Here is a 53,334-nt window from a genome sequence, read left to right on the forward strand (position 1 = left end):
CCGCTCGCTCACGTCGGCCTTGCCCGCGCCGATAACCTCGGTCGCGAACAGGTAGTACAGCAGCAGCGGCGTAGCGACGACGGTCGCGGCCCACAGCGCGGCCGCCACCGAAACGGCGTCGAAGAAGAGCAGGAACTGGACCCCGACCGTGTCCGTGGCGACGATGAAGGTCAGCGTCCCCCAGTGTCGGTCGCGGTCCCGTAGATCGGCGAGCGTCCGTCGGGGAAACGCCGCGGTCCGAACGGCGAACAGCGCGAGCAACAACGCGTAACAGGCGACGTTGAAGGCCGCCAGCGGCAGCGCGACGACCGGGACGGCCAGCTCGAAGAAGGCAATCGAGACGATCCCCGTCGACATGACGAATCCGAAGTACGCGGGGTCGAGCGCCTCGAGAGCGCTACCGAGCGTCGCCCCGTCAGCGGAGGTGATCCGGCCGTCCGTCTCGGGTGAACTAGTCGTGTCCGTCTCGGGTGAACTAGTCGTGTCCGTCTCGGGTGAACCAGTCATTACAGTTCCTCAACGTGTTGGCCGGCCCCACCGTACCGTCCGCTGCTGGTCGTTCCGACCGTAAGTGGCTACCGTTACGGGGCGGCGCCTCACGAACTCCTTCGATGAATGGAGTGCTCTCGCTCGTGACCTCTCTCGTCGTTCGGGGACGAGCCGAACGACCGGTGGCTCGTCCCGGGCGCCTGTCGTCTCAGGGCAGTCCACCCTGAGGCGACCGATTTAATTTACATCACCGGTAGACGCGTACCGGACCCCCGACTGCGACCGACCCGGACGAACGAACCCCGGCGTCGTCACTGCTGGACCCGATACACGTACCCGCCGCAACCGCACTGATCGACGACGCCGGTCTCCGCGTCCGGGTAGCGCTCGCGGATCGGCGCCTCGAGGTACTCGTCGGGGGTCCCGTGGTTCGGATGCGTGACGAGGTTGACGTGGTAGTCGGCGCCCGTCCGATCGACGGCAGCGAGTGCGTGCTCGATCAACGTCTCGCGGTCGTCGGCGTACCGCTCCCCTTCGAGGTTCGCGGACCACGACGCGTCGTGGCGCTCCGTGAGAAACGACGGTAGCGACTCGTCGGATTCGGCGGCGGGGGTGCGTTCGTCGTCGGACTGCCGGTCTCGTGTGGACATACGAGACGTATGAGACGGACGCACCTCCGCATCAGTACGAACATGTTCGTCACCTCTCGGTTCTCGGCGAGTCAGCGCAGTCCGCACCGCGGCAGTCACACATGACTCAGGTCGTCACAGATCGGTGATCCTGGCGTCTTATCCGTCGTCCTCCGCGTCGGGATCGAACTCGATCGGAGTTCGGGGGAGGTCGTCGACGAACTCCCGGACGATCGTGCGTTCGACGCGTTGGAGGGTCTCGCTGCACGTGGATTTCGCGATCCCGACGTGTTCGGCGACCTCGGTCAGCGTACAGGTGCGCGGCACGTCGTAGTAGCCGCGTTCGACCGCCTCGAACAACACCTCTCGCTGCCGTTCGGTGAGCGATTCGCCCGGGTTCAACCGCTGTTGCACGTACTCGACGTCGAACTCCGCGCCGACGCCGCGGAGCATCTCCCCGAAGTCGGCGACGCGCTCGTGCGGCCCGGTGACGTCGATCCGGGCCACCCCGTTCTCGATCTCGACGGGCATCTCGATCGGGATGCCGGCCTGCCGCGCGGCCGCCATCAACAGCGGCGCGTGCGCCTCGACCTGGACGGTGGCGACCCCGTCGCTCAACGCCATCACCGAGACCTCCTCGATCGTGTCGTGGGCCGCTATCGCGTCCAGTATCCCGTCGACGTCGTCGACGGTGATCTTCACGAGCGCGAATCCCGCGCCGTCGCCGGGGGTCGCGGTGAGTACCTGGATCCGCGCCTCCGGAAACTCCCGAGAGACCTCACCGACCCACGGTCCGTCCGGGAGGTCAACGTTGAGTCGAGCCTTCGCCATACCGTCCGTTCGCCGTCAGGGGGGAAATGAATTCGTCTTCGCACCCGATCACGACGTCAGTCGCTCCCGCTCTCCTCGTCGGCCGGCCGGACCCTGAACGGTCGCATCATGTCGTGGTCCTCGTGCTCGATCATGTGACAGTGCCACATGTAGTCGCCCGTCTGATCGGAGAACAACCCATCGTACTCCCCGAAGTGCGCGATCACGTGGACCACGTCGCCCGGATCGACGCTGACCACGTCGTTCCACCCGAGCTCGTACGACTCCGGGCCGTCGAGCGCGTCCGGATCGACCTCGTCTTCGGACGGATCGTAGTCGGCGGCCGACTGCCGGCCCAACACCTGGAAGTGAACGAGATGGAGATGTATCGGGTGGGACATCCCCGTGAAGTTGGCGAGACTCCAGATCTCGGTGTCTCCGAGCCTCGGGGCCTCGGTGACCGGGTCCGTGAGCTCGAAGCCGGTCTTCTCGTCGCCGGTCCCGAGCGCGTAGCGCGGGCGACCGTACTCGTCCGACTGCCGGGCGAGCGTGAGGTAGCGTTCGGTGTCGACGGACTCCGCCGAAATCTCGGGGACTCGCGTCAGTGTGTCCGGGAGCTGCGCGGGCTCCCGTTCGCCTTCCGCGGCCGCCACGTCGACGAGCATGATCTCCGGCAGGGGTTCAGCGCCGTCCGCCTCGATCCCGCTCGTCCCGCGATACGTCGCCGGCGCGTCGTTGTGCAGGAGCAGGGTCTCGCCCGCGTGCTCGCCGAAGTCGACGACGACGTCTGCCCGCTGACTCGATCCGAGCTCGAGGCGGTCGGTAGTCTCGACCGGCTCCGAGAGGAGCCCGCCGTCGTTCCCGATTTGGACGAACGGCGGCCCCGCGTCGCCCGTGGTACCCGACTCCTCGTCGTATTCGAGGAGTTTGAGGTCGTAGTATCGGCTGTTGGCTCCGTTGAGCAGGCGGAATCGGTACTGTTCGGGGTCGACGGACAGCCGGGGCCACGCCTTCCCGTTCACCGTCGACACGTCGCCGTAGAACTGCGGAACGACGCTCGGATCGGGGCGCGAATCGTCTCCGTCTCCTTCACCCTGCGTCCTCGCGACGCCCGTGGGGTAGTGCAACGACCCGTCCGCGTTGAAGCTCCGGTCCTGTAACACGAGCGGGACCTCGTTGTCTCCCGTCGGGAGGTCGAGCGCTCGCTCGTGGTCGTTCCGGAGGAGGTAGAACCCCGCGAGGCCGGCGTAAACGTTCAGTCGCGTGATACCGAGCGAGTGATCGTGGTACCACAGTGTTGCGGGCGGTTGGTCGTTCGCGTAGTAGTAGTCCTTCTTTTCGAAGTCGGGGCCCGTCCGTTCGAAGTCGCGGGTGAACCACGCCTGCGGTTTCCCGTCACTTTCATGTTCGACGTTGCCGCCGTGGAGGTGCGGCACGACGCGGGCGCCCGGCTCGTCATACGGAATGATGTCGCCGTGGATGGTCGGATCCTCGGGGAGCAGGTGTTCGTCCGGCAGGTGATTCTGCCACCGGACGTAGATCGGTTCCCCCTGCTCGGCCTCGATCGTCGGCCCGGGAAACTGGCCGCCGTAGCCCCACAGCGTCGTCGGCGGGAGGTCGCGGTGGAGTTTCTGTTCGACCTCGGCCATCTCTACCTCGTAGCGAGGCTGCCCGTCCTTCGTTCCGTTCGGCTCGATGACCCCCGGGCGAGGTACTTCGTCGACCCACCGTTCGAGCTCCGGTGACGTATGGGTCGCATCGGGTGTTTCTCCCCCGTCTTCCGGCTCGTCCGCGGCTACCGGGGCACCAATACTCTTCCCGGAACAGCCCGCGAGCGCCGCGGCGCCGGTGATACCTACGGCCGCGAGAAACTTCCGCCGAGCGACGTCGCCTCGAGCTCGTCCGACCCTGTCATCCATTACATACACGCTAGCGGGGTCGTCCGGATAGGGGACCGGACGAACCCCACTCTATGAGGCGGGTTCCGAATATGTTCGCCGCCAGAGAGAGGTGCGGGGGACGACTGCCGTTGTTCCGCCACCCATCGGGTGTCTTCGATCTGCGGTCCGTCCCGGAGCGAGGCGTCAAAAGCTGTGTCAATACCCGGAAAGCCGTGGTCACTCGTGTTGGATTTCGATATACCACACGTCGGACCCGCCGGAGGTCGTCTCGTGCCGGAACCCGCGTTCTTCGAGGACCTGATACAACGGCTCCGGTTCGAAGCTGTTGACCAACAGCAGCGTCTCGCCGCGCGGAAGCGCCTCGAGCTCGGCCATGATATCGCCGAACGGTTCGCCGTCGATCTCGCGTGCGTCCAGGCGTCGATCGGCCTCGGGTCGCTCAGTTGCCATATCAGTTCAAGCGTCGACGAGGGGGTGGGTGTTCCCCCGAACGTATTCGGGCACGCGACCCCCCGCGGCGGTCAACACTCGGTTCCCGCGAACGGGATCGGTCGGCTCCGTTCGGCGGGGTCGCGGAACACGCGTTTGCCGTACCGTCGACGAGCGTTCGCAGGCGTTCGATCGCCTCGTCCGGAAGGACGTATCCGATACGGTAGCCCGCTTCGAGGGACGGGAGGGTCCGATGGTCGTTTCGCTCCGGTTAAAAAGCGTTCCACGGCCGTCGGAGGGTAACATCTTCGGTGGTACTGTCAGGTGTGCGGAGACCGTACCCCATTCTATGGGCGCGATCCCAGGCAACATCGAGACGGACCACCAGCCCCCGATGACGGTCCCGTTACGACATTTCGTCGTCGGGCTCGCCTTCCTCGTCGCGGGGATCGGGGTCGGGATCGGCTTACAGCTGAACGCCGTTCCGGGACTGGGGCGGCTCGCTCACCTCCACCTCCTGTTAGCCGGATGGATCTGTATCACGATCATGGGAGCGATGACGCAGTTCGTACCCGTCTGGTCGGGAGCGACGCTCCACTCCCGGCGTCTCGCGAACGTGCAGTTGGGGCTGGTCGTCGCCGGTCTCTCCGGGTTCGTCGTCGCGTTTCTCCGGGTCGAGACGGCGTGGCTCGTCCCGTTCGCGACGCTCATGCTCGTCGGCTTCTGGGTCTTCGCGTACAACATCGTCCGGACGCTCGGCACGGTCGAGGAGTACGACGTCACCGAACGGCACTTCCTCGGTGCGCTCGGCTTCTTCCTCGTGGTGACCGTTCTCGGCCTCCTCCTCGCGATCGATTTCACGGTTCCGACGTTTTCGCGGGTCGGCGTCGGCCGGTCCGGGGTCGTCGGAGCCCACGCGACCCTCGCCGTCTTCGGTGCCGTTCTCACGACGGTGTACGGGGCGCTGTACCAGCTCGGAACGATGTTCACGCAGACGGAGCTCCACGGGATCGACTATCGCCTTCGATCGATCGAGGAGATCGCGCATCCCACCGGCGTTGTCGTGCTCGCGGTCGGTCGGCTCGCGGCTCACGCTCCCGTCGCACGGGTCGGCGGCCTGTTGATCCTGTTCGCCGCGTCGGCGTTCTGTCTCATCCTGGCACGCAAGCTGTACGAGATGCGGGTCGAACGGACTCCGATGCACACGCGGTACATCGCGGCGGTGGGCGCGCTCGCGCTGTGGGTCGCCGTCTCGGCGCCCGCGTGGATCGCTGACCCGTTGACGCGTGCACAGCTGCTCGGCGCGGCGAACGCCGGCCACCTGCTGTTGTTGGGGGCGATCGGATTCGTCGTCGTCGGGACGCTCTACCACATCATTCCCTTCGTGATCTGGGTCAACCGGTACAGCGATCTGCTGGGGTTGGAAGACGTTCCGATGATCGACGACCTCTACGACGACCGACTCGCCGCGGTCGATGGAATACTCCTCGGGAGCGGAAGCGCGGTGATCGTCGGCGCGAACCTGTTGGAGGTCACCGGAAGGCCGGCGCTCCTCGGCGGGCTGTTAGTTGGCGTCGGCGTCGCGGCGTTCGTGTCCAACATGGTCCTCGTGTTGGTCCGCCACAGCCCTCACTCGGTCGACCGGATCCTCTTTGGCTCGTTCTCGCCGCGCCGGACGGGCGCCCCCGACGAGGCGGCCGAGGAGTGACGACCGGCTCGAACATGTACGGGGGTAGGAGTACCCCTCGCGATCTCGAATGGGCGCACATGCCCAGCTTTCCGTCGCCGTTCGGGTCCGATGACAGCGATCTGTTCGACGGGTACGACGAGTTCGTTTCGGATCACGTCCCGAGGCCGGGCGAGTTCCTCGAGGCTCACGACCTGCTCACCGGGGCGGACCACGTCGCGTTTCACCGCCTCACGCGCGACTGCTTCGAGGAGCGAAAGGTGTACGACATGACGTTTAATTACAATCTCGCCCGGTTGAACCTCGACACGCGCCACACGGGCGCCGGCTACCGCTACGCCGTCGAACGCGAAGACGCCGACGACGCCGTCGAATGCGCCGATACCGACGACGCCGTCGACTCGGAAGAGATCGACCGCGTGCTCCGAGCGGAGTTCACGCCGACGACGCCGTTCTGTCCGCAGACCCACACGCTGACGATCGGGTCGTTCCGCGCGTGGAACGGGCTTACGGAGAGGCACGAGTACGACCTCGTCCGCGTCCGTGCGGCACCGATGCATCACCAGAGCGAGGCGATCAACGAGCAGCTCGCCGACCTCGAAGAGACGTACCTCGAGACGGGAGGCGTGACCGCCGACCCGGAGGGCGGTTCCGAAATCGGGTCGAACCCGATGGAGCGGTCGATGGAGAACGAGGGGCCGAGCCGCGGATCGACGGACGCTCCGTTCTGAAAGGGCTGGTCCGTCGGGACACTTCTGAAAAGGGTAATCCGCCGGGGCACGGCCACTACGTGGTCGATTACGCAATCCGAGATCTCGCTTCTGATCTCTCGGTCTTCGAAACCGCCTACTCAGAACGGTGGGTTCGGATCCGCTGAGGCAGTTGGATCACCGCCGTGTGCTTCGGCCTTTCCGATCAGCACCCTGAACTCGCCGGGATCCCGCTTGCGGTACTCCCAGTAGAACTCCGGGCCGGCCTCGGCGTCGAACTGGTGGTAGAGCGGCTTCGGGTCGTGGTCGTTCACCAGAACAAACCCCTCTCCGTCGTCGAGGTCCGCGTACGCCTCGAAGATCTGCTCGTGGCGCTGCGCGGGTGGGAGGTCGCGGACGTCGAGCTCCGCCGTCCGCTCCGGCGTCTCGTCGGACGCTTCGGCGGAGCCCCCGTCATCGCCGGCCGTCGCCGACGTGCGCTCCTCTCCGTCGGACGAGGAGTCGCTTCGCTCGGCCTTTGTGATCTGGACCCGACAGCGACCGGGCTCTTTTTCGACTACCTCCCAGTCGAACGCGTCACCGTACTGCTCCCGAAACTCGCGACGGAGCGGCCGCGGCTCGTGCGGAGCGACGAGCTCCATCGTCTCCCCGTCGGGAATCATGCCGTACCGGTGATGAATCGTCTCGTGGCGGTCCGGTTTCGGGATCTCTCGGACGTCGTACCGCGTGATCACGCCCTCGTCGTCGGCCGTCGAGGCGTCGGTCTTCACGATCTCGACGCGCCACTCGCCCGGCTCGCGACTCGCGTACTCCCACTCGATGACGTCGCCGTGCATCGATCGGAGTTCGTAGTAGAGCGGCTTCGGGTCGTGGTCGTTCACCAGCACGAACCCCTCGCCCGCTCCCAGCCGATCGAACGCGTCGAGCAACACCTCGTGTCGCCGCTGCGGGATCAGGTCGCGCACGTCGAACGTCCCCAACTCCCCGTCGCCGAGGGGTCCTCGTTTGAACACCCGAACCTCGCGTGGTTCCGCGTCGGGGTCCTCGTGACCCCAGTCGAGCGCGTCCTCCCGTTCGATCTGATACCGGATCAGGTGAGCGTCGATATCTCGATCGGAGACAACGAGCAGTTCGGTATCCGGTTCGATCTCGTCGAGCGCGTCGTAGATCCGGCCTCGAAACTCACGAGGCGAGGAGTTCTGCAGGTCGATTTCGGTGGTCATCACTCGGATCGAACACGGTCGCGAAGCGGGATGGTCTCTCAGCCGAACCCGTTCGGGGGGCACACTAAACGAGACGGAGTCGAGGAATGAACTATCGAATGCTCACCGGTCCGAAACCGGAGTCCCGGCCGCTTTCGGAAGAGGCTCCCCGTTCATGAACTCGGTAACGCTTTCGCGAACGATCGACGCGCCACCGTCCGTCGTCCGCGCATCGATGAACCGGATCGATCCGTTCATGCGAGCGTCGGGCTTCGATGAGGTCCGCGTCGACGGCGACACGGTCCGCGTCGCGAACGAGGTGGGGATCACGACCATCGAACTCACGCTCGAACTCGTCGACCGTCCCGACGCCGACCTCGCCTACGAGCAGCGCGAGGGCATCTTCGCGGAGATGCGGACGGCGTACACCGTCACGCCGGTCCACGACGGGAGCGAGGTGGTCGCGACGACGGAGTTCGCGCTCGACGTCGCTATCGTCGGGGACGTGCTCGATTCGACGGTTATCAGCCGGCAACGGAAAGCGGAACTCACCGCCCAGTTCGACTGGCTCGAAGACGCCGTGTAAGTTGTCGCTGGTATATCGAAACGCGGCGTGACGCGGCGAATCCGTTGTCGGTGTGGGCTCTCCGTTACGTTGCCTCCGGCGAGATCAGCAACGGCGTCAGAGAACGCGATTGGCCGGTTCGTCGCCGGCGCGGAGTCGGCGGACGTTCTCGCGGACGATCGCCGCGACGTGGTCGACGTATTCGCGGGTGAACGCGCCGCAGTGCGGCGAGACGATCACGTCGTCCAGCTCCCAGAGCGGCGAGGAGTCGGGAAGGGGTTCGGTCTCGAACACGTCCAAAGCCGCCCCGGCGACGTCGTCGTCTTCGAGCGCCGCCACGAGCGCCGCCTGGTCGACGACGCCGCCGCGAGCCACGTTCACGAGGTACGCGTCCTCGCGCATGGCCGCGAGCACGTCGCCGTCCACTAACCCTCGCGTCTCGTCGGTGAGCGGGACCGCCAGCACGACGAAGCGGGCGTCCGCCACCGCCGTTTCCAGTTCGGACGGCGTGTAGACGCGATCGACCCCCGGTTCCGGGACGGGCGTCCGCCGGACGCCGTCGACGTCGAGACCGAGCCCGGTCAACCGATCGACGATCCCCCGTCCGAGACCCCCGAGACCGACCACGCAGGCCCGTTCCCCGGCGACCGTCCAGGCCTCGTCCCACTCCGGTTGCGACCAGTCCCCTCGTTGCTGGTTCGCCGCGTGTTCGTGCAGGCGACGGGCGAACGCGAGCAGGTATCCGGCGACGGTCTCGCCGATCGCGTCGCCGTGGATCCCGGTGCTGTTCGTGAGCGTGACGTCCGCTTCGCGGAACGACTCGCGCGGGAAGCGGTCGACGCCGGCCTGCACGGAGTGGACCCATTCGACCTCATGGAACCGCTCGCGATGGGCGAACGTGACGACGCCGTCGCAGGCGTCCGGCACGGGCCCCTGTTCGTCGAGGACCGTCGTCTCGACCGACAGGTCAGACAGTCGATCGATCAGTACCTCCGGCGGGAAGAGGGTCGAAACCGACGGATCCGCTCCGAGCGTGTCCAGGTCCATACCGGTATCAGCAGCGGTCATCAGTTAATACGTTTTGCGAACGGCTTCGGCGACTGTTGGGACGTTCGACCGGTCGAGAGTACGCATCGTCGTCATTTATTAGTGGGATCGAACTCGTCGCGTCGGATCCCCTCCCGGACCGGGTCGTGTTCCGCGTCGGTCGGGGGCGGCGCGGTGACGAGCACGGCTTCGAGACGCGCGTCGTCGTCGGCCTTCACCCCGCGCTCGGTCCCGGCATCCGCAACGACGACGTCGCCGGGAGCGACGGCGTGCTCGGTGTCGCCCTCTCGGACCGTTCCCGTCCCGGACTGGACCGTGATCGTCACGTCGCTTTCGGGGGCGTGAACGGGGATGAACTGCCCCGGTTCGAAGTAGCCGCAGACGACCTTCGCCCGGTCGCTCCGGAAGACCTCGCTCGTCGAGAACCGCGCCTCGTCGTACGTCCGCTCCGCGTCGAGGCTCGTCGCCGGCACGTCACTCACCCCCGCGGAACGAGCCGCGTCGGCCGGGCGAGCGGCGGGGGCTGTTCGCGTCCTGTTCGGTCGGTGGCGTCGGTGAACCCGTCACGTTCGGATCCACGGGTCTCGGCGGGGTGTGACTGTGCCCGAACGTGTTCGTCTCAATACGGATGCGGGGGCGTCGCAAACGCTCGGGCGCATGCCACGACTAGACGTTCGCGACATTCCGCCGGTGAACAGACACGACCGGATTCACGAGGAGTTCGACGGGATGGATCCCGGCGAGACGCTTACCATCGTCAACGACCACGAACCGAAGCCGCTGTACTACGAGATGGCCGCGGAGGTGCCCGCGTTCGACGAGGAGGGGTACGAGGTCCGGCGGGACGCCCCCGACGAGTTCGTCGCCAAGTTCCCGAAAGTAGAGGCCTGAGGCGCCGGTCACTCGTCCGGTGAGACAGCCGCCTCACCGTCCGCGTCGAACAACCGAGCGAGGGACCGAACGGTCGCGTCGCCCGGACCCGACCGCTCCAGCGCCGCCTCGGGGCGCGCCGTTATCCGACGACGGAGGGCGGCCCCGAGGTGCCGGACCGTCTCCCGCTGTTCGTCGGTGAGGTCGCCGCGCGCCTCGAGCTTGGAGACCGCCTCCTCGACCTCGCGGCGCTGTATCCGCTCGGTTTGGCACCGGAGCTGCCGCCGGATCCTCTCCGGATCGACTCGCGCGCCGGTCGACGAGTCGGGGCGCGCATCGGTCGGCGGGTCGGGGCGCGCGTCGGTGCGTTCGAATGCCACACCGGTACCTCGACCCCGGCACCGGTGAGGGTTCCCTCGAACGTGTTCGGGGTCCCCGCGGCAGCGGGCACACACTCAAGTTCTCACCGGGAGAGACCGACGTATGGACTCCGCCCGCTTCCTGTTCGTCTCCGCCGACGCCGCGCTGATCACCGACCTCGCGTGGCAGGTCCACCGCGAAGGCCACGACGTGAAATACTATATCGAAGCCGAAGGCGATCGAGAGATTGGCAACGGTTTCGTCCCGAAGACGGATGACTGGCGCGCAGAAGTCGATTGGGCAGATGTTATCATTTTCGACGATATCTGGGTTGGTTCCGACATCGGCACGGGTGAACTCGCAGAGGAACTCCGTGAGGAGGGGAAAGCGGTCGTCGGCGGGACGCCGAACACCGATCACCTCGAAGAGGACCGCGGGTACGCGATGGAGGTCCTCGAAGAACACGGTGTGAACACCGTCGAACACCATATCTTCGACAGTTTCGACGCGGGGATACAACACGTCCAAGAGAACCCTGCCCCGTATGTGATCAAACCACTCGGCGAAGTCCAGAACGTCAAGCGCTTACTGTACGTTGGGAACGAGGATGACGGGAGCGACGTCGTCGACGTGTTGAAAGCGTACAAGAAAGCGTGGGGTCACCGGATGAAGGGCTTCCAGCTACAACGCAAAGTAGAGGGTGTTGAAGTCGCTATCTGCGGGTTCTTCAACGGGACCGAGTTCATTGACCAAGTCAATTTTAATTTTGAGCATAAGAAATTATTCCCGGGGAACATCGGCCCTTCAACCGGGGAGATGGGGACCTCGATGTTCTGGGCGGGCCAGAACAAACTGTTCAAAGAAACCTTCGGGAAAATCGAAGACTGGCTCGCCAACGAAGGCTACGTCGGCAGTATCGATATCAACTGTATCGTCAACGAGAACGGGATCTACCCGCTGGAATTCACGCCGCGGTTCGGCTACCCGACAATCGCGTTACAGGAAGAGTCGATCGAGTCGTCTACTGGGGAATTCTTCTACGACCTCGCGCACGGCAACGAGCCAGAGGTCGAGGTTCACAACGGGTACCAAATCGCCGTGCGCGTCGTCTTACCGCCGTTCCCGTTCGACGACGAGCAGACGTACGACGAGAACTCCCGGAACGCAGCCGTGGTGTTCGAAACGGAACGCTGCGACGGGAGTCACGCGAGCGGAGCGAGCGTGACGTCGTCGGGGGGTGCCCCCGACGGCATCCACATCGAGGACGCGAAGAAGGTCGACGGACAGTGGCGCGTCGCCGGCGACAGCGGAATGCCGATCGTCGTGACCGGCAAAGGGGAGACGATGCAGGCTGCTCGCGAGCAGGCGTACGGTCGGATCGATGAGATCGTCATGCCGAACATGTACTACCGCGACGACATCGGCGAGCGGTGGATCAACGGCGACGGCGACCGACTGCAGGCCTGGGGGTACCTCGGACCAGGCGGGGAGTGAAGTTGGGGCTATGCGGCCCACGGCTCACACTGACGTCCGGCCCTCCACGACTTTTTAACCGTCCGGGTCCACCACTCGCGGTATGGCGAAGTACTCGACGGGCGGTGGCGGCGGCGGCGACGACGGCGACGCCTGTGAGCTCTGCGGGCGAGAGACCTCGAAGCTTCAGCGGGCCACGGTCGCCGGCGCGAAGCTGCTGGTGTGCCCGGACTGCCGCCCGCACGACGACGCGGGCAACGCGCCGGAGAGCCGGGGCGGCCCGGGAGACGGAGGCAGCCGCGGCGGGAGCTCCGGCGGGAGCCCCGGCGGCGCCAGCGCCGAATCGAGCGGCCCGGAGAGCCGGAAGAAGGAGCTCGCGCGGAAGCAGGCGAAGATGTACGACTCCGCGACCGGCGACTCCAAGCACTGGGAGGAGGGCGGCACGAGCTACGAGTCCGACCGGCTCCCGTACCTCGTCTCCGGCTACGGCGACGACGTGGCGGCGGCCCGCCGGGATGCCGGCCTCACCGTCGAGGAGCTCGCCGAGGAGCTCGACGTCGACGAGGACGACGTGTTTGCGGTGGAGGACGGCCGGGCCGCGACAGCCGGCGTCGGCGGCTCCGTCGTCCGCGCTTTGGAGGAGCGGCTCGGCGTCGAGATCGTGGACGAGTGAGCTACCCCCCGTCGAGTTCAGTCGCGCCGCGTTACTCTTTCGGCGGCGCCGGCACCGCGAGCACCGGACGGTCGCTCCCGAGGATGACGTCCTGGGTCACGCTGCCGAAGACGGCCTTCCCCGACGGCCGGCGCTTGCGGCCGGAGACGCAGATCGCGTTCGGGTCGACATCGGCGGCGGCCGCGAGCAGCTCGTCGGCCGGGTCGCCGCTCGCCTCGTAGTGGACGCAGGTGACCCCCGCCTCTTCGAGCGTCTCCCGGGCGCGGCGCACGGCCGACAGCTGGTGGACCGAGGCGCCCTCGGGGTTGTCTCGGAACACGTGACACAGGGTCGCCTTCGTCTCGTCGGCCGCGTGCGGGAGGTCGGCGACCGCCTCCGCCTGCGCGACCGCGCGTCGATCCGCTCCGTTGTCGATCCCGATGAGCACCTCGTACATACCCCAACGTTCGCAGACGACTCTTATAAACGGTGGCAGGGGTTCCCGTCCGCCGCCACTGACCCTCCCACGCCTTTTACTCGATGCCGACGAACGCTCTCGCATGATCACGGTCAAAGACACCGTCCACGACCACATCGAGATCGACGGTGTCGCCGCCGAGCTGATCGACACGCCCGCCGTCCAGCGCCTCCGCCACGTGAAACAGCTCGGCACGGTCCAACTCGTCTACCCCTCCGCGAACCACACTCGCTTCGAACACAGCCTCGGCGTCTACCACCTCGCCAGCCGCGCGCTCGATCACCTCGGAATCGCCGGAAAGCGGGCCGAGCGGATCGAGGCGGCGGCGATGCTCCACGACGTGGGGCACGGCCCGTTCAGCCACAACCTGGAGTCGCTCACCCACCGCCGAACGGGGAAATACCACGACGACGTCGAGGAACTGCTCGCGACCGGCGCGGTCGGTGACGTCCTCCGTGACCGCGACCTCGATCCGGACCGGATCGCCGGCCTCGTCGGCGGTGAGGGCCCCTACGCCGGGCTCGTCTCGGGCGAGCTCGACGTCGACCGGATGGACTACCTCGTGCGCGACGCCTATCACACCGGCGTCCCCTACGGCACCATCGACACCGAGCGGTTCGTCCGCGAGCTGACGTTCGTCGATCGGGGCGGTGACGCGGACGACGGGCCGGACCGCGACGGGTCGGACCGGGACGGCCCGGAGCTGGTCCTCGACGAGGGGAACGTCCAGACCGCGGAGAGCCTCCTGCTGGCTCGCGCGCTGATGAACCCGGTCGTCTACACCCACCACGTCGCGCGCATCTCGAAGGCGATGCTCCGGCGGGCCGCGAGCGAGCTCCTCGACGCGACCGAGACGACGGCCCCCGAACTCCGGCGCATGGACGACCACGACTTCCTCGCCGCGATCCGCGACTGCCGGGCGACCGCAGAGCTCTCCCGGCGCTACGACGAGCGCGACCTCTACAAGCTGGCGGTGTGGGCCGAGCACGACGACGTGCCCGAGCGCGTCCACGAGGCGGACCACGCGACCGAGGTCGCCTTGGAGCGCGAGATCGCCGAGGTGGCCGGCGTCGCTCGCGAACACGTGATCCTCGACGTGCCGCCGGAGCCGTCGATGCGCGAGTCGACGGCGCGCGTGACGGTCAACGGAGAGATCCGGCGGCTCGAACGGCAGTCGCCGCTCGTCTCCGCGCTCCGGACCGCGCAGCGCAACCAGTGGCGCCTCGGCGTGTACGCCCCGAAGCCGGCCACCGACCGCGTCGGTCGCGCGGCCGCGGACGTGCTCGGGCTCGACCCGGACGGGCTCGTGACCGAAGTGCGCGGGGCGATGCCGACGACGCTCGACGAGTTCGAGTAAGCGGCGACCCAGACTCGCCGCCGATCCGTTCCCGTGGCGTTTTAACCTCGGGCTGGCGACCGTGAGGTATGCATCTGGAGGGGACGATACTCCTCGGCGAGGCGTTCGACCCCGTCGAGGGGCGGGTGGTCGTCGACGACGGGGAGATCGTCCGGATCGAGGAGGCGTCGGTCGAGAGCGACGACGTGGTCCTCCCCGCGTTCGTCAACGCGCACACCCACATCGGCGACTCCATCGCGAAGGAGGCCGGCGAGGGGCTCTCGCTCGACGAGCTGGTCGCCCCGCCGGACGGGCTCAAACACCGGCTCCTCCGCTCGGCGAGCCACGAGGAACTGGTGGCGGCCATGGCGCGGACGCTCCGGTACATGGAGTCGACCGGCACCGGCACCTTCCTCGAGTTCCGCGAGGGCGGCGTCGACGGCGTCGCCGCGCTGCGTGACGCGGTCGCCGGCGCCGGCGTCGAGTACGGGGAACGGGCGATCGACCCGGTCGTGCTCGGCCGCGACGACCCCGACGTGCTCTCGGTCGCCGACGGCTACGGCGCCTCCGGCGCCCGCGACGCCGACTTCGACGCGGTGCGGCGGGAGACCCGCGAAGCGGGGAAGCTGTTCGGGATCCACGCCGGGGAGCGCGACGCCGACGACGTCAACCCCGCGATGGACCTCGATCCGGACTTCCTCGTCCACATGGTCCACGCCGAGCCGCTCCACCTCGAACGGCTCGACGACCGCGGCACGCCGGTCGTCGTCTGCCCGCGGTCGAACCTCGTGACGAACGTCGGCGTCCCGCCGATCCGCGAGCTCGCCGAGCGGACGACCGTCGCGCTCGGCACCGACAACGTGATGCTCGACTCGCCGTCGATGTTCCGCGAGATGGAGTTCGCCGCGAAGCTGGCGGACCTCCCCGCCCGCGACGTGCTCCGGATGGCGACCGTCAACGGCGCCGAGATCGCGGGGCTGAACCGCGGGGTCGTCGAGCCGGGCGCCGACGCCGACCTGCTCGTCCTCGACGGCGACTCCGACAACCTCGCCGGCGCGCGCGACATCGTCCGAGCGGTCGTCCGACGGGCGGGCGCTGCCGACGTCTCGCGGGTCGTCATCGGCGGCGACGAGGTCGCGTCGTCGGGAGACTGAAGCCGATCGCGGCCGTACTGTTTTTCGATGGCCACGTTCTCGCTTTTGACGGGCCTCGCGCTCGGACCGGTCGTCGGACTGCTCGCGACGCTCGCGATGGACCGCGTGATGCCCCGGCTCCCGGAAGGGACGACAGCCCCCAAGGTCGCCGCGAGCGTGCTCACCGACACGCCGGTCGACGCCGCCCCGGAGCGGCTGGCGACGTGGGTCCACTACGTCGCCGGCGGCGGCTCCGGGCTCCTCTTCGTCGGGCTCGTCGCCGCGGTCCAGATCGCCCCCGGCGTCGGCGGGGGCGTCGCGCTCGTCGTCGCCTCGCCGGTCATGCTCGCGCTGATGGTCGGCTTCTTCGCGCTCGTCCCGCTCCCCCGGGCGAAGGGGCTCCCCCGCCAGCGGCTCTCGACGATCCGGCGCGACTGGGCGCTCTCGGCCGCGACGTACGTCGTCGTCGCCGCGGTCCTCGTCGCCGTCGCGGGCGGCGTCTAACATTCGTACCGGTCCTCGGACGGACCCGGAGAGAAACGGTTTAGTCGCTGGCACCTGCCGGATCGCTCATGCACGCCATCACTCGATCCGGCTGGATCGAGGTCATCTCCGGGTCGATGTTTTCGGGGAAAACCGAGGAGCTGTTGCGCCGCCTCCGGCGGTCCGAGATCGCCGGGCAGTCCGTCGCGGTGTACAAGCCGGCCGTCGACGACCGCTACGGCGAGACGACGATCGGGAGCCACACGGGCCGCCAGTGGAACGCGACTGTCGTCGACAACGAGGGTGACGGGCCTCTGGACATCCTCGACGACGAGCCGTTCCCGGAGGTCGTCGCGATCGACGAGGCGAACTTCTTCTCGGACGCGCTCGTCGAGGCCTGTAACGCGCTCGCCGACGCCGGGACCCGCGTGATCGTCTCGGGCACCGACCAGACGTTCCGGGGCGAGCCGTTCGACCCGCTCCCGCAGCTCATGGCGACCGCCGAGTACGTCGACAAGCTCCAGGCGATCTGCTCGCAGTGCGGCGAGCCCGCCTCGCGGAACCAGCGGCTCATCGAGGGCGAGCCAGCGCACGCGGAGGACCCAACGATCCTCGTCGGCGCGGAGGAGTCGTACGAGGCCCGGTGTCGCGATTGCCACGTCCTGCGGACCGGCGAGCGCCCCGACGGCGGTCGGGCATATCTGGCCGATGACGACGCCGGGTCGACCGAGTCGAACGATGCGGACGACCCGGACGGACGGACCGACGAGGCGTCCGAAGAGCCGGTGGACGCGAGCGACGACTGAGGAGAGTTTAAAAGGGAACGGGCGTCGCGGTCCGCCGAGCTACTCGCCGGTTCGATCGTCGGTCCCCGTCGCGCCGTCGTCGAGGGCGGTGTCGGGCTCGGGGTCGGACTCGGTCGTCGCGAGGCGGAACAGCCCGACCAGCGAGACGAGCGCGAGGACCGCTCCCTCGGCGCGCGCGGCGACGTACGCCCACTCCCGGGGCTCCGCGTCGCCCGCGTCGCGGTAGACGACGCGGGTCCACGCCCGCACGACCGGGCGCGGTGCGAGCGTCTGGACGAGCCCCACGAGACCGACGACCAACAGCAGCGCTGCTCTCATACGGACCGCTTCGCCGGGCGTATTTAAAAGCGATGCGCCGCTGACGCCCGGCGTCGGTGCGGACGTGTCGACGCCCGTCACGCCCGCTCGGCGGCCGCGAGGAACCGGCGACAGGTCGCGGCGGCCCACTCCCTGACCGGCGGCGTGTCCGACCAGCACACCGCCGCGAGCCCCCGCTCGTCGAACAGCCCGACGACGGCGCGCTCGCCGACGAGGAGCACGCCGACCGGCGAGTCGCCCTCGTGGCGGTACGCCTCGACGCCGCGCGCATCGAGCGCCGACCGGACCGCGGCGCCCGCGGGACCGTCGAGCCGGTCGCCCGCGCTGCCGGTGAACACCAGCCGCGTTTCCCCCTCGACATCGCCGGCGACCCGGCGGGCGAGCGACGGGTCGGCGCGCGGCACCACGCCGACGACGGAGCCGGTACCGTCGACGGAGCCGCCCTCGCCGAGGAGCGCGGCGAGCCGCGCGACGGGCCCGGGGTCGTCGCCGCGCTCGACGACGGTGATCGCGGTCCCCGGTTCTCCGACGTCGAGGTCGACGGCCGCGTCCACGAGCGCGCGGAGCGCGGGTCCGGGGGAGACGTCACTCACCGCCGGGGTCCTCCGGCGGCCGCGGGGGATACGACTGCCGCCCGCCGGTCGACTGCCGGGCGAGCAGCCGGGCCGTCGCGCGGCGTCGGTCGTCCGGGCGCTCCTCGGTCGTCTCGTCGTAGTACAGCACCGTCAGGCCGAGCCCCGCCCGCAGGAGCTCGTTGGCCGCGAACCGGTACCGGTCGTCGCTCGGGCCAGACGGCGTCGCCGACGCGGACCGGAGGTGGCCCTCGACGAACAGGTAGCCGCCGGGAACGAGCGCCTCGGCGAGGTCCGCGAAGCGGTCGAGCGTGTGGAAGAAGCTCATCGTGATCAGCTCGTACGCCTCGCTCGGAAAGCCGTAGGTCGCGACGTCGCCGCGGATCGGTTCGATCCGCTCTTCTATCCCCTCCTCCGCGGCGCGCTCGCCGACGATCCGCAGCCCCTCGCGGGAGGTGTCGAGGGCGTCGACCGCGTAGCCGGCCTCGGCCAGAAACACCGCGTTCCGGCCGGTGCCCGCGGCGACGTCGAGCGCGCGCCCGTCGGGGATCGACGGCTCGTACGAGCGCAACACGGGCGACGGCTCCGGCTCTCGCGGGTAGTCGCCGGCCGCGAACCGCTCGTCCCAGTCGGTCATGCCCGACGCTTGCGACCGGCCGAGCGTAAACCCCACGGGCGTGGGGGTCGCAGTACGACCATGGACGAGACGGAGTCGACCGCGGCGGTCCTCGGCGACCTGCTGACCGACAGGCACGAGTCGCTCGCGGTCGCGGAGTCGCTGACCGGCGGCTTGGTCGGGTCGCGCGTGACGGACGTGCCCGGCGCGAGCGCCTACTTCGATCGGGGGTTCGTCACCTACGCGTACGACGCGAAGCGCGAGCTGCTCGGCGTCTCCCGCGAGTCGCTCGACGCCGAGGGAGCGGTGAGCGCGGCGGTCGCAGAGGAGATGGCGGCCGGAGCTCGCGATCACGCGAACACGACGTGGGGGGTCGCCACCACCGGCGTCGCCGGGCCGGGCGGCGGCACGGCCGAGAAGCCCGTCGGCCTCGTCTACGTCGGCGTCGCGTACGCCGCCCCGTGGGGGACCGAGGCGTCCTTCGTCCGGAGCGAACGCGTCGTCCTCGACGGGGACCGCGACGCCGTGAAACGCGGCGCAGTCGACGCCGCGCTCGACGCGCTCGTTCGAGCGATCCGCGAGGTCGACGCCGGGGAGTAGAGAGCGGGTCGACGCCGGAGCGTAGAGTCCGGTCAGACGCGGACCGAGCCGTGCGAACGCGCGAGCGTTTATCCCTGCCGCCCGTGTACACTCCCCATGGTAGAGCGCGTACTGGTGGCCATGGACGACTCAGAGCTCTCCGAGCGAGCGCTCCGGTACGCGCTCGACGTGCATCAGGACGCCGACGTGACGGTGTTACACGTCGTCGGGGAGCCCTCCGGAATGATGGGAGCGGCGACGGGGATCGCGCTCGCCGACGACAGCGAGGAGCGGGTCCGAGAGCTCTCCGAGGACGTGTTCGAACGGGCCGGAGAGATCGCCACGGAGGTCGGGGTCGAGGTCGCGGTGGAGTCGGAGGTCGGGTCGCCGGCGAGCCGGATCGTCGAGCGCGCCGACGACTTCGACGCGGTCGTGATCGGGACGCACAGCGGGTCGCTCGCCGACCGGCTCCTCGTCGGGAACACGGCGAAGTCGGTGTTCCAGAACGCGCCGGTCCCCGTGACGGTCGTTCGCTGACGCGGGAGCGACGGCCCGGCCCCCCTCCGCCCGCGCCGTCAGCCGTCGATGTACGCGTGACCGACGACCGCGACGATCAGCGCCGCGACGACGATCCACGCGAACGGCTCGACGGCGAGCAGGCGGAGCGGCCGGACCACGGACTCCTCGAGGCCGAACAACACGCCGGCGGCGAAGACGATCGCGAGGACGAGGGCGGCGACGACGCCGGCGACGCCCAGCAGCGCGGTGTCGGTCCGGTCCATACCGCGGATCGGTGCGGGGTATATATAAACGGATCCCGGGGAATCCGCTGGGGTCCAGCGGGGAGTGCGAAGCCAGGGCAGGGATTTGAACCCCGGAAGTCTCGATTACAAGTCGAGTGCATGAACCGCCCATGCTCCCCTGGCGCAGGCTGGCGTACTCGGGCCTCGTATGAGTGCGTGTCGCTTTCGGCGAGCCTGACGCCCGCCCGCGATCAGTCGGTTCCGTTCGCGGTCTCGTTCTCGGCGGAGTCGTCCTCGTCGACGCTCCCGCCCGTCGACGCCGACAGCGACTTCGTCAGCTCGACGCGGTGGAGGTCGTACCCCCGGTCCGTATAAAACGTCCGGGCGCGGTCGTTGTCGGCGAGCGCCTCCAGCGCGACCGCTTCGGCGCCCGACGCCGCGAGGGCCCGCTCGGCGGCGTCCAGCAGGTCGGCGCCGATCCCCTCGCCGCGTCGCTCGGGGACGACGAACAGGTTGCTCACGGTCCCGCGAACGCGCTCGCGCTCGTACCCCTCGCGGTCGAGCGAGAACCCGACGAATCCGATGGCCCTGTCGTCGCCGTCGCGGGCGACGAGCAGCTCCCCGGTGACGACCGAGCGCGCGACCCACTCGCGGACCGCCGCTCGGTTCGACTCGGCGAGCAGCGTCGAGCCGTGGCGCCGCTGGTCCTCCGCCAGCGCGACCCACAGGTCGGTGACGTCGTCCACGTCGTCGACCGTCGCCGGCGCGACCGTCGACCCCTCGGCGTCGGGCATTCGGTTTCCGATTCGGCGCGGCGTGGCATGAGGCTACCGGCGAGCGCGACCGGGAGCGCGGTGAGAAGATCGACGAGAGCCGCGACGTGAGCCGCGACGTGAGCCGCGACGATGGCCGTGAGAGGTCCGTAACCGGGTGCGACTCACACCTCGCGGCACTCCGGACAGACCGCTTGGCCGTTCGCGGTCACCAGGTCGGGGACGAGCGCCCCGCAGCTCTCGCAGACGCCCTGTGTCGCCGACTCGGACACGTCAGTCGTGGCGGCCTCGCTCGCCGGGTCGACGCCGCCGTCGGAGCCGAGCATCGCCTCGTCCCCCTGCCGCGTTCCGCGGACCGACTCGCCGCCGACGACGTCCTCGCGGGCGCCGTCGCCCGTCCGCGGCGCCCCCGCGGCGAGCGCGTCGCCGGCGGTGACGACGCCGACGGCCTCGCCGGACTCGACCGCCACGACGCGGTCGGCCCCCTCGGAGACGAGCCGCTCCTCGACGGCCGCGAGCGAGTCGTTCGGCGCCACCGTCGGGAGGGGCGGCCCCATCACCGATCCGACCGTGGGGCCGTCGCCGTCGGCGTCTCCGGGGGTCCAGCCGTCGGCGCCGAGCAGTGCGTCCAGCGCGCTCCGGCAGTCGAGCCGCCCGACGGGTTCGCCGCCCCGGACGACGACGAGGCAGTCGGTGCCCTCGTCCACGAGCAGGCCGGCCGCGTCGGCCAGCCGGTCCGACTCGCTCACGCCGAGGAACTCGCGATGCATCACGTCGCGAACCGTGGTGTCTGTTCGCATGAAACGTGGATCCGCAGCGATCGGCTAAAAGCTGCCCCCGGTATCGTTATACCGACTCCGTACGTAGAGGCTTGATCGGTGCCGAAAGGCCGGTTTCGCGGAGGCCGCGAGCTCGCGCTCGCGCCGTCAGCGAGCGCCACCTTGCGCCGTCAGCGAGCGTCCTCTCACGACGACGCGGGTCGAAGAGGAGGGTTGAAACCCTCCGGCGTTCGAGCGGGACCATGACCATTCCCTCGTTCGTGATCGGGATCGCGGGAGGGACCGGCGCGGGCAAGACGACGGTCTCTCGACTCGTCACGCGCGATCTCGACGACAGCGTCACCCGGATCCCGCTGGACAACTACTACGAGGACCTCTCCCACTTGGACTTCGAGGAGCGCCAGTCGGTCAACTACGACCACCCGTCGGCGTTCGAGTGGGACCTCCTCCGCGAGCACCTCGAGGCGCTGCTCGAGGGACAGACCGTCCAGATGCCGCAGTACGACTTCGAGATCCACAACCGAAAAGAGGAGCGCGTCGAGGTCGAGCCCACCGACGTCATCGTGCTCGAGGGAATCCTCGCGCTGTACGACGAGGAGGTAAACGACATGATGGACCTCCGGCTGTTCGTCGAGACCGACGCCGACGTCCGCATCCTGCGCCGAATCCGCCGGGACGTGATCGAGCGCGGCCGCGACCTGGAGGGCGTCATCGACCAGTACCTCTCGACGGTGAAGCCGATGCACGAGCAGTTCATCGAGCCGTCGAAGAAACACGCCGACGTGATCATCCCGGAAGGCGCCAACAGCGTCGCCGTGAACCTCCTCGAGGAGAAGCTCCGCGCCGAGGTCGAGGGCGACGCCGTCCGGAGCTGGGAGCGCGGGAGCTTAGAGGAGGAGCTCGGCGAGGAACGCTCGCTCGACATCGACGACGACTGAACGAATTCGACGTTGATCTCGGGTGAGGGATGAACGCCGGCTAATTCTCAGCCGCTCGTTTATAGATAGATAATGCTGAATCGACGGTGACCATCTCCAAAGCCCCCGGCGCTCGGCTATACGTCGTCGCTGACTCTGCGACGAACACCTCCAAAGCCCCAGCCGCGAGGCGGCCTCGGAGGCACGCGCCACCGCACCGATTTATAAGTAATCGCTGGGGTCGCTCGCGTTATTTAAATATGGAATCTCGACCGATTCCGCTTATCGCCGCCGGCTCGACACCCGCTCCTCGGCAGTCTCGGCGCTGACGACCTCGTAAAGTATCGCTCGGCCGTTGTCCTCTTTCGGCCTGAGCACCCGCCCGAGCCGCTGAGTGAACTCCCGTTCGCTGCCGGAGCCGGAAAGGACGACCGCGACGTTCGCGTCCGGCACGTCGACCCCCTCGTCGAGGACGTTCGCGGCGACCACCCGGCCGTACGTCCCCTCGCGGAAGCGCTCCAAGATCTCGCGGCGCTCCTTCGCGCCCGTCTCGGCGGTGATCGCGGGCAGGAGGAACCGCTCCGAGAGCCGGTAGACGAGGTCGGTGTGGGCGGTAAACACGATCACGCGGTCGTCTCGGTGGCGGTCGAGGATCGACTCCAAGCGGTCTACCTTCCGATCCGCGTTCATCATGATCTCGCGGGCCTCCTGCTTCGCTAAGAGGGCCTCGCGGGCGGCCGGGTCGTTGCCGGAGCGCTTCACGAGTTCTTGATAGTCGCTCCCGCTGGAGAAGGTGATCCCCGCCTCCCGGACGTACTCGACGAAGGTGCCCTGTTTCTCCTCGTACCGCTCCCGCTCCGCGGGCGTCAGCTCCACCTCGATCCGGCGGATGTCGTACGGCGCGAGGTGGTCGCCCGCGAGGTCGTCGACGTCGAGCGCGTAGGCGCGGTCGCCGATCAGCTCCGCGACCGTCTCGTGGGCGCCGTCGGGGCGCTCGAACGTCGCCGTCAGGCCGAGCCGCGCGGGCGCCGCGAGCAGCCGCGCGACGTCGCGGTACCCCTCGCCGCCGAGGTGGTGGACCTCGTCGAAGACGACGAACTCGAAGGCGTCGCCGACGCCGTCGGCCTTGAGGTACGCCGAGTCGTACGTCGACACCGTGATCGCCTTCCGGCGCTGCTCGCCGCCGCCGAACCGGCCGATCGGGACGTCGAACTCCCGCTCTAACTCCCGCTGCCACTGGTCGAGTAAGTCGACCGTGGGGACGACGACGAGCGTCGGGACGCCGAGCTCGACCATCGCGCGGATCGCGATCACGGTCTTGCCGGCCCCGGTGGGGAGCTCGAGCACGCCGCGGTCGCCGGCGTCGCGCCACGCGTCGAGCGCCTCGCGCTGGTACTCCCGGAGGTCGTAGTCGGTCGCGAGCGCGTCCGGGAGCCCCGCCTCGCTCGCGGCGCGGTCGCTCGCGTCCAACACGTGGTCCTCGACGCTCGCGCCGGCGACCTCCAGCGCCCGTCGGATCGCGGCGTAGCGGTAGGCGGGCGCCCGTCCGGTCCCCGAGCGCGGGTCGGTCTCGACGCCCGGGAGCGGCGGGAGCGACGCGAGGGGGCTACCCTCCTCGGTCGAGCCGTCCCCGTCGCCGGCGTCGACCCGGATGGTCCCGTCCTCGTAAGTCAGCCGGACGTTCATCGCCGGACGTTGCCGCCCGATTTATAAATGGGCTCCGCCTCTCGCCGACATGCGCGCGGACGAACTCGACCCCGAACTCGCCCCCGTCGTCGACGAGATCGAGGCGCTCGGACTCCCCGAGTGGCACGCGCTCTCGGTCGACGCCGCGAGACGCGTCGAGGACGAGGTGTTCTCCGGCGACCCGGAACCCGCGGTCGCCGACGTCCGGGACCTCGCGTTCGACGGGCCCCACGGCGAGGTGCCGGTGCGGGTGTACCGCCCGGAGGAAGCCCTCGATCGGTCGACTCCGCCCACCCGCACCCTCGTCCACTTCCACGGCGGCGGCTGGACGCTCGGCACCCTCGACTCGATCGACGGCCCCTGTCGCGAACTGGCGACCCGCGCCGACGCCGTGGTCGTCTCCGTCGACTACCGGCTCGCGCCCGAACACCCGTTCCCCGTCGCGGTCGACGAGGCGGCCGCGGCCGTCGAGTGGACCGCTGACAACGCGACCGCCTTCGGCGGCGACCCGGACCGACTGGGCGTTTCCGGCACCAGCGCCGGCGCGACGCTCGCGCTCGCGGCGTGTCTGCATCGCCGGGCGTTCGGCGGCCCGGAAATCGCCGGGCAGTTCCTGCTCTACCCGATCGCGGGCGACGACTTCGAGACCGACTCGTACCGCGAGAACGCCGACGGCCCGCTGCTCACCCGCGCCGACATGCGGTGGTTCTTCGAGCAGTACCTCCGGAGCCCGGTGGACGCGCGCAACCCGTTCGCGGTGCCGCTCCGCGCGGACGACCTCGGCGACCTCCCGCCCGCCACGGTGGTCACCGCCGGCTTCGACCCACTCCGGGACGACGGCGTCGCGCTCGCGGAGCGGTTCGAGGCGGAGGGGACGCCGGTCGAGCACCGCCACTACCCGGCGATGGCTCACGGGTTCTGTAGCCTCGCCGACCGCGTCGACGTCGCGGAGGCGGCGCTGTCGGCGGTCGCGGGCGACGTTCGCGAGCGATTGTAGCGGGGCCGGTCTCGCGGATCGGGGCGACGCCCCCAAGTGGCTCGCCGAGAGAAGTGAGCCATGACGCTCATCGGCTCCGCCGTCACCTTCGTCGTCGGACTCCTCGTCGGCGGCCTGGCGATCTTCGTCGGCGCCGCGGTCGTCACCGGCACGCGCGACTACGGCCACGCCGTCTTCACGGCGCTGTTCGGCGCGATCGTCTGGGGGCTCGCCGCCTTCTTCCTCTCGTGGATCCCGCTGATCGGCGAGTTCATGCCGCTGATCGCGTGGGTGTGGCTGATCCGGCGGCGCTACGGCGTCTCGTGGGTCCACGCGGGGATCATCGGCTTCGTCGCGTGGGCCTCGGCCGTGCTCGTGCTCGCGGTGCTCTCCTCCGTCGGCGTCACCGACGCCGTGGGGGTTCCCCTCGTCCGCTCGCTGGCCGCGGTCTAATGCGGCCACCCCCGCGGTCGACGCCCGCGCTTACTCCGAAACCGTCGTCTTCACGATGCTAACCGGCGCGGTCGACCGACGCGAGACGCGTTCCGTGACGGAGCCCAGCATCCGTCGGTAGTCGCCGGACCGCGTCTTCGATCCCATCACCGTCAGGTCGATGTCCTCCTCGTCGACGTAGCGGAGGATCTGCTCGTGGGGGACGCCGTACACCAGGTCGGTGACGACGTCGACGCCCGCGTCGGTGGCATGGGACGCCACCGCCTCGAGCGCCTCGCGGCCGCGCTCCTCTAACGTCTCCTCGGCGCCCTCCGCGCCGTCGACGAACTCGTCGCCGGAGTACGCGTTGATCACGTCGCTGTCGACGACGTACAGCACGTGGAGGGTCGCGTCGTATCGGTCCGCGGCGTCGACGGCGTGGTCGATCGCGCGGTCCACGCCTTCGCTGCCGTCCGTGGGGAGCAGTATCCGGTCGTACATACGCGGCGATTCGCGCGCTCGGCGAATAAATCGGTCGCCGTTTCCCGAACGGTTAACACGCTGTAACGCGCCGGACCCTCCATGACAGCGGCCGCGGATCGACTGTTCGTGAACGGGGAGGTCCACACGCTCGCGGCGCCCGACGAGACGCGCGAGGCGATTGCGGTCCGGGACGGGGCGATCGTCCGGCTCGGGCCCACCCGCGACGTCGAGTTCCTGGAAGGGGTCGACACCGACGTCGTCGACCTCGGCGGGCGCGTCCTCCTCCCGGGCTTCGTCGACGCCCACACCCACCTGACGACGGTCGGGCGATACCTCGTCCACGCCGACCTCTCGACCGCCGACTCCCCGGCCGAGGCGGTCGACCTGCTCAAAGAACGAGCGGCGGAGGTGGAGGAGGCCGACGAGGCGGGTACCGACTCCGGTCCGGCCGCCGACCCCGTCCTCGGCTACGGCTACGACGAGTCGACGTGGGACGAGGACCGCTACCTGACGCGAGGGGACCTCGACCGCGTCTCGACCGAGCGACCCGTGGCCGCCTTCCGCGAGGACATGCACGTCGCCGCGGTCAACGGGGTCGCCCTCGATCGGTTCGCGGACGCGCTCGCCGCGGCGCCCGACGAGACGGTGCCGACCGACGGGGACGGCGAACCGACCGGGGTCCTCCTCGAGAGCGCGATCGACCCGATCTACGAGGCGTTCGAATCCGGACCGGCCGAGACGAAGGAGATCGTCGAGGCCGCGCTGGCCGACTGCGCCGCGAAGGGGATCACCGGGTTCCACGACATGGTGCGGAACTCTCACGCGCCGCGGGCGTACCGCGAGCTGGACGCGGCCGGCGAGCTGACCGCGCGCGTCCGGATCAACTACTGGAGCGACCACCTGGACGCGCTCCGCGAGGTCGGCCTCGGGACGAACGACGGGAGCGACACCGTCGAGACCGGCGCGATCAAGTCGTACACGGACGGGAGCTTCGGGGGACGGACGGCGAAGCTCTCCGAGCCGTACGCGGACGCCCCCGACGAGACCGGTCAGTGGGTCGTCGACCCCGACGAACTGGCGGAAACGGTCGCCGCGGCGACCGAGGCCGGCTACCAGTTCACCGCACACGCCATCGGCGACGAAGCGGTCGACGCCGTGCTCGACGCCTACGAAGACGCCTCCCATACGGATCCCGGCGAGGCCCGTCATCGGATCGAGCACGTCGAGCTCGCCGACGACGCCGCGATCGACCGGCTCGCCGAGTCGGGCGTCGTCGCCAGCGTCCAGCCGAACTTCCTCAAGTGGGCCGGCGAGAACGGGCTCTACGAGTCCCGGCTCGGGCCGGACCGCACCGCCGCGACGAACCGCTACCGCGATATGCTCGACGCGGGCGTTCGCCTGGCGTTCGGCTCCGACGGGATGCCGATGGACCCCCTGCTCGGCGTCCACCACGCGGTCAACGCCCCCGCGGAGGCGCAGCGGCTGACGGTGACCGAGGCGCTGCGAGCGTACACCCGCGGCGCGGCGTACGCGGGCTTCGACGAGCACCGGCTGGGCACGGTCGCCGTCGGAAAGCGCGCGGACCTCGTCGCCCTCGACGCGTCACCGTGGGAGCGGGCCGACGAGATCCGCGACGTCGACGTCGCGATGACGGTCGTCGACGGCGAGGTCGTGTACGACGACCGGTGAGCCGGCCACGCCGTCTCGGGGAGAGACGGCGACGGACCCCCCGTCGGAAAACTCCGCAAGCACTGCCAGAAAACAGTAGTTATTAATCATGTAGTTCCTACGACCGACCATGGCAGAGATAGCCATCGAATACGCGGCCGGCAGTCGCCTCCAGCCGGAGGCGGAGACGGCCCGACGCCTGATCGACTCGTACCTCGGCGACCGGTCTGACGTCGACGGGGTAACCCTCTCGCCCTCCACCGACTCCGTGTTCTGCGTCAGCGTCGAGGGCGACCGCATCTGGTGTACGGACCCGCGCGAGTGGATCGACGCGATGGAGGCCGTCACCGCGGCCCGACGCCGACTCTCCGAGCTGTCGTAGGCGGTGGGCGAGACGGTCCTCGGTTACGAATTTTTTATTTGACCGTTCGTCGTTGCCACCGCCATGACCGAGACCGAGGACCGGTGCGGGTACGTTCACGAGGACGCCGACGCGGCACCGGCCGGCTGGGAGTGTCCTCACCCGGCCGACGGCGACGAGCGGTGCGTGTTCCACCGACCAGCGGGCGACGGAGGCGCGGACCGCGTCGCCGCGGCGTTCGAGGCGGCGGTCGCGGCCGGCGAGTCGGACCCGCGTCGCCGCCGCTTCTACGGCGCCACGATCGAGCGACTCGCGCTCCCGCCGGGGACGCTGCTCGCGGGCGACCGCTCCCACGCCGTCGACCTCGCGGACGCGACGGTCGGCGAGATCGCGGTCGACGGCGCGACCGTCGGCAGCGACCTCCGCCTCGACGGCGCGACGGTCGCCGGCGACTTCGACGCGAAGGGACTGACCTGTTTCGGCGATCTCCGCTGTCAGGGCCTCAGTGCGGCGAGCGTCGACCTCAGGAAGGCGACGGTCGACGGCGCCGCGGACTTCGCGTTCGCGACGGTCGACGGCTCGTTCAGCGTCACCCGCGCGGAACTCGGTCGGCTGGCCCTCAGCGACGCCGAGGTCGGCGGCACAGTGAACGCGAACCTCGTCCGCGTCGACGAGCGGACGGAAGTGAACAGCGCGGCGGTCGAGGGCTCCGTCCTTGCGGCCGACGCGACCTTCGACGGTGAGGTCCGCGCGATGGGCACGTCGGTCGGCGGCGCACTCGCGTTCACTGACAGCGCCTTCGGCGACGGGTTCAACGGGAACGACGCGAGCGCCGACCACGGGATGCGCGTCGGCGGCCCGACGGTGTTCAAGGGGGTCGCGGTCGACGGCGCGACCGACTTCCGGTACGCGACGTTCGAGGGGCCGGTCCAGTTCCACCCGGAACAGCACAGCACCGAGACGCGGTTCGACGGCGCGGTCGACTTCGAGCAGGCGACGTTCGAGGCCGGGTTCGACCTCCGAGAGGTCGTGTTCGACGGCCGACTGTACCTCGCGGACGCGACGGTGTCGGGTACGGGGCGGCTCGACGGCGCCGAACTGGACCGCGGAGCGACCCTCGACCGGACGGAGACGAGCGCGGCCGTCTCCGCGGCCTCGGCGCGGATCGGCGGCCAGCTCTCGATGGCGGACTGCGAGTTCGGCGGCGCGGTCGCGTTCGACGGGGCGGTCGTCGCCGGCGAAATCGACTGTAACGGCGGGACGCGCGACGGGGCCACCCGGTTCGGGTCGGGACTGTCGCTCGCCGACGCGGAGTGCCGGTCCGGCGTCGACCTCCGGTGGGTCGAGTCCGAGGAGCGGATCTCATTCCACGACCCGGAGACGGCCGGCCGGACCACGTTCGGCGACACGGTCGATGCGACCGGCGCGCGCCTCGACGACGGCCTCGACGCGAGGGCGGCCCGGTTCGACCACCTCGCCGGATTCGAGGCTGTCCGCGCCGGCGGCGACGTCCGCCTCGACGGGTGCGAGATCGGTCGGCTCCGGAGCGACGTCTCTCCGGCTGACGACGGAGACCGGCCGACCGTGACGGCACACGGGGCGTCCGTGAGCGAGGGCCGGATCGCCCACCCCGGCGACGGGACGGTCACGTACGACTTCGCGGACGCCCGGATCGGAAGGGTTCGGATCGAGGCCGGCGACGGACCGATCGCGCCCCTCGCCGCGGTCAGGTTCCTCGGGACCTCGTTCGACGGCTTCCGGTTCGGTCCCCACCACGGGGCGCTCGAAGCGATCAGCTGGCGGCTCCACGACACGGAGACGGACGCCGACCTCCCGGAGCCGGATCCCGGCCCCCGACGCCTGGAGACCACGTATCAGCAGGCGAAGACCGGAGCCAACGGCGTCGGGGACGCGACCGCGGCGGCGGAGTTCTTCAGGCGCGAGATGCGCCACCGCCGCGCCGGTCACGCCGCGGATGTCAGGTCGGAGCGCGGGGCCGACCGCGCGGTCGCCGCGTACGACTGGCTCGCGAACGCCGTCCTCGACGCGACGGCGGGATACGGCGAGCGGCCGAGCTGGACCATGCTGTCGTCGGTCGTCGTCGTCCTCGCCTTCGCCGGCGGGTACGCCGCGCTTGGCGTCCCGGCCGACTCCGCGGGCGAACTGCTGCTGTTCAGCTTCCAGAGCTTCATCACCTTCGTGATCGGGCCGGCGCCCGCCGAGTCGTTCTCCGTCCGTCTGCTCAGCTCGGCGCAGGGGTTCCTCGGGGCGTTCCTCGTGGCGCTTTTCGTCTTCGCGTTGACCCGTTCGGTCGACCGGTAAGCGCTCGCGGCGGGCGGGCGAACACGGCGCGTCGCTCCCGGCTGCGGGGCTACCGCCCGTCCTCGTGCGCCCGCACGAACTCCCGCAGCAGTTTCCCGGCGGCCGCCGCGGCCTGCCCGTCGTCGCGGTCGTTCACCTCGACGACGTCGAAGCCCTCGGCCCGGGGCGCGACAGCCCGCACCAAGTCACGGGCCTCGCGGGGATCGAGCCCGAACGGCTCCATCGTCCCGGTCCCCGGCGCGAAGCCGGGGTCGAGCCCGTCGATATCGATCGAGCAGTAGACGGACTCGCCCGCGAAGGGGTCGTCACCCTCGTCGCTCGCGAGTCCGTCGATCCACTCGCGGGCGTGTTCGGGCGCGACGACCTCGACGTCGGCGTCGGACGCGCGGTCCCACTCCGCCTCGGAGCCGGTTCGCGCGCCGACGATCACGGCCCGGTCGACGCCGAGGTCGTCGAGGCACCGGCGCGTGACGCAGGCGTGGTTCCACGGATTCCCGTCGTACGCGTCCCTGAGGTCGAGGTGGGCGTCGCAGACGACGAGCGCGTCGGGGTCGACCGCCTCGACGCCCGCGTACGTGACCGTGTGTTCGCCGCCGACAAGCAGGGGGACGGCGTCGTCGTAGCCGACGCTCCGCAGTTCGGCGGCGAGGTGATCGAGGTACGCCTCGACGTCGTCCCAGGGGGAGACGTCGCCCGCGTCGTGAACGCCCAGCGCGGAGAAGCGACTGTCGGTGCGGCGGTCGTAGTCGTCGTAGGTCTCGGAGAAGCGCCGGATCCGGTCCGGTCCGAACCGGGTGCCCGGCTGAAACGTGGTCGTGGCGTCGAGCGGAGCGCCGACGACCACGTAAGAAGCAGCTTCGCGGTCGGTCGTCGCCCCGGGAAACATCGCCGATTACCCGATGATCTTCCGTTGGCCCTCGTAATCGAGGTACTCGATGTTGTCGTCCGAGGTGAAGTCCTCGCCCTCGGGGATGCGCATCGTGAACGTGTCGTAGGTGTCTAAGTCCATCACCTGGACCTCGTCGTCGTTGACGTTGACGACCTGGCCCTGCTTCCGCTGGATGATCGGGACCCAGACCTTCGCGTCGACCGGCTGGGAGAGCGAGCGCTTCTTGTCGTCGAAGACGCCCTTGCCCTCGACGCGCGCCTTGGCGCTCCCGTGTTTTCCGGGCTTTGCAGTGCTGTAGTGGTTGATCTTGCAGGGGGAACCGTCCATCATCACGTAGCTGCCCTCCTGGAGTTCGCGAACCTGCTTCTGCTCTCGCGGCATACGCGCTACTTTTTCCGGGGCGGGTATAAACGGTTTGGAACGGCGTCGACGCCGGCGTTCGGGCGTTCGGCCGCGCCGCGGAACGGGCTGTCGTCGACGCCGACCTGGGGCCCCCGATTCAGGGGTCGAGCTCGTCGACGTACTCCTCGGGCTCCCCCTCGTCGTCCGCGTCGCCGTCCGGCGGGACGAACTGCCCGGTGATCAGGTAGCTGGCGATGAAGAGGCCGATGAAGCCGACCCCGACCGCCGCGGTCGTCCGTACGACGAACGGGAAGTCGACCCACCAGAGGGCGCGGTCGGCGATCATCATCGCGACGAAGGCGACGAGCAGCGCCTTCTGCTCGTCGGTCGGGTCGCGGACGAAGCCGACGACGTCCTCCTTGAGCTCGCCGAAAAAGCCCATCTCAGGCACCCCTCTCCGCGTCGGCCTCCCGGCGGTCGGCGCTCGCCGCCTCCATGGCGCGGCTCACCCGCCGCAGGCCCTCCTCCAGCTCGTCGGTCGGCAGCCCGAACCCGATCCGGAAGCGGTTCGGAAAGCCGAACAGCCCGCCGGGCGCGAGTACGACGCTCTCCGTCTCGACGACGGTGCGGCAGAACGCCTCGGCGTCGTCGAAGCCGTCGGGCACCGTCACGAACCCGTTGACGCCGACCGGGTCGTGCCAGTCGAGGTCGTGGCGCTCGATCCAGTCCGCGACGATCGCGCGGTTCGTCGCCGCCAACTCGCGGTTCTCCTCGAGGATCCGCGGCTCGCGTCGGCCGAGCGCCTGCTTCGCGACGTGCTGGCCGAACAGCGACGGGGAGATAGTGGTGTAATCCTTCCACCGCCACGCGCGCTCGACGACCGCCTCGGGGCCGGCGATCCAGCCGAACCGGAGCCCGGCGAGCCCGTACGCCTTCGTGAGGCTCGTCGTCGAGATCCCGTGGCGGCCGAAGCTCGCGACCGGCGGCTGCGGATCGTCGGCGAGCAGCCGGTACACCTCGTCACAGAGGAGGTACGCGTCGCGATCGACGGCGATGTCGTAGGCCGCCCGCATCGCCGTCTCGTCGTGATACTGACCCGTGGGGTTGTTCGGGTTGTTGACGACGATCACGGCGGTGTCGTCGCGGGCCGCGTCGGCGATCGCTTCAGCGTCGAGCTCCCACTCGGGCGGTTCCAGTTCGACGCGGGTCACGTCGCCGAACGCGTCCGGCACGGCGTGGAGCGCCTGGTACGTCGGCGTGACGACGACCGCGTGGCTGCCGGAGCCGACCGTCGAGTCGGGGTCGGGGCTCTCGGCGTCGCCCAGCAGCGAGAGGAACGCGAGGAAGTTCGCCTCCTGCGTCCCGCAGGTGAACAGCACCTCGTCGGCGCTCCGGCCGTAGCGGTCGCCGACCGACGCACGGAACTCGGGGTCGCCGTTCGTCGGGATGACGTAGTCGAGCCGGCCCGGATCCAAGTCGAACCGGCTCGCGTCCAGCGAGCGGATCCCGCTCTCGGCCAACATGATGTCGGCCTCGTGCTCGTACTCCGCGAACCAGCGTTCGAGGCCGAACGGGTCGATGCGCATACCGGACGTGGGAGTGGCGCGAGGTTAGGTGCTACGGTCCCACGCGGCGATCGCGAGCGAGACGCGCTCCCGAGGGGGACGGCGCCGGCGGCCGGGTCCCGCGGTTCGTCACCGCAACGGCTTTTGGCCCTGCTTGCGACCGGATACCATGTTACTCAACCGGAGGCGACTGCTAGGCACGCTGCTCGTCGCGGTGGCCGCGCTCGCGGCGATCGTGCTGGCGGAGGTGCTCCGAACCGTCGTCTTCGCGGTCACGGTCGCGTACGTCCTGTATCCGATCCGGCAGCGATTCGTCGAACGCGGGCTGTCCCGGCGGATCGCGTGCGTCGCGACCACCGCCGTCGCCTTCGTTGCCGCCGTGCTCCTCGTGGTCCCGCTGCTCTACGTGCTGTATCGGCGGCGGGCGGAGCTGATCGAGATCATCGGCCAGATCCCCGACGCCGTCCCGATCACTGTTGGCGGGTTCGAGCTGGTCATCGAGATGGTGCCGTACGTGGCGGCCGCCGAGGCGTGGGTCCGAGGGGCCGCGCTCGCGGTCGCGGCCGCGGCGCCCCGGCTCGTCTTGGAGCTCGTCGTGTTCACCTTCCTCGTGTACGGGATCCTCTACCGACCCGGGGCGGTCGGAACCGCCGTCTTCGGCGTGGTCCCGACCGAGTACCACGATATCCCGACGCGGCTCCACGAGCGGACGCGGGAGACGCTGTACTCGATCTACGTCCTGCAGGCGGCGACGGCGTCGGCGACGTTCGTGCTCGCGGTCGCGGTGTTCTGGGGCCTCGGGTACGGCTCTCCGGTCCTGCTGGCCGTCATCGCGGCCGTCCTCCAGTTCGTTCCGGTCATCGGCCCGAGCGTGCTCGTCGTCGCGCTGGCCGCTGGAGACGTCCTCGTCGGGGAGACCGGGCGGGCGGTCGCCGTGTTGGCGCTCGGCCTCGTCGTCGTCTCGTTCGTCCCCGACGCGGTGATCCGGACGCAGCTCGCCGACTGGACCGGTCGGATCTCTCCCGGGCTGTACTTCGTCGGATTCGTCGGCGGTATCCTCACGCTCGGTGCCGTCGGGCTCATCGTCGGCCCGCTCGTCGTGTCGCTGCTGCTCGAAGTGATCGACATGCTCTCCGAGCACGACGCGCCGGCCGACCGCATCGGAGAATCCGTCGATTCGAGGAAGTGACCGGGGGAGCGGTCGCCTTCGCACTCGTACTTACCCCTTTTATAATCCTCACCGGTTCGCCTTCCGTCCGGGCCACCGGCACGGCTTTCCCCCGCCCGACCGTGTGTTTTCGTATCCGATGTCCTCGACGAATCCTCCCACCGCGCTCGCGGACGCCCCGCACCTCTCGACGCGACGACTCGACGACCTCACCGAGCGCGTGCGCCGCGCGAGTTCCACTACGTCGAGGGACGCGCCGGGCGAGAGCGACGCCCTCGACGTGTTCGCGCCGGCGACGACCGAGCGGATCGGCTCGGTGCCGGCCTGCGACGGCGACGACGTCGACGCCGCGGTCGAGCGCGCCCGGGCGGCGCAGGCCGAGTGGGCCGAGACCCCCGCGACCGAGCGCGCGGCCGTCATCGATCGGTTCGGCGACCTCGTCACGGACCACCGCGAGGAGCTGCTCGACGTCCTCCAACTGGAGACGGGGAAATCCCGGCGAACCGCGGTCGAGGAGCTGTTCGACGTGCCGACCGGCTGCACGTACCTCGCGGACGAGGCGCCCGACGCCCTCGCCGAGGACCGCCGACAGGGGGCCTTCCCCGGGCTCGCGACCGCGACGGTCACCTACGACCCGGTCGGCGTCGTCGGCGTCATCTCGCCGTGGAACTACCCGCTGACGCTGTCGATGGCCGACGCGCTCCCGGCGCTCGCCGCGGGCAACGCCGTCGTCTGCAAGCCGGACGAGAAGACGCCGTACGGGGCACTGCTGCTCTCGGAGCTCTTGGAGGTCGCCGGCCTCCCGGACGACCTCTTCCAGGTGGTCACCGGCGAGGGGGCGACGGTCGGGCCCGCGCTGATCGACGCGGTCGACTACGTGGCGTTCACCGGGAGCACCGAGACGGGCCGGACCGTCGCCGAGCGCGCGGGCCGGAACCTGATCGACTGCTCGCTGGAGCTCGGCGGCAACAACCCTCTCGTCGTGCTCAGCGACGCCGACGTCGACGAGGCGGCCCGCGGCGCGGTCGACGCCTGCTTCTCGAACGCCGGGCAGCTCTGTCTCTCCGCCGAGCGGATGTACGTCGAGGAGTCGGCCTACGAGCCGTTCCTCGCCGCGTTCGTCCGGGAGACGGAGGACCTCACGCTGGGGACTGGCTACGACTACGACGCCGACCTCGGCTCGCTGATCGACGCCGACCAGCTCGCCCGCGTCCGGAGCCACGTCGACGAGGCCCGGGAGGACGGCGCGACCGTGGAGACGGGGGGTCGCCACAGGCCGGACGTTGCCCCCTACTGCTACGAGCCGACCGTCCTGACGGGCGTCGAGCCCGACGCGACGGTCGCCTGCGAGGAGACGTTCGGGCCGGTCGTCGTCGTGACGCCCGTCCCGGACGCGGCCGCCGCCGTGGAGGCCGCGAACGACTCGCCGTACGGCCTCAACGCGAGCGTGTGGACCGCGGACCGTGAGCGCGGCGCGGCGGTCGCCCGCGAGATCGACTGCGGCACCGTCAACGTCAACGACGGCTTCATCGCGACGTGGGGCGCGGTCGACGCCCCCATGGGCGGGTTCGGCGACTCGGGGCTCGGACGCCGCCACGGCCCGGAGGGGATCCGGCGGTACACCGAATCGCGGACGGTCGGGGTCTCCCGAGTCGGCCCGCTCGGCTTTCCCGAGCGGATCCCGACCGACTGGTTCGTCCGCGGCGCCTTCGCGGCGACGGCGCTCGGCCGGAAGGCAAGTCGGAGCGTACGGCGGCTGAAAGAGCGGATCGGGTTGTGATGACTATTAAATAATTCTTAAACAGTATAAATACAGCAAACTATATATACGATAAATTAAACCATTTCGAGTCGGGTGCTACCAGTATGCACAGACGGAGGTTCCTTCAGAGCGGTGTCGCAGCGGTCGCCCTCGCCGGATTCGGGTCGACGGTAAGCGCGCAGTCGGGCAGCGACTACCGGCCCGGCGGCCCGTGGGCACCGAACGAGCGCGCAGTCAACTACGAGGCGTACCTCGACAACGAGCAGCTCGGCGAACGCCTGAAACAGGTCGACCGGCGGAGCGACCGCGTCGAACTGGAACAGATCGGCGAATCGGCCGGCCGCGGAGACCCGGTCTGGGAGGTCACTATCGGCGACGGCGACGAGAGTCTCCACCTCATCAACCAGATCCATGGTGACGAGCCCTCGGGGGCCGAAGCCGTCGTGAAAATCCTCAATCGACTGGCGAGCGGCGGATCCCGGCGGGTCGAGAAGATTCTCGACAACCTCACGATCACCATCGTTCCCCGGGTTAACCCCGACGGCGCGAACTTCGTCGGCGACGATGGGCTCGGTACCGAGGGCGAACTCCGGCAGCGCCGGTACAACACGAGCACGTGGGAGGAGGGCGACTCTCGGTACATCAACACGAACTCGTACTACTCCGGCGACGTGCCGGGGTACGACATGAACCGCGGGTTCAGCGTCTTCCCCAACTTCGAGCCGTTCGACGAGGACGAGGACTGGTGGACCGTCCTCAAGGACGATCCACAGTTCGGCTACCTCGATATCCCCGTCGAAGAGGTCCCGTTCGACCTCCGCGACCCCACGGTCGACGGCGACAATCCGTACAAGGTGCTACGCTCGGTCGGACTCAACCTCAACCCCGAGAACCGGGCGGTGACCGAGTCGTTCCTCGACGCCGACCCGGACTGGGCGATCACGCACCACCACCAGGGTCCGACCGTGGATCCGGAGTCCCCGGACCAAGGCAACGGCCCGCAGTGGCAGTCGATCATGAGCGTGATGGCGCCGTTCGGTCCCCGGTACATCGGTCTCGACGGCGTCGACTACGCGAGCTACGTCGGCAGCGGGAACCCGTACATGTCGGAGGACGCCCAGACCCGGTCGCTGCGGCTCAACCAGCTCGTCAACGAGCAGGCCCAGCAGTTCGGGAAGGGGAAGTTCAACACGCTCACCCGGTACGGCTACGGCCCGCTGTGGGGATCGTATCTCGACGCGCTGTGTCCACAGACCGACGCCGCCGGGATGTTGTACGAGGTGTCTCACCAGAGCGACCAGCGCGGCCACAAGGCCATCGGCACGACGGTCAAAATCACCGTCGCGGGGTTCATGGCGACGTTCGAGCGGATCGCCGACGGCTCGATCAGCGAGGTCGACGAGCTGGACTACTTCGACATGCCGTTGGCCCAGGGGATCGAGAACCCGTTCGGTCGGTAAGCGGGCCTCGGGGCCGGCACCGTCGCCGGAGTCGCCGAGCGCGTCCTCGGCAACATGCGTATTCAAGGCCGTCGCCCGCCACGTGACACCATGGCAGGACCGGACCCCGCCGAACTCCGGCGGGTCGTCGACGCGTTCCCCGCGGCGGCCGACTCCGAACCGATCGATCCCGGCGCGGCCGACCGGATCGACGACCTCCTCGACGGGACGTACGGCAGGCTGACGCGCGAGTGGTACCCCGAGCTCACGGAGCTGACGGACTCGTACGCTGCGGGCGACGTCCTCCGCGAGGACGTGCTCGAACACGTCGAGGCGGTGCCGTCGTTCCGGCTCTCGGACGGCGCCGCGCCGCTCCCGGAGAAGCGGCGGGCGCTCGCGGCGGCCGACGAGGCGGCCGCGGCGGTGACGGAGATCGCGGGGTGGTACGCGACGCTGCGGTCGCTGCTGGACGACGCCCCCGACGACCTGACGCGCCTCGAGCGGCTGCTTCACGGCTTCGGCTACGTCCTCGCGCACGGCCTCTTCCTCGGCGCGTCGTCCCCCGAGCGCGTCGTCCGGCGGCTCCGGCTCGCGTACCGGTCGGTCGGCGTCGACATCGACGAGACGGACAGCGAGGCCGGCGCGGAGCGGACGGAATTCACCTGTCCGTACCGGAACGTCGGCGCCGGGGTCTACGGGGAGAAGTGGGTGTGTCACGAGAAGCTCGACCGCGTCGACGACGGCTACGTGACCTACCTCGCGGAGCGGGGGATCGACTACCAGCGCCCGCGGGACTGCGACGGGAGCGATCGGTGTTACTCCACCGTCGCGCGCGACGGCCCGGAGCTGTGGTGGCCGAAGACCGCTCCCGCGGCCGTGCGAGCCCCGCCGTGACCCGAGACCGTCGGCGGCCGCGGTCGCCGCCGGAGCCGGGAGAGGAGCCGCCCGGAGACGAGCCCCCCACCTACCGGATCCAGCGAGGGTACGCCGCGTGGGCGCGGGTCTACGACTGGTTCGCGCGGGCGACCGCCTCGGTCGGGGGCGTGCGGGCCGGCTGCGTGCGGGCGCTCGACCTCGATCCCGGCGACACCGTCGTCGAGTTCGGCTGCGGGCCCGGCGTCAACGTCCCGGCACTTCGGGCGGCCGTGGGGCCGACGGGACGGGTCGTCGGCGTCGACATCACCGGCGCGATGCTCGACCGGGCGCGAGGGCTGGCGGGGCGCCGGGGGTGGGAGAACGTCGAGTTCGTGCGGGGGGACGCGACCGACCCGCCGATCCGGTCGGCCGACGCGGTGCTCGCGACGTTCGTCACGTCGCTGTTCCCGGACCCGTACGCGGTCGTGAGCGACTGGTGCGACCTGGCCGACAGCGTCGTCGTCGCCGCGTTCGCGCCGCGGGGGAGTCGCCCCGCGAACGCCGCGCTCTCAGCGTTCGCCCGCCTGAACGGGCGGCTGTTCGACGTGGACGGAGACGACCCGCTCGCGCGGCTCGACGCGCGGACGACGGCCGCCAGGCGGGCGCTCGCGGACAACTCGGAGACGCTGACGGAAGCGCGGTACCTGCGGGGGACGATCACGGCGTGCGCCGGGCACGGCCGCCCGGTCGCTCCGGGCGAGTGACGCACCCCGAGCGAGACGCTCGGGCGGAACGCAACGTTTAGCGCGCCCCCGGCCGCAGTGGGTGCCATGAGCTTCTTCGAGACGCTCGCGGCCCGGATCGAGTCGACGGACAGCGTCGTCTCGGTCGGCCTCGACCCGGACCCGAGCCGGCTCCCCGACTTCGTCGCCGACGCCGACCTGCCGCGCTGGGCGTTCAACCGCCGAGTCATCGACGCGACCCACGAACACGCCGCCTGCTACAAGCCGAACGCCGCGTTCTACGAGGACGCCGACGGCTGGCGCGCGCTCCGGGAGACGATCGCCTACGCTCACGGCAAGGACGTGCCGGTCCTGCTGGACGCCAAGCGCGCCGACATCGGCAACACCACCCGCCAGTACGCCGCGGCGCTCGACGACGCCGACGCGATCACGGTGAACCCGTACCTCGGCCGCGACTCTCTCCAGCCATTCCTCGACCGCGCGGAGAAGGGGGTGTTCGTCCTCTGTCGCACCTCGAACCCCGGCGGGAGCGACCTCCAAGACCTCGAACTCGCCTCCGGCGAGCCTCTCTACGAGCGCGTCGCGGCGCTCGCGGACGTGTGGAACGGCAACGGCAACGTCGGGCTCGTGGTCGGCGCGACCGCGCCCGAGGAGCTGGCGGAGGTCCGCGAGATCGTCCCCGAGATCCCCTTCCTCGTCCCCGGCGTCGGCGCGCAGGGCGGCGACGCGGAGGCCGCGGTCGAGCACGGGCTCGCGACCCGCCCGGACGCCGCGGTCGACGTTGGGCTCGTCAACTCCTCTCGCGGGATCATCTTCGCCGGCGAGGAGTCGACCCGCCCCGGCGACGAGGCGACGTACTTCGGCGCCGCCGGCGACGCCGCGAAGCGACTCAAAAAGCGGCTGAACCGACACCGGTAGGGAGACCGCGTCGGGTCGCTGTCGGCGTCCCCGTACCCTCACTGCTGGCGCCCCTGCACGCAGACCGTGCAGGCGCCCGCGGCGTCGACCCAGTGGTCGTCGCAGACGGCGCGCCCGCACCGCGGGCAGCCGTGGCGGGCCGGTGCCGCCTCGCACACCTGACAGAGTCCGGCGACGCTCATACCGTCACCTCCGGTCGCGGTCCTTATCAGGGTCCGGGTCGACCCGGACGCATGCGCCAGTTCGTCGTCATCGGTCACGAGACGCCGACCGATCCGGACGCCGTCTCGCTGTCAGACCTCCCCGGTGCGGGGCGGCTCGACCTGCTCTGTCGGTGCGTCGCCACCGGCGTCTTCCTCTCGCACGGGATCCGGGAGTCCGTGCGCGTTCACCTCGTCGTCGCCGACGAGCTCACGGTCACCTTCGACGCGGACAGCCTCCGGCACCTCCACCCGGACGAGCGCAACGTCGCCGCCCGGATGCGCGACGCGCTCGCCGCGAAGGCGGACGCCATCGGCCACATGCCCGCCGACGTCTCGCCGGGCGTCGAGCTCCGCCGGATGGGGCTCGAAGCGACCCTCGATCGGCTGCTCGACGGCGGCGCCGCGGGCTCGACGGGCGACCCGACGCTCGTCCAGCTCCACGAGGGCGGCGACCCCCTCGTCGAGGCCGCGCCCCCGACGGATCCCGTGTTCGTGCTCTCGGACCATCGCGATTTCACCGACGAGGAAGCGGAACTGCTCGCGGAGCGCGCGGAGCGCCGCGTGCGCGTCGGTCCCGAACCGCTCCACGCCGATCACACCGTCTCCGTCGTCCACAACTGGCTCGACACCGATGGGTACGAGTCCTACTGAGCGCCGGACCACGACCCCGCCCGCGACAGACGACCGGTTCGCGGTCCCGCTGCGGGGGGTCGCTGTCGACCCCGAGACGCGCTGCGCGCACTGGGACGACCCCGTCGACGTGATCGCGCTCCGGTTCGGCTGCTGCGAGGCGTACTACCCCTGCGACGCCTGCCACGACGCCGCGACCGACCACGAGGCCGAACCGTGGCCCCGCGGCCGCTTCGACGAGCCCGCGGTGCTGTGCGGGGTTTGCGGAACGACGATTTCCGCCCGCGAGTACCTCGACGGCGACGGAGAGGCGCAACGCGCCTCTAGCAGTCGGACGCAGTCCGACGACAGCGAGGGACACAGTCCCTCGGGCAACCGGGCTTCGCCCGGTGACAGCGAGGCGAAACGCGCCTCTGGCAGTCGGGCGAATCCCGACGACGACGCCTGTCCGCGCTGCGGCGCCGCGTTCAACCCCGGCTGCCGGAAGCACAGCGACCGGTACTTCGAGGCGTGAGCCGGTCGTTCGGTGGAGAATCGGACGGTCGACGAGACGGTCGGCGGCCCCGGCTTTCGGAAAGGTTAAAAGAACGAACGGCCTTCTGTCGAGTGCGGGCCGGTGGGGTAGCTTGGTATCCTTCGGCCTTCGGGTGGCCGTAACCACGATTCAAATTCGTGCCGGCCCATTTTCACCCCACTTCGCAACGACGAGCGCTAGCGAGGAGTCCGTAGTGGGCGTGAAACTGCTAGGGCGCGAATTTGAATCAGGGAGCAAATCTTCGATTTGCGACCGTGATTCAATATTCGTGCCGGCCCACTTCACCCGCATTTCACTCCCCGAGCGACAGGACCAGAGATTCCGTCGCCGATCCTTCTTGCCGAGCGAGCGAACCCACGTTTTCACGAGCGGCTGTGATCGCCGTGTGGAACCGCCATGCGCTCCACGCCGTCATCCGATTCCGAAGGTGAGTACCCTCTGAAGCGGCGAAATACGTGGGGGTTTGTTACACTTTCACTCACCCCCATACATTTAAACATAAAAGGATTAATTTTCCAACTTGAACCATGCCGAATCCGAACTTCCCGGCCGAGTTGGGGAACATCCCGTACCAGTCGATCATCGGGGGCCCACTGATCGCGGCGGTGAAAGCCAACACCGACGCGTCCGAAGCCGCGGCCCAGTTCATCAAGGACGTGGGTTTCACCGAGGGCGAGAACGGCGAGAAGTCGCCCCGGATGGTCGAGTTCAGCTACGAGAAAGAGGTTATCGACGAAGAGAGCGGCGACAGCACGCTCAAGAGCCACACGATCACGATCCCGTTCCTGCTGTTGACCAACGTCCCGTACTTCGAGGTCGAGCAGGTCACCGTGGACTTCAACGTCAAGCTGAATTCGCTGCAGACGTACGAGGTCTCGGACGAGTTCAACCTGGAAGTCGAGAACAAGGGGAAACAGGGCTGGTTCACCGGCCGGACGGAGTGGTCGGTGAACTCCAGTTACCAGCGCAAGAGCAGCCGCTCACAGGAGGTCGAGCGGACGTACGATCAGCAGGTCCACGTCCAGGCGGGGTCCGTCGAGGCGCCTGAGGGGGTGAAGAAGCTCCTCGGCGTCCTCGAGCAGACGATCGTTGAGGTGCCGGAGGGGAGCGCCACCAACGGCGGCAACGGCGGCAACGGCGCCGGAAGCTGAGAGGAGGACTGACCCGTGCAAGCTACAGAGACACTCTCCGACCTCCCGCTCGCCTCGCTGTTCTCCGCCCCGCTCGTGGCGGCCATCGAGGCGAACGTCCAGGCGCAGACGGAGTCGCTCCGGCTCCTCCGGGAGATCGGGTTCGAGGACGGGTCGCTCAGGACGGTCACGTTCAGCTACGCCACGACGGGAATCGACAGCGAGACCGGCGAGGAGAGCCGGATCCGGAAGGAGCTGGAGATCCCGATCGTCTTGTTCCTCTCGTTCCCGGAGCTCGTCGTCCACGAGATCGAACAGACGTTCTCGGCGCGGATCACCGGCGAACGTACCGAAGAGAGCGACGAGGACGGGAACGGCGGCGATGGCTCCGGTGGCACCGCCCCGTTCCTCCCGTCGCCGACGCAGCTGCAAGTCGCGCCGTCGTCCGAATCGACGACGTTCTCGGAGCGGACCAAGTCCAAGTACGACCTCGATATCCGAATGCGCGCCGAGGTCGACACGCAGACGACGGGAATGGAGACGCTCGAACGGGCCGCGAACAGCGCCGTCGCGACGACCGACGAGGGCGTCATCCCGGACGCGGAGGACGAGACGGAATGACCGAACTGGAGAAGTTCCTCACCTCGCTGTACGACGCGGTCCTGCAGGCGGAGGTGGCCGCGCAGAGCCACGGACAGGCGGCGTACACGTTGCTGCAGGCGTCCCCCTCCCAACGGGACTCCCGGATCCCGGTATATCACGCGACGAACATCTCGATCGACCTCGACGTCGGGCTCGAGGCTCGGGAAGAAAACGGCGTCACTAGGATGTACGTCACCGACCGCCCCGAGGACGAGACCGCCATCTCGTTCGACCTCGAGGTGTACGACTTCATCGAGCCCGGCGACCAGCCTGACCTCGGCGACCTCCCGGTGGAGGGCGGCGAGGGCGAATATCCGTTCGCGCGCCCTGACATCGGCTTCGTCTGGGACCCGCCGTGGGACGTCAACGAGGAGGTCCTCCGGACACGCCTGCTGGAGCAGGCGGGCGAAGACATCGGCGAGAACGTCGACGAGCCGACGGACGGGGAAAGCGAGAGCGGGGAACAGAGAGATGAGAGCGAGAGTGAGGACAAGAACGAGAGGGAGCGGGAAGACGAGGGAACGCGAGACGACGGCGGTGGCGGAGACGATGGCAGTGGCGGGGACGATGGCAGTGGCGGGGACGACGGAGACGACGGCGGATCGGCCGGCTCCGAGAGCGATGGATCGGGCGGCGATGACGAGGGGCCCGCGGGCGACGATGATGGCAGCAAAGGTGGCGACGATGGCGGCGAGGGCAGCGACGACGGCAGCGAGGGCGGCGACGGTCCCCTCGGCGGTCTGCCCGACTTGGACACCCCCGTCATCGATCCGAGAAACCGGATCCGCGAGTTCGTCTCGGACGACGAGGTGACCGACGATGAGTGACGACTTCAACGGGTACTTCGAGCCACTCGACGCGGAGGACCGACAGGAGCTGGAACGGCGGATGGAGCGGTACCGAGAGCAGCTCGAGGACCGAGGGTACGAGCTGGCGCTCGCTGAGGGCGAGAACGGGTTCTTCGCCGGCGTGCTCGTCATCGACGAGGACCGCGGTCGGCTCGGGTTCCTGGAGGCCGACGGGACCGTCGCGTGGCTCGACGCCGACGCGACCGGGCTGGGATACCTCGGGAGCGCCATCGTTCAGAGCCACGGGACGAAACTGGAGAACTCGATCGACGACGCGCCGTTCGACGTGGAGTGACCGGGGCCGATGCGTCGCGGTCCGGTCCCCGATTCCGAGTCAGGTGAGCGGAAGTCGGCGGAACGACCCGGTCTCGCGGCGGAACGCGCACTCGGTTCCGTCTCTCCTCGACGTGGGACCCTCCATCTCTCCTCGACGTGGGACCCTCCATCTCTCCTCGACGTGGGATCGCGATATGGAGCCGACGGCCCGTTACCGTCGGGTCGGCGCGGACGTCGCGGACGCCGCGGCCTCCCGACCACGTCCCTTGAGAGGTTTCGGTTTTGACAAGGTTCAAGTCGACCGCTGGCCGGTTGTAACACGAATGAGACTCTTCGCCTCGGCGTCGGACAGACGACGGGGGATCCTCGCGTTCGTCGGCGTCGCGGTCGGCTTCGTCCTCCTCTACCTCTTCGTCCGCGAGTACGCCTGGTTCCTCACCGACGCCGAGGCGCTCCGCCTGTGGCTCCGGCAGTTCGGCGTCCTCGCGCCGCTCGTGTTCATCGCCATCCAGGCCCTCCAGGTGATCGTCGCGCCGATTCCGGGCCAAGTCGTCGCCCTCGTCGCGGGGTACCTCTTCGGCCCGCTCGCCGGCACCGTCTACAGCGTCACGGGTGTGCTCATCGGGAGCGCGATCGCCTTCTCGCTGTCGAAGCACTACGGCCGGTCGTTCGTCGAGGACGTGATCCACGAGGACATTATTGTGCGGTTCGACGGGTTCGTCGACACGGTCGGGCTCCCGGGCCTGTTCGCGTTCGTGATCATCCCCGGGCTCCCGGACGACGCCATCTGCTTTTTAAGCGGGCTCACGAAGTGGACGCTCCCCGCGTTCATGGGCGTCATCGCCGTCGGCCGGCTCCCCGCGTACGTGCTCACGGTGTACGCCGGCGGCGAGCTCGCGAGCGGACGCTTCCTCTCCGGGCTCGCGCTCATCCTCGTCGTCGTCCTCGCGTCGGTGGTCGGGTATTATAAACAGGAGACGATCCGCGACATCATCGCCCGCGTCGAGCCCCGACTCCCCTTTTAAATAAGCGGCGACCGCGCCCCCGGCCCGGCGCCGGACGAGGCGCTCCCCGATTCACCCCCATGTCCAGAGCGAGTCGAGCGCGAACCGATAGATTCCGCTGAGGAAGATGGCGAACCCGTTGGAGACGAGGTACATTACCCCACCCCACTCCACAAGCGCGTAGAGGACGCCGAGCTGGATCGGGATCGCCGTCCCCCGGACGAGGTTCGTCTTCAGCAGTCCCGAGAGATACTCGGTCGTGCCCGTGTTCTGTCTCGCCTCAAACGTCCACGCGTTGTTGAACACGTACGAGAGAATGATCGTGATCTCGATGGCGACCGTTGCGCCGATCAGGTAGTTGATCCCGGCGGCGTCGACGAACAGCCAGAGCAGTCCCATCTGTATGCCGGCGGTGAACGCGCCGACGATCACGAACCGGCGCATCTGGACGGCGATCGGTCCGCTGACGAGGTTGCGGAGGATCCCCCGTAACATCAGCGATAGCCGAGCGCCTCGAGCCGGGCCTCGAGGTCCTCGTCGACCTCGTCGTCCCCGGCGGCGTCCCCGTCGCGGTCGCGAAGCTCGGCCACGTGGCCGGCGGCGACGGGGGCGAACCGCTCGACGACGGCCAGCTCTTCATCGGTCGGGTCGGCGGACAGGTCCTCCTGCTGAGTCGGGTCCGAGGGTCGGTGGTACAGCTCCGTCTCCCCGGTGTCTGCGTTCTCGATGTAGGTCCACTCCGCGTCGCGGACGCTCACCAGGAGCTCGCCGTCGTCCATCGAGCGCGGGATGGGCTGCTCCGTCACCTCCTCGCCGCGGACCGTCACGGAGACGACGGGGTCCTGATCGGGCTCGGCCTCGCCTCTGACCGCGGGCGCCACCGACCCCCCGCGCCACTCCGGCGGCGACTCCACACCGAGGAGGTCGGCCACGGTCGGCGGGATCGCGTCGAGCCCGACGTGTTCGGAGACGCGACCCCCGTCTTCGCCGGGGACGTTCACGATGAACGGCACGTGAATCAGCTCGTCGTACAGCTTCGGGTAGTGCGCGAGGTGGCCGTGCTCCTGGAACTCCTCGCCGTGGTCGCCCGCGACGATGATCGCGGTCTCGTCGGCGACGCCGGCCGCTTCGAGGGCCTCGAGCACGCGCCCGACGCTGTCGTCGACCTGCTTGACTGTCGCCTGATACAGCGTCCGGAGCTCGCGGAGGGTCCGCTCGTCGACCTCCAGCCCGAGGCTCGTTCGGGTGTGCGCGTGGAGCATCCGGTGGGTCCCGACCAGCCCGTCGGACACCTCGCGGATGTACCGCGGCGCCGGGACGTACGGCGTGTGGGTGTCCATGTAGTGGGTCCACAGGAAGAACGGCCCGTCCGTCTCGTCGATGAACTCCGTCGCGGCGTCCTCGACGTCGAACATCCGCGAGGCGTCGAGGAACGGCCGCTCGTCGCTGCGTCCCCTGAACGTGGAGTTGAGACGGCGAAACGGGGAGGCGAGCAGCTGGATCCACGCCTCGACCGTCGGGTGGGCGGCGAGGTAGCGGCTGTACCGGCTCGACCCGACGCTGGTGACGAACGGCTCGAACTCGTCGAACCCCTCGGGGTACCCCCAGTGAGAGGTGAGAAAGCCGTTCGCGGCGTTGAAGCCGCCGGTCGCGATCCCCGCCTCCGAGAGCACCGAGGCGAGCGTCCGCGCGCCGGTCACGCCGATGTCGCCGTTCCGAGCGAAGACGGGCTCGGACGCGAGGATCGAGGGGAACGAGAAGGGGGTCCAGTTCCCGGTCGCGAACGATCGGTCGAAGACGGTTCCGTCGTCGGCCAGCTCGGCGAGCACCGGCGAGATCCGCTCGTCGTCGTACGGCGCGATCGCGTCCGCTCGGAGCGAGTCGATCGTGACGAGAACGACGTTGGAGACCTCGGGGTCGGCGTCGGTCGATCGCGATTCCGCCGGCGTGGACGAGCCCGATACCGGCTCGTCCGGGTGTGACGTGTCCGGAGCCATGTTATGCGGTGGGTGTCTCCGACGCCGCGGCACCGCGGAGCGGCCCGACCGGTCGCGCCGTGTGCCCTCGGCGGGTCGAACTGGGCACGGCCGTCCGTCGAGGGGACGGGCCCGCGAGGAGCCCGCGCCTCGTCGAGACGCGCGTCAGAAACACGAGTATACCCCAGAAGCCGCCTGCCAGCGGCTTGAGGATTTCGATTCCGGTGACGGCGGCGAGCGTAGCTATTTGCCGGCGGCGCGCCAAGCCACGTTCATGAGCGATGCGACGACAGAGGCGGTTCGCGGCGTCGACGCGATAGACGCCGACGTCCCGGACGACGAGATCCCCGAGTCGGTGCCGGCGGAATCGCGGGCGGTGGAGACGAACGGCGTCCGACTCCACCTCGTCGAGGCGGGGCCGGAAGACGGGAAGCTGCTCGTCCTGCTCCACGGGTTCCCCGAGTTCTGGTACGGCTGGCACGAGACGATCGCGACGCTCGCCAACGCCGGGTACCGCGTCGTGGTCCCCGACCAGCGCGGGTACAACCTCTCGGCGAAGCCGCCAGCCGTGAGCGACTACCGGATCGGCGAGCTCGCCCGCGACGTCGTCGGCATCGTCGACGCGTACGGGCGGGAGACCGCCGCCGTCGCCGGACACGACTGGGGGGCGGCGGTGGGGTGGTGGCTCGCGCTCCACCACGCTGACCGCGTCTCGGAGTTCGTCGCGGTCAACGTCCCGCACCCGACCGTCTTCGAGGAGACGCTCCGGAGCTCGTGGGACCAGCGGTTCAAGAGCTGGTACATGCTCGCGTTCCAGCTCCCGAGGCTCCCCGAGGCCGTCGCCAGCGCGGGGAACTGGCGGCTGGCCGTTCGCGGGCTCCGCGACTCCAGTACCCCCGGCACGTTCAGCGACGAGGACATCCGGCGCTACCGGCGTGCGTGGAACCGCGAGGGCGCCTTCGAGGCGATGGTGAACTGGTACCGCGCGATCGTCCGCGATCGCCCGACCCCCGAGCAGACCCGCGTCGAGGTGCCCACCCTCGTGATCTGGGGCGCGAGGGACCGCTTCCTCACGAAGCGGATGGCGGGGCGGAGCGTCGACCGCTGCGCCGAGGGCCGGCTGCTGACGCTCGACACCGCGACCCACTGGGTCGTCCACGAGGAGCCGCACCGCGTCGCGGAGGCGATCGCCGACCACGCCGACCCGCTCCCGCCCGGCGCGCGGGAGTAGCCCCGCTACCACCGCCCGCCGCGGCCCTCTCGCCGCGGTCCACCCACCACGGCCCTCTCGCCGCGGTCCACCCGCCACGGGCCTTATGTATCGACGGCGACGACAGTCGGGCATGACGCTCGACAGATACGCCGACGCCGTCTCCGAGCTCGATCCCGCGGCGGGCGAGGTGGAGACCGCCGAACTCGTCGTCACCGACGACGTGCTCGTGAAGGCGTTCGTCCTCGGCCCGGACGCCGCCGTCGACCCGCACGAACACGCCGACGCGACCAACGTCTTCCACGTTATCGAGGGAGAACCGACGGTCGTCAGGGAGGGGACCGAGGAAACGCTCGCGGCGCCCGCGGTGGTCCCGAACGAGCGCGGCGCGGTCCACGGCGCCCGGAACGACACGGACGAGCGAGCCGTGCTCACGGCGAGCCTCTGCCCGCTCCCCTGATGGACGGCGAGATCGACCCCGAGGAGCTGGCGGCGCTCCTCGACGAGACCGCCGACCGCGACGAAGCGGCGGACGGGAGCGAGGGGGGCGAAGACCTCCGAATCGTCGATATCCGCGACCAGCGGGCGTTCGACCGCGGCCACCTCCCCGGCAGCGAGTGCGTCCCGTTCCCCGAGCTGACGACCCGCGTCGAGGAGCTCGCCGGCGCCTCGCGGATCGTCACCGTCTGCCCGCACGGGATCGCCAGCCGGCAGGCCGCACAGCTGATCGGGAGCTACGCCGGGATCGAGGACGCGCGCGTCGAGAGCCTCCGCGGGGGCGTCGAGGCGTGGCAGCGCGACGTCGACGAGCTGGTGACGACGGAGAGGGCCGACGAGCGCCCCGACGCGAGCGACGGCGCGGCGGACGAGGGTCCCGACGCCCCGTTCTGATCAGGAGCCGGGGCCCCGCCGTCCGAACAGCCCCGCGGCCGACAGCAGCGCGACGACAGCGACGACGGGGCCGAACCCGGGCGCGCCGTCGTCGGTGGCCCCACCCTCCCCGCCGAGCGGACCCTCCCCGTCGACGGTGACGGTCGTCGAGGCCTCGTCTTCCGGGCCGACGACGCTCACGGTCGCCTCGCCGTCGCCGCCGGCGATACCTCCCGACTCTCCCGACTCCCCGAGCGTGACGTTCCTCGCGACCGTTCCCTCCGCGCCGGCGTCGAGCCGGACGGGCGCCGTGGCGACCGTCTCGCCGTCGACCCGGAACTCGACGTCCGCCCCGGCCGGGAGGCCGGCGTCGTTGGCGACGGTCGCGGTGACGCGCACCGACTCGCCGGCGGCCACGCGGTCCGCGTCCGCGGAGACCGCTCTGACCGACGGCGGCGCGGGCTCGGAGACGGCGACCGTCAGCCGCTCGCCGGCGATCCGGACGGCGTATTCGCCGGGGTCAGAGAACGCCCGTTCGAACCGCTCGGTGGTCGCCGCGCCCGCCTCGACCGAGCCGTTCCGCGAGTCGACGACCTCGCCGTCGACGGTCAACGCGAGGTCGTACTCGCCGGCGACGCCGCCCGTGTTGGTGACGTCGACGGCGAGCGCGAGCCTCTCGCCGGCCACCAGCTCGACCGGGTCGCTCGCGACCGGGCGGTCGCGGTACTCGCCGGTCGCCCGGACCCCGTCGTCCGCGAGCGCGTACCCGACCTGCGCGGGCGTCTCGCCGAACGCCTCCGCGTGCGCCTCGCGGTCCCACGTCTCCGCCGTCTCCCGGGTGGTCGTCAGGCGCTCGGCCTCGGTGCGGATCGCGGCCGCGGTCTCGGCGTCGGCCCCCTCGGCCGCGGCCGCCTCGACGGCGTCGAGCACGTCCCCGTTGGTGATCGGTCCGTCCGCGGCGTTCAGATCGCGGACGACCGTCGCGAGCGAGGCGCTCCCGTCGGTCGCGACGCGGAGCCGGCGGTCGATCTCGCCGGCGACGAGCGCCCCCTTCGTGTAGTCGGGGTTGCGCTCCCACGTGCCGGGGTCGGCGAGCACCGCCGAGGCGTCGGGATCCCGCTCGCCGCGCGCCAGGGTCCGCTCGAATTCGTCGAAATCGGCGTCGCCGCGGTCCAAGGCGAACAGCGCGGCGTAGTAGGTCGCGCTCGCCTCGGTGATCCACCGGCCGCTCGCGTCGGCGCGGTAGGCCTGCCGGGTGTGGACGTACTCGTGCGTCCACACGTCGGCCGCCGTGCCGGCCGGCTCGACGTCCCGGACCCAGAGGTCGGCGTCGGCGACCTGGAGTCCGCGGACCCCCCACTCGACGCCGTCGGTGGGAGCGGCGACGGCGAACACCGCCTCGTCGCGCGCGCCGACCTGCAGCGCGGTCGACGCCGACTCGAAGACGCCGAACACCTCGTCGGGAGTCGCTTCGAGGTCGGCCGCCGCGGGGACGATCAGGCGGTAGCGCTGGCCGCCGGCCTCGCGGACGTGCTCCTCGTACGGGCCGAGGAACGCCATCGCCTGCGAGGCGACCCCCTCGCCGTCGACGGCGTTCTCTCGGGTCAGCCGGACCTGGCCGTCGTACTGGCCGGTGTACGACCAGCTCGCGCTCGTCCGCGGCGTCCGGACCAACGCCCACTCGCCGGCGTCGACGAACCGGTAGGAGCCGCGGGCGCCGAGCGGTCCCGCCGCCTCGACGGTGTCGTTGGCGTCCATCGCGTAGGTGAGCGAGGGGGTCGCCGTCTCGCCGTCCCACACCCACGCCGACTCGTCGGGGCCGGCGTCGTCGGCCCGCTCGAACCCGTCGGCCTCGACCGCGTCGTCGTTCGCGCTGAGCAGAGTCACCCGGAGCTCGGTGACGCGGTCGGGGATAGCCGCCCGCGTCCTGACCGCGACCGTTCCGGGCTCGGCGGTCATCGACAGCTCGTTCCGCAGGCGGATCCTGTCGGAGTCGTCGACCTGACCCGCGTCGTCGCCCGCGGCGTCCTCGGGCGAGTCGGGGCCGACGGACCCGTGGAACTCGGTCCCGCCGAGCGCGACGGCGTCGCTCGGGGCGGAGCGGTCGTCGACCGCCGCGCTCCCGGCGGCCCCCGGTGCGGCGACCCCCAGCGCGGCGACGAGCAGGAGCGCGACGAGCAACGCGGCGACGGATCGAACCGCTGGATCCGAACCCGACCGTGTCATGGATCCACCACCGGGCGACGGCGACATAGGCCTGTTCCTCGCGACGCGGTCGCCGCGGACACGCGTCGCTCTCGTTCCGGGCGCGGACATCGAAAAAACGATCGACGAGGGGGGAGAGGGAGCGTGTGACGTCCCTCCGTGCGAGCATCCGTCACCGAGCTATTTAGTTATAAACTCCATACCACCGGGGTCGATCGGAGTCGCGCCCGCGCCGACGACGCGGCTCATATCGCGTGGATCCGGGCGGTCCAGAAGTCGCTGAAGGCGTCGTCGAGCGCCGCCTTCGGCTCGCCGGTCGCGTCCGACACGTCGGTGACGTCGGCGTGCTCGCGGACCTCGCCGAGGACGCTCCGCTCGCCGACGACGATCACGCGGTCGACGTCGTCCGCGTCGGCGACGGCCGCCAGCTGGCGGTTCGCCTTCTTCAGGTGGTCGTCGATCTGCCCCTCGCGGCGGCGCTCGAAGCGCCCCTGCGAGAAGCCGCCCTTCGAGTGGGCCTCCTTCACGTCGGAGGTGAACCCCTCGAAGGCGACGCGCTCGGCGCCCTCGTAGGTGCCGAGCGCGAACGTGTCCGAGCGGACCACCGCGAAGGCGAACCGCCCGGTCGGCCGGAACCACGCGTCTTCCAGTCGGAAGCCGTCGTCCCACCGATCGAACGGTTCGGGCGCTATCGGGGGCGCGATCGCCGCGCTCACGGCGCCCGAGTCGTCGGCGAGGACGACCGCGGGCGCGGCCCGCCGAACGAGTCGGGTGCGGTCGCCGAACCACTCCGACACGCTCGTCGGGACCGCGTCGTCGCCCGGGACGAAGGCGGTGAGCAGCCCCTCGGCGTCGTCACTCTCGACGCCCCGGAAGCGGTCGAGGATATCGTCCAGTCGCGGGCCGCGGGCGTCGCTCACGCGCCGGAACTCGATCGACGCCTCCTCGTCCTCGGTCCGGCTCAGCCGCTCCTCTAACGACTCGATCCGGTGTTCGAGCTCGTTGACGCGCTCCTCGGCGCGCTGGCGGTCGGCGACGGCGTCAGAGCGGCGCTCCTCCTCGGCCTCGGCGCGGCGTTCGAGGTGGCGCTTCTCCTCCTCTAACTCCTCGATCCGCTCTTTCAGCTCGGCGCGCCCGAGCAGCCTGTCGATCATACCGAATCCGCGACCCCCGGCGACCTAAAAGGTGCGTCTGCGGCGGGGTAGTCGCGGAATGATTTATAAATAACTGCGGTGGCGTGCCTCCGAGCGGTCGTCATCGACGACCGCGAGTAGAGAGAGACCGGAGGTCTCTCTGACAGCCGGCGGCGGAGCCGCCGGCGAGAGCCCGCGAGGGAGTCGGTGGTCCGGAGCAACGCGGAGGACCACCGACAGTGCGAGAGCGAAGCTCTCGCTTGCAACCGGCGCGTAGCGCCGGTGACGAGGCTGGGGAGGCGTGAGGTGCGGTCGCTGTGCGGGTGGGACTCAAAGGGGCAGCCGGGAGGCGGGCGCAGGCGTTCACGAGAGCAAAGCTCTCGTGAGCCAATCAGAACGCTGAGCGTTCTGATGACGACGTAAGCACTGCAGGGAGCGAACGGAGTGAGCGACCGAAGCGCGTGGTTCGAAACGGCTTCGCCGTTTCGTCATCACGAGACGCCTTTGGCGTCTCGAACGACAGCGAGCGTGCGCCCGCCTCCCGGCTGGGGCTTTGGAGTGGTTTGCCGTCGCTCGCTTATAATCTACTTATAAACTGCCGACCAAACCGCAGACGCCACAGAAAACGGAATCAATAGACCCGTTCTCGTGTCACGCGTTCACGTGTGGCTCCCAACCCTCCCACCGCAACAGCGTCTCCGCCCGA

Annotated in this window: 62 protein-coding genes and 2 tRNA genes (2 of these 64 running past the window's edge); 35 read left to right on the plus strand and 29 right to left on the minus strand. The window is 69.7% G+C overall.

What is annotated here, in order from left to right:
• From B4V06_RS12990 to B4V06_RS13010, 5 genes are all read right to left on the minus strand, one after another.
• Positions 1-507, minus strand: the start of a protein-coding gene (locus tag B4V06_RS12990) for a tellurite resistance/C4-dicarboxylate transporter family protein (RefSeq protein ID WP_123112403.1). Its footprint begins 714 nt before the window's first position; the window shows 507 of its 1,221 coding nt (coding positions 1-507); its start codon is at positions 505-507; the stop codon falls past the left edge of the window.
• A 293-nt stretch (positions 508-800) separates the two neighbouring features.
• Positions 801-1,139 carry a CGCGG family putative rSAM-modified RiPP protein gene (locus B4V06_RS12995; RefSeq protein WP_123112404.1) on the minus strand — a complete coding sequence of 113 codons (339 nt, stop codon included), beginning with the start codon at positions 1,137-1,139 and terminating at the stop codon, positions 801-803.
• Between the two features lie 138 nt (positions 1,140-1,277).
• Entirely contained in the window at positions 1,278-1,949 is a 672-nt protein-coding gene (locus B4V06_RS13000; protein ID WP_498170146.1) for a helix-turn-helix domain-containing protein, read from the minus strand.
• Positions 1,950-2,005: 56 nt separating this feature from the next.
• Positions 2,006-3,847, minus strand: a complete 1,842-nt coding sequence (locus tag B4V06_RS13005; protein ID WP_123112406.1) for a multicopper oxidase family protein — start codon at positions 3,845-3,847, stop codon at positions 2,006-2,008.
• Positions 3,848-4,045: 198 nt separating this feature from the next.
• On the minus strand, positions 4,046-4,279 hold the full coding sequence (locus B4V06_RS13010) for a DUF2249 domain-containing protein (protein WP_123112407.1): 234 nt from the start codon (positions 4,277-4,279) through the stop codon (positions 4,046-4,048).
• A 328-nt stretch (positions 4,280-4,607) separates the two neighbouring features.
• On the opposite strand from B4V06_RS13010, the gene B4V06_RS13015 reads away from it, so the two are divergent.
• A complete protein-coding gene (locus B4V06_RS13015; protein WP_498170148.1) occupies positions 4,608-5,966 on the plus strand; it encodes a hypothetical protein in 1,359 nt (452 codons plus the stop codon).
• Positions 5,967-6,025: 59 nt separating this feature from the next.
• Positions 6,026-6,676 carry a DUF7998 family protein gene (locus B4V06_RS13020; RefSeq protein WP_498170149.1) on the plus strand — a complete coding sequence of 217 codons (651 nt, stop codon included), beginning with the start codon at positions 6,026-6,028 and terminating at the stop codon, positions 6,674-6,676.
• Positions 6,677-6,795: 119 nt separating this feature from the next.
• On the opposite strand, the gene B4V06_RS13025 is transcribed toward B4V06_RS13020, so the two are convergent.
• On the minus strand, positions 6,796-7,878 hold the full coding sequence (locus B4V06_RS13025) for a DUF2249 domain-containing protein (protein ID WP_498170151.1): 1,083 nt from the start codon (positions 7,876-7,878) through the stop codon (positions 6,796-6,798).
• Between the two features lie 154 nt (positions 7,879-8,032).
• Here B4V06_RS13025 and B4V06_RS13030 point away from each other — a divergent pair, with 154 nt between their 5' ends.
• Positions 8,033-8,443 carry an SRPBCC family protein gene (locus B4V06_RS13030; RefSeq protein ID WP_498170152.1) on the plus strand — a complete coding sequence of 137 codons (411 nt, stop codon included), beginning with the start codon at positions 8,033-8,035 and terminating at the stop codon, positions 8,441-8,443.
• A 96-nt stretch (positions 8,444-8,539) separates the two neighbouring features.
• On the opposite strand, the gene ddh is transcribed toward B4V06_RS13030, so the two are convergent.
• Together ddh and B4V06_RS13040 are read right to left on the minus strand one after the other, a co-directional pair.
• Positions 8,540-9,469 (minus strand): D-2-hydroxyacid dehydrogenase, encoded by a 930-nt coding sequence (gene ddh / locus B4V06_RS13035; protein ID WP_123112410.1) that lies wholly within the window; start codon positions 9,467-9,469, stop codon positions 8,540-8,542.
• A gap of 92 nt (positions 9,470-9,561) precedes the next feature.
• Positions 9,562-9,942, minus strand: a complete 381-nt coding sequence (locus B4V06_RS13040) for a cupin domain-containing protein (protein ID WP_123112411.1) — start codon at positions 9,940-9,942, stop codon at positions 9,562-9,564.
• A gap of 184 nt (positions 9,943-10,126) precedes the next feature.
• On the opposite strand from B4V06_RS13040, the gene B4V06_RS13045 reads away from it, so the two are divergent.
• Complete coding sequence (locus B4V06_RS13045) at positions 10,127-10,360, plus strand: DUF2249 domain-containing protein (protein WP_123112412.1); 234 nt, start codon at positions 10,127-10,129, stop codon at positions 10,358-10,360.
• Positions 10,361-10,368: 8 nt separating this feature from the next.
• Here B4V06_RS13045 and B4V06_RS13050 read toward each other — a convergent pair whose 3' ends face one another.
• Positions 10,369-10,719: a glutamyl-tRNA reductase gene (locus B4V06_RS13050; protein ID WP_123112413.1), complete on the minus strand. Its 351-nt coding sequence runs from the start codon at positions 10,717-10,719 to the stop codon at positions 10,369-10,371.
• A 103-nt stretch (positions 10,720-10,822) separates the two neighbouring features.
• Here B4V06_RS13050 and B4V06_RS13055 point away from each other — a divergent pair, with 103 nt between their 5' ends.
• Positions 10,823-12,193: a phosphoribosylamine--glycine ligase gene (locus tag B4V06_RS13055; RefSeq protein ID WP_123112414.1), complete on the plus strand. Its 1,371-nt coding sequence runs from the start codon at positions 10,823-10,825 to the stop codon at positions 12,191-12,193.
• 82 nt (positions 12,194-12,275) lie between these two features.
• Positions 12,276-12,845, plus strand: coding sequence for a helix-turn-helix domain-containing protein (locus tag B4V06_RS13060; protein WP_123112415.1), 570 nt, complete (start codon positions 12,276-12,278; stop codon positions 12,843-12,845).
• A gap of 31 nt (positions 12,846-12,876) precedes the next feature.
• Here B4V06_RS13060 and B4V06_RS13065 read toward each other — a convergent pair whose 3' ends face one another.
• The gene (locus tag B4V06_RS13065) at positions 12,877-13,281 is read right to left on the minus strand and encodes a universal stress protein (protein ID WP_123112416.1); all 405 of its coding nucleotides are present in this window, start codon (positions 13,279-13,281) and stop codon (positions 12,877-12,879) included.
• Positions 13,282-13,384: 103 nt separating this feature from the next.
• Between B4V06_RS13065 and B4V06_RS13070 the strand changes: the two genes are divergently transcribed.
• From B4V06_RS13070 to B4V06_RS13085, 4 genes are all read left to right on the plus strand, one after another.
• Positions 13,385-14,659, plus strand: a complete 1,275-nt coding sequence (locus tag B4V06_RS13070) for an HD domain-containing protein (protein WP_498170154.1) — start codon at positions 13,385-13,387, stop codon at positions 14,657-14,659.
• 68 nt (positions 14,660-14,727) lie between these two features.
• Complete coding sequence (locus B4V06_RS13075) at positions 14,728-15,792, plus strand: amidohydrolase family protein (RefSeq protein WP_123112418.1); 1,065 nt, start codon at positions 14,728-14,730, stop codon at positions 15,790-15,792.
• Between the two features lie 27 nt (positions 15,793-15,819).
• Positions 15,820-16,275: a hypothetical protein gene (locus tag B4V06_RS13080; RefSeq protein ID WP_498170156.1), complete on the plus strand. Its 456-nt coding sequence runs from the start codon at positions 15,820-15,822 to the stop codon at positions 16,273-16,275.
• 68 nt (positions 16,276-16,343) lie between these two features.
• Entirely contained in the window at positions 16,344-17,060 is a 717-nt protein-coding gene (locus B4V06_RS13085; RefSeq protein ID WP_498170157.1) for a thymidine kinase, read from the plus strand.
• Between the two features lie 39 nt (positions 17,061-17,099).
• Here B4V06_RS13085 and B4V06_RS13090 read toward each other — a convergent pair whose 3' ends face one another.
• From B4V06_RS13090 to B4V06_RS13100, 3 genes are all read right to left on the minus strand, one after another.
• On the minus strand, positions 17,100-17,378 hold the full coding sequence (locus tag B4V06_RS13090) for a DUF6199 family natural product biosynthesis protein (protein WP_498170159.1): 279 nt from the start codon (positions 17,376-17,378) through the stop codon (positions 17,100-17,102).
• 77 nt (positions 17,379-17,455) lie between these two features.
• Positions 17,456-17,971 carry a transcriptional regulator FilR1 domain-containing protein gene (locus tag B4V06_RS13095; RefSeq protein WP_498170160.1) on the minus strand — a complete coding sequence of 172 codons (516 nt, stop codon included), beginning with the start codon at positions 17,969-17,971 and terminating at the stop codon, positions 17,456-17,458.
• On the minus strand, positions 17,964-18,587 hold the full coding sequence (locus B4V06_RS13100; protein WP_498170162.1) for a methyltransferase domain-containing protein: 624 nt from the start codon (positions 18,585-18,587) through the stop codon (positions 17,964-17,966). Before B4V06_RS13100 ends, B4V06_RS13095 begins: the two co-directional genes overlap by 8 nt.
• 60 nt (positions 18,588-18,647) lie before the next feature.
• Between B4V06_RS13100 and B4V06_RS13105 the strand changes: the two genes are divergently transcribed.
• Together B4V06_RS13105 and B4V06_RS13110 are read left to right on the plus strand one after the other, a co-directional pair.
• A complete protein-coding gene (locus B4V06_RS13105) occupies positions 18,648-19,166 on the plus strand; it encodes a CinA family protein (RefSeq protein ID WP_498170164.1) in 519 nt (172 codons plus the stop codon).
• 96 nt (positions 19,167-19,262) lie between these two features.
• Entirely contained in the window at positions 19,263-19,682 is a 420-nt protein-coding gene (locus B4V06_RS13110; protein ID WP_123112425.1) for a universal stress protein, read from the plus strand.
• Positions 19,683-19,720: 38 nt separating this feature from the next.
• Here the strand turns inward: B4V06_RS13110 and B4V06_RS13115 are convergent, their stop codons facing one another.
• The 4 genes from B4V06_RS13115 to B4V06_RS13130 all read right to left on the minus strand — a co-directional run bounded on the left by B4V06_RS13115 (position 19,721) and on the right by B4V06_RS13130 (position 21,461).
• Positions 19,721-19,927 carry a hypothetical protein gene (locus tag B4V06_RS13115; RefSeq protein WP_123112426.1) on the minus strand — a complete coding sequence of 69 codons (207 nt, stop codon included), beginning with the start codon at positions 19,925-19,927 and terminating at the stop codon, positions 19,721-19,723.
• A 70-nt stretch (positions 19,928-19,997) separates the two neighbouring features.
• Positions 19,998-20,071: transfer RNA gene (locus B4V06_RS13120), tRNA-Thr, on the minus strand.
• Positions 20,072-20,139: 68 nt separating this feature from the next.
• Complete coding sequence (locus tag B4V06_RS13125) at positions 20,140-20,682, minus strand: GNAT family N-acetyltransferase (protein ID WP_498170166.1); 543 nt, start codon at positions 20,680-20,682, stop codon at positions 20,140-20,142.
• A 143-nt stretch (positions 20,683-20,825) separates the two neighbouring features.
• Positions 20,826-21,461: a CBS domain-containing protein gene (locus B4V06_RS13130; protein ID WP_498170167.1), complete on the minus strand. Its 636-nt coding sequence runs from the start codon at positions 21,459-21,461 to the stop codon at positions 20,826-20,828.
• A gap of 221 nt (positions 21,462-21,682) precedes the next feature.
• Here B4V06_RS13130 and udk point away from each other — a divergent pair, with 221 nt between their 5' ends.
• Complete coding sequence (udk, locus tag B4V06_RS13135; protein WP_123112429.1) at positions 21,683-22,378, plus strand: uridine kinase; 696 nt, start codon at positions 21,683-21,685, stop codon at positions 22,376-22,378.
• Positions 22,379-22,639: 261 nt separating this feature from the next.
• Here the strand turns inward: udk and B4V06_RS13140 are convergent, their stop codons facing one another.
• Positions 22,640-24,043, minus strand: a complete 1,404-nt coding sequence (locus B4V06_RS13140; RefSeq protein WP_498170169.1) for a DEAD/DEAH box helicase family protein — start codon at positions 24,041-24,043, stop codon at positions 22,640-22,642.
• A 49-nt stretch (positions 24,044-24,092) separates the two neighbouring features.
• Between B4V06_RS13140 and lipP1 the strand changes: the two genes are divergently transcribed.
• Together lipP1 and B4V06_RS13150 are read left to right on the plus strand one after the other, a co-directional pair.
• Positions 24,093-25,040, plus strand: a complete 948-nt coding sequence (gene lipP1, locus B4V06_RS13145; protein WP_498170171.1) for a LipP1 family hormone-sensitive lipase — start codon at positions 24,093-24,095, stop codon at positions 25,038-25,040.
• A gap of 60 nt (positions 25,041-25,100) precedes the next feature.
• Positions 25,101-25,472 (plus strand): hypothetical protein, encoded by a 372-nt coding sequence (locus B4V06_RS13150; protein ID WP_498170172.1) that lies wholly within the window; start codon positions 25,101-25,103, stop codon positions 25,470-25,472.
• Between the two features lie 30 nt (positions 25,473-25,502).
• Here B4V06_RS13150 and B4V06_RS13155 read toward each other — a convergent pair whose 3' ends face one another.
• Positions 25,503-25,952: a universal stress protein gene (locus B4V06_RS13155; protein WP_123112433.1), complete on the minus strand. Its 450-nt coding sequence runs from the start codon at positions 25,950-25,952 to the stop codon at positions 25,503-25,505.
• A gap of 81 nt (positions 25,953-26,033) precedes the next feature.
• Here B4V06_RS13155 and B4V06_RS13160 point away from each other — a divergent pair, with 81 nt between their 5' ends.
• From B4V06_RS13160 to B4V06_RS13170, 3 genes are all read left to right on the plus strand, one after another.
• Entirely contained in the window at positions 26,034-27,623 is a 1,590-nt protein-coding gene (locus tag B4V06_RS13160; RefSeq protein WP_498170174.1) for an amidohydrolase, read from the plus strand.
• Between the two features lie 109 nt (positions 27,624-27,732).
• A complete protein-coding gene (locus B4V06_RS13165; protein WP_123112435.1) occupies positions 27,733-27,984 on the plus strand; it encodes a SelT/SelW/SelH family protein in 252 nt (83 codons plus the stop codon).
• 63 nt (positions 27,985-28,047) lie between these two features.
• Positions 28,048-30,285 carry a pentapeptide repeat-containing protein gene (locus B4V06_RS13170; protein ID WP_123112436.1) on the plus strand — a complete coding sequence of 746 codons (2,238 nt, stop codon included), beginning with the start codon at positions 28,048-28,050 and terminating at the stop codon, positions 30,283-30,285.
• 49 nt (positions 30,286-30,334) lie between these two features.
• Here B4V06_RS13170 and speB read toward each other — a convergent pair whose 3' ends face one another.
• The 4 genes from speB to B4V06_RS13190 all read right to left on the minus strand — a co-directional run bounded on the left by speB (position 30,335) and on the right by B4V06_RS13190 (position 33,102).
• Complete coding sequence (gene speB / locus B4V06_RS13175) at positions 30,335-31,171, minus strand: agmatinase (protein WP_123112437.1); 837 nt, start codon at positions 31,169-31,171, stop codon at positions 30,335-30,337.
• A 6-nt stretch (positions 31,172-31,177) separates the two neighbouring features.
• The gene (locus tag B4V06_RS13180; RefSeq protein WP_123112438.1) at positions 31,178-31,555 is read right to left on the minus strand and encodes a translation initiation factor IF-5A; all 378 of its coding nucleotides are present in this window, start codon (positions 31,553-31,555) and stop codon (positions 31,178-31,180) included.
• Positions 31,556-31,673: 118 nt separating this feature from the next.
• On the minus strand, positions 31,674-31,958 hold the full coding sequence (locus tag B4V06_RS13185) for a hypothetical protein (protein ID WP_123112439.1): 285 nt from the start codon (positions 31,956-31,958) through the stop codon (positions 31,674-31,676).
• Position 31,959: 1 nt separating this feature from the next.
• Positions 31,960-33,102 carry an aminotransferase class I/II-fold pyridoxal phosphate-dependent enzyme gene (locus B4V06_RS13190; RefSeq protein WP_123112440.1) on the minus strand — a complete coding sequence of 381 codons (1,143 nt, stop codon included), beginning with the start codon at positions 33,100-33,102 and terminating at the stop codon, positions 31,960-31,962.
• Positions 33,103-33,250: 148 nt separating this feature from the next.
• On the opposite strand from B4V06_RS13190, the gene B4V06_RS13195 reads away from it, so the two are divergent.
• The 6 genes from B4V06_RS13195 (at position 33,251) to pyrF (ending at position 39,966) form a co-directional block, all read left to right on the plus strand.
• On the plus strand, positions 33,251-34,270 hold the full coding sequence (locus B4V06_RS13195) for an AI-2E family transporter (protein ID WP_123112441.1): 1,020 nt from the start codon (positions 33,251-33,253) through the stop codon (positions 34,268-34,270).
• A 118-nt stretch (positions 34,271-34,388) separates the two neighbouring features.
• Entirely contained in the window at positions 34,389-36,029 is a 1,641-nt protein-coding gene (locus tag B4V06_RS13200) for a succinic semialdehyde dehydrogenase (protein ID WP_498170177.1), read from the plus strand.
• Positions 36,030-36,115: 86 nt separating this feature from the next.
• Positions 36,116-37,471, plus strand: a complete 1,356-nt coding sequence (locus tag B4V06_RS13205; protein WP_498170178.1) for a M14 family zinc carboxypeptidase — start codon at positions 36,116-36,118, stop codon at positions 37,469-37,471.
• Positions 37,472-37,561: 90 nt separating this feature from the next.
• Positions 37,562-38,344: a hypothetical protein gene (locus tag B4V06_RS13210; protein WP_498170180.1), complete on the plus strand. Its 783-nt coding sequence runs from the start codon at positions 37,562-37,564 to the stop codon at positions 38,342-38,344.
• Entirely contained in the window at positions 38,302-39,069 is a 768-nt protein-coding gene (locus tag B4V06_RS13215; RefSeq protein WP_498170181.1) for a class I SAM-dependent methyltransferase, read from the plus strand. The genes B4V06_RS13210 and B4V06_RS13215 overlap by 43 nt, the downstream gene beginning before the upstream one ends.
• 66 nt (positions 39,070-39,135) lie before the next feature.
• Entirely contained in the window at positions 39,136-39,966 is an 831-nt protein-coding gene (gene pyrF / locus B4V06_RS13220; RefSeq protein WP_498170183.1) for an orotidine-5'-phosphate decarboxylase, read from the plus strand.
• A gap of 38 nt (positions 39,967-40,004) precedes the next feature.
• On the opposite strand, the gene B4V06_RS13225 is transcribed toward pyrF, so the two are convergent.
• Positions 40,005-40,148, minus strand: a complete 144-nt coding sequence (locus tag B4V06_RS13225) for a hypothetical protein (protein WP_123112447.1) — start codon at positions 40,146-40,148, stop codon at positions 40,005-40,007.
• 51 nt (positions 40,149-40,199) lie between these two features.
• Between B4V06_RS13225 and trmY the strand changes: the two genes are divergently transcribed.
• The 8 genes from trmY to B4V06_RS13265 all read left to right on the plus strand — a co-directional run bounded on the left by trmY (position 40,200) and on the right by B4V06_RS13265 (position 45,255).
• On the plus strand, positions 40,200-40,820 hold the full coding sequence (trmY, locus tag B4V06_RS13230) for a tRNA (pseudouridine(54)-N(1))-methyltransferase TrmY (protein ID WP_498170185.1): 621 nt from the start codon (positions 40,200-40,202) through the stop codon (positions 40,818-40,820).
• Positions 40,801-41,313, plus strand: a complete 513-nt coding sequence (locus B4V06_RS13235; protein ID WP_498170187.1) for a CHY zinc finger protein — start codon at positions 40,801-40,803, stop codon at positions 41,311-41,313. Before trmY ends, B4V06_RS13235 begins: the two co-directional genes overlap by 20 nt.
• A gap of 96 nt (positions 41,314-41,409) precedes the next feature.
• A tRNA-Pro gene (locus B4V06_RS13240) sits at positions 41,410-41,482 on the plus strand.
• 379 nt (positions 41,483-41,861) lie between these two features.
• Entirely contained in the window at positions 41,862-42,485 is a 624-nt protein-coding gene (locus tag B4V06_RS13245) for a DUF2589 domain-containing protein (RefSeq protein WP_498170188.1), read from the plus strand.
• A gap of 15 nt (positions 42,486-42,500) precedes the next feature.
• On the plus strand, positions 42,501-43,085 hold the full coding sequence (locus tag B4V06_RS13250) for a DUF2589 domain-containing protein (RefSeq protein WP_123112451.1): 585 nt from the start codon (positions 42,501-42,503) through the stop codon (positions 43,083-43,085).
• On the plus strand, positions 43,082-43,933 hold the full coding sequence (locus tag B4V06_RS13255) for a hypothetical protein (RefSeq protein ID WP_498170189.1): 852 nt from the start codon (positions 43,082-43,084) through the stop codon (positions 43,931-43,933). Before B4V06_RS13250 ends, B4V06_RS13255 begins: the two co-directional genes overlap by 4 nt.
• Entirely contained in the window at positions 43,926-44,249 is a 324-nt protein-coding gene (locus B4V06_RS13260; RefSeq protein WP_123112452.1) for a hypothetical protein, read from the plus strand. The genes B4V06_RS13255 and B4V06_RS13260 overlap by 8 nt, the downstream gene beginning before the upstream one ends.
• A 304-nt stretch (positions 44,250-44,553) precedes the next feature.
• A complete protein-coding gene (locus tag B4V06_RS13265; protein ID WP_123112453.1) occupies positions 44,554-45,255 on the plus strand; it encodes a TVP38/TMEM64 family protein in 702 nt (233 codons plus the stop codon).
• A 51-nt stretch (positions 45,256-45,306) separates the two neighbouring features.
• Here the strand turns inward: B4V06_RS13265 and B4V06_RS13270 are convergent, their stop codons facing one another.
• Positions 45,307-45,729 (minus strand): GtrA family protein, encoded by a 423-nt coding sequence (locus tag B4V06_RS13270; RefSeq protein ID WP_123112454.1) that lies wholly within the window; start codon positions 45,727-45,729, stop codon positions 45,307-45,309.
• Positions 45,729-47,231 (minus strand): sulfatase, encoded by a 1,503-nt coding sequence (locus B4V06_RS13275; protein WP_498170190.1) that lies wholly within the window; start codon positions 47,229-47,231, stop codon positions 45,729-45,731. Before B4V06_RS13275 ends, B4V06_RS13270 begins: the two co-directional genes overlap by 1 nt.
• Before the next feature lie 253 nt (positions 47,232-47,484).
• Here B4V06_RS13275 and B4V06_RS13280 point away from each other — a divergent pair, with 253 nt between their 5' ends.
• From B4V06_RS13280 to B4V06_RS13290, 3 genes are all read left to right on the plus strand, one after another.
• Positions 47,485-48,441, plus strand: a complete 957-nt coding sequence (locus B4V06_RS13280) for an alpha/beta fold hydrolase (protein ID WP_498170191.1) — start codon at positions 47,485-47,487, stop codon at positions 48,439-48,441.
• 112 nt (positions 48,442-48,553) lie between these two features.
• Positions 48,554-48,880 carry a cupin domain-containing protein gene (locus B4V06_RS13285; RefSeq protein WP_123112457.1) on the plus strand — a complete coding sequence of 109 codons (327 nt, stop codon included), beginning with the start codon at positions 48,554-48,556 and terminating at the stop codon, positions 48,878-48,880.
• The gene (locus tag B4V06_RS13290) at positions 48,880-49,311 is read left to right on the plus strand and encodes a rhodanese-like domain-containing protein (protein ID WP_498170192.1); all 432 of its coding nucleotides are present in this window, start codon (positions 48,880-48,882) and stop codon (positions 49,309-49,311) included. Before B4V06_RS13285 ends, B4V06_RS13290 begins: the two co-directional genes overlap by 1 nt.
• On the opposite strand, the gene B4V06_RS13295 is transcribed toward B4V06_RS13290, so the two are convergent.
• The 3 genes from B4V06_RS13295 to B4V06_RS13305 all read right to left on the minus strand — a co-directional run.
• Positions 49,312-51,516, minus strand: a complete 2,205-nt coding sequence (locus tag B4V06_RS13295) for a PGF-CTERM sorting domain-containing protein (RefSeq protein ID WP_498170193.1) — start codon at positions 51,514-51,516, stop codon at positions 49,312-49,314.
• A gap of 224 nt (positions 51,517-51,740) precedes the next feature.
• Positions 51,741-52,649 (minus strand): Vms1/Ankzf1 family peptidyl-tRNA hydrolase, encoded by a 909-nt coding sequence (locus B4V06_RS13300; protein WP_498170194.1) that lies wholly within the window; start codon positions 52,647-52,649, stop codon positions 51,741-51,743.
• Positions 52,650-53,279: 630 nt separating this feature from the next.
• Positions 53,280-53,334: the 3' end of a DUF5802 family protein gene (locus B4V06_RS13305; RefSeq protein WP_123112461.1), read on the minus strand. The gene runs 290 nt beyond the window's last position; the window shows 55 of its 345 coding nt (coding positions 291-345); its start codon lies off the right edge, out of view; it ends in the stop codon at positions 53,280-53,282.

The organism is Halorubrum sp. B53 (assembly GCF_059752395.1).

What these genes read in the sequence shown, in the direction of transcription:
- B4V06_RS12995 (WP_123112404.1), bottom strand. Translation starts at nt 1,139, where the DNA reads ATGTCCACACGAGACCGGCAGTCCGACGACGAACGCACCCCCGCCGCC.
- B4V06_RS13000 (WP_498170146.1), bottom strand. Translation starts at nt 1,949, where the DNA reads ATGGCGAAGGCTCGACTCAACGTTGACCTCCCGGACGGACCGTGGGTC.
- B4V06_RS13005 (WP_123112406.1), bottom strand. Translation starts at nt 3,847, where the DNA reads ATGGATGACAGGGTCGGACGAGCTCGAGGCGACGTCGCTCGGCGGAAG.
- B4V06_RS13010 (WP_123112407.1), bottom strand. Translation starts at nt 4,279, where the DNA reads ATGGCAACTGAGCGACCCGAGGCCGATCGACGCCTGGACGCACGCGAG.
- B4V06_RS13015 (WP_498170148.1), top strand. Translation starts at nt 4,608, where the DNA reads ATGGGCGCGATCCCAGGCAACATCGAGACGGACCACCAGCCCCCGATG.
- B4V06_RS13020 (WP_498170149.1), top strand. Translation starts at nt 6,026, where the DNA reads ATGCCCAGCTTTCCGTCGCCGTTCGGGTCCGATGACAGCGATCTGTTC.
- B4V06_RS13025 (WP_498170151.1), bottom strand. Translation starts at nt 7,878, where the DNA reads ATGACCACCGAAATCGACCTGCAGAACTCCTCGCCTCGTGAGTTTCGA.
- B4V06_RS13030 (WP_498170152.1), top strand. Translation starts at nt 8,033, where the DNA reads ATGAACTCGGTAACGCTTTCGCGAACGATCGACGCGCCACCGTCCGTC.
- ddh (WP_123112410.1), bottom strand. Translation starts at nt 9,469, where the DNA reads ATGGACCTGGACACGCTCGGAGCGGATCCGTCGGTTTCGACCCTCTTC.
- B4V06_RS13045 (WP_123112412.1), top strand. Translation starts at nt 10,127, where the DNA reads ATGCCACGACTAGACGTTCGCGACATTCCGCCGGTGAACAGACACGAC.
- B4V06_RS13055 (WP_123112414.1), top strand. Translation starts at nt 10,823, where the DNA reads ATGGACTCCGCCCGCTTCCTGTTCGTCTCCGCCGACGCCGCGCTGATC.
- B4V06_RS13060 (WP_123112415.1), top strand. Translation starts at nt 12,276, where the DNA reads ATGGCGAAGTACTCGACGGGCGGTGGCGGCGGCGGCGACGACGGCGAC.
- B4V06_RS13065 (WP_123112416.1), bottom strand. Translation starts at nt 13,281, where the DNA reads ATGTACGAGGTGCTCATCGGGATCGACAACGGAGCGGATCGACGCGCG.
- B4V06_RS13070 (WP_498170154.1), top strand. Translation starts at nt 13,385, where the DNA reads ATGATCACGGTCAAAGACACCGTCCACGACCACATCGAGATCGACGGT.
- B4V06_RS13075 (WP_123112418.1), top strand. Translation starts at nt 14,728, where the DNA reads ATGCATCTGGAGGGGACGATACTCCTCGGCGAGGCGTTCGACCCCGTC.
- B4V06_RS13080 (WP_498170156.1), top strand. Translation starts at nt 15,820, where the DNA reads ATGGCCACGTTCTCGCTTTTGACGGGCCTCGCGCTCGGACCGGTCGTC.
- B4V06_RS13085 (WP_498170157.1), top strand. Translation starts at nt 16,344, where the DNA reads ATGCACGCCATCACTCGATCCGGCTGGATCGAGGTCATCTCCGGGTCG.
- B4V06_RS13090 (WP_498170159.1), bottom strand. Translation starts at nt 17,378, where the DNA reads ATGAGAGCAGCGCTGCTGTTGGTCGTCGGTCTCGTGGGGCTCGTCCAG.
- B4V06_RS13100 (WP_498170162.1), bottom strand. Translation starts at nt 18,587, where the DNA reads ATGACCGACTGGGACGAGCGGTTCGCGGCCGGCGACTACCCGCGAGAG.
- B4V06_RS13105 (WP_498170164.1), top strand. Translation starts at nt 18,648, where the DNA reads ATGGACGAGACGGAGTCGACCGCGGCGGTCCTCGGCGACCTGCTGACC.
- B4V06_RS13110 (WP_123112425.1), top strand. Translation starts at nt 19,263, where the DNA reads ATGGTAGAGCGCGTACTGGTGGCCATGGACGACTCAGAGCTCTCCGAG.
- B4V06_RS13115 (WP_123112426.1), bottom strand. Translation starts at nt 19,927, where the DNA reads ATGGACCGGACCGACACCGCGCTGCTGGGCGTCGCCGGCGTCGTCGCC.
- B4V06_RS13125 (WP_498170166.1), bottom strand. Translation starts at nt 20,682, where the DNA reads ATGCCCGACGCCGAGGGGTCGACGGTCGCGCCGGCGACGGTCGACGAC.
- B4V06_RS13130 (WP_498170167.1), bottom strand. Translation starts at nt 21,461, where the DNA reads ATGCGAACAGACACCACGGTTCGCGACGTGATGCATCGCGAGTTCCTC.
- udk (WP_123112429.1), top strand. Translation starts at nt 21,683, where the DNA reads ATGACCATTCCCTCGTTCGTGATCGGGATCGCGGGAGGGACCGGCGCG.
- B4V06_RS13140 (WP_498170169.1), bottom strand. Translation starts at nt 24,043, where the DNA reads ATGAACGTCCGGCTGACTTACGAGGACGGGACCATCCGGGTCGACGCC.
- lipP1 (WP_498170171.1), top strand. Translation starts at nt 24,093, where the DNA reads ATGCGCGCGGACGAACTCGACCCCGAACTCGCCCCCGTCGTCGACGAG.
- B4V06_RS13150 (WP_498170172.1), top strand. Translation starts at nt 25,101, where the DNA reads ATGACGCTCATCGGCTCCGCCGTCACCTTCGTCGTCGGACTCCTCGTC.
- B4V06_RS13155 (WP_123112433.1), bottom strand. Translation starts at nt 25,952, where the DNA reads ATGTACGACCGGATACTGCTCCCCACGGACGGCAGCGAAGGCGTGGAC.
- B4V06_RS13160 (WP_498170174.1), top strand. Translation starts at nt 26,034, where the DNA reads ATGACAGCGGCCGCGGATCGACTGTTCGTGAACGGGGAGGTCCACACG.
- B4V06_RS13165 (WP_123112435.1), top strand. Translation starts at nt 27,733, where the DNA reads ATGGCAGAGATAGCCATCGAATACGCGGCCGGCAGTCGCCTCCAGCCG.
- B4V06_RS13170 (WP_123112436.1), top strand. Translation starts at nt 28,048, where the DNA reads ATGACCGAGACCGAGGACCGGTGCGGGTACGTTCACGAGGACGCCGAC.
- speB (WP_123112437.1), bottom strand. Translation starts at nt 31,171, where the DNA reads ATGTTTCCCGGGGCGACGACCGACCGCGAAGCTGCTTCTTACGTGGTC.
- B4V06_RS13180 (WP_123112438.1), bottom strand. Translation starts at nt 31,555, where the DNA reads ATGCCGCGAGAGCAGAAGCAGGTTCGCGAACTCCAGGAGGGCAGCTAC.
- B4V06_RS13185 (WP_123112439.1), bottom strand. Translation starts at nt 31,958, where the DNA reads ATGGGCTTTTTCGGCGAGCTCAAGGAGGACGTCGTCGGCTTCGTCCGC.
- B4V06_RS13190 (WP_123112440.1), bottom strand. Translation starts at nt 33,102, where the DNA reads ATGCGCATCGACCCGTTCGGCCTCGAACGCTGGTTCGCGGAGTACGAG.
- B4V06_RS13195 (WP_123112441.1), top strand. Translation starts at nt 33,251, where the DNA reads ATGTTACTCAACCGGAGGCGACTGCTAGGCACGCTGCTCGTCGCGGTG.
- B4V06_RS13200 (WP_498170177.1), top strand. Translation starts at nt 34,389, where the DNA reads ATGTCCTCGACGAATCCTCCCACCGCGCTCGCGGACGCCCCGCACCTC.
- B4V06_RS13205 (WP_498170178.1), top strand. Translation starts at nt 36,116, where the DNA reads ATGCACAGACGGAGGTTCCTTCAGAGCGGTGTCGCAGCGGTCGCCCTC.
- B4V06_RS13210 (WP_498170180.1), top strand. Translation starts at nt 37,562, where the DNA reads ATGGCAGGACCGGACCCCGCCGAACTCCGGCGGGTCGTCGACGCGTTC.
- pyrF (WP_498170183.1), top strand. Translation starts at nt 39,136, where the DNA reads ATGAGCTTCTTCGAGACGCTCGCGGCCCGGATCGAGTCGACGGACAGC.
- B4V06_RS13225 (WP_123112447.1), bottom strand. Translation starts at nt 40,148, where the DNA reads ATGAGCGTCGCCGGACTCTGTCAGGTGTGCGAGGCGGCACCGGCCCGC.
- trmY (WP_498170185.1), top strand. Translation starts at nt 40,200, where the DNA reads ATGCGCCAGTTCGTCGTCATCGGTCACGAGACGCCGACCGATCCGGAC.
- B4V06_RS13235 (WP_498170187.1), top strand. Translation starts at nt 40,801, where the DNA reads ATGGGTACGAGTCCTACTGAGCGCCGGACCACGACCCCGCCCGCGACA.
- B4V06_RS13245 (WP_498170188.1), top strand. Translation starts at nt 41,862, where the DNA reads ATGCCGAATCCGAACTTCCCGGCCGAGTTGGGGAACATCCCGTACCAG.
- B4V06_RS13255 (WP_498170189.1), top strand. Translation starts at nt 43,082, where the DNA reads ATGACCGAACTGGAGAAGTTCCTCACCTCGCTGTACGACGCGGTCCTG.
- B4V06_RS13260 (WP_123112452.1), top strand. Translation starts at nt 43,926, where the DNA reads ATGAGTGACGACTTCAACGGGTACTTCGAGCCACTCGACGCGGAGGAC.
- B4V06_RS13265 (WP_123112453.1), top strand. Translation starts at nt 44,554, where the DNA reads ATGAGACTCTTCGCCTCGGCGTCGGACAGACGACGGGGGATCCTCGCG.
- B4V06_RS13270 (WP_123112454.1), bottom strand. Translation starts at nt 45,729, where the DNA reads ATGTTACGGGGGATCCTCCGCAACCTCGTCAGCGGACCGATCGCCGTC.
- B4V06_RS13275 (WP_498170190.1), bottom strand. Translation starts at nt 47,231, where the DNA reads ATGGCTCCGGACACGTCACACCCGGACGAGCCGGTATCGGGCTCGTCC.
- B4V06_RS13280 (WP_498170191.1), top strand. Translation starts at nt 47,485, where the DNA reads ATGAGCGATGCGACGACAGAGGCGGTTCGCGGCGTCGACGCGATAGAC.
- B4V06_RS13285 (WP_123112457.1), top strand. Translation starts at nt 48,554, where the DNA reads ATGACGCTCGACAGATACGCCGACGCCGTCTCCGAGCTCGATCCCGCG.
- B4V06_RS13290 (WP_498170192.1), top strand. Translation starts at nt 48,880, where the DNA reads ATGGACGGCGAGATCGACCCCGAGGAGCTGGCGGCGCTCCTCGACGAG.
- B4V06_RS13295 (WP_498170193.1), bottom strand. Translation starts at nt 51,516, where the DNA reads ATGACACGGTCGGGTTCGGATCCAGCGGTTCGATCCGTCGCCGCGTTG.
- B4V06_RS13300 (WP_498170194.1), bottom strand. Translation starts at nt 52,649, where the DNA reads ATGATCGACAGGCTGCTCGGGCGCGCCGAGCTGAAAGAGCGGATCGAG.